Source organism: Pseudomonas sp. 21LCFQ010, from assembly GCF_024129905.1.
Classification (GTDB): Bacteria; Pseudomonadota; Gammaproteobacteria; order Pseudomonadales; family Pseudomonadaceae; genus Aquipseudomonas.
The window spans coordinates 57,672-113,053 of the sequence record NZ_JAMYDZ010000022.1; the positions used below are offsets into that span (position 1 = coordinate 57,672).

Consider the following 55,382-nt stretch of genomic DNA (forward strand, 5'->3'; position numbering starts at 1 on the left):
ACAAAGCACGGTGCTCTTGCCGGATCAACGATGACGCCAGTGGCGGTCGTGTTTGCGATGACCGTAGTGCTTGCGCGGACCATGGCCATGGCGATACTCACGGCGATCATTGCCGCCACGGTAGCGACGATCGTCATCGCGGCTTTCATTGCCCATGTAGTTGCCCAGCGCACCACCAGCGCCGCCGCCGGCGGCGGCACCGATCAGGCTGCCGGTGTTGCCGCCAACGCTGCGGCCGATCACGTTGCCGCCTGCAGCGCCCAGGCCACCGCCGATGGCGGCTTCAGTCCGGTTGCGGCGGTCTGCGCCGACCGCGCCGCCTGCGGCACCACCCAGGCCTGCGCCAATTGCCGCACCGGTGCTACCGCCAATCTGCTGGCCGACCACTGAGCCAAGAACCCCGCCCAATGCACCGCCAACGCCCGCTTCCAGGTTGCCACCGGCAAGGGCGGAACCGGTCACGAGAGAAAGTGACAACAACAGAACCGAGGAGAATTTCATGTGGGCTATCTCATAGGGATGACGGCGCGATCGTGCAATTAACAATTACTTCAGGCAACGCAAATCCGACGAATAGCACGACCTGCGCACAAATAACTAAGCTGTTGTTTTGTATAGGGAACTTAGTTGTTTTTTAACGGTCATAGACCGCTTGTAGCCACTCTTTTTACCCGCTAACACAGGCGTTGCGCGCTGTTGGGTCAGATAATTGCAAACGATGTGGCAGGCAGTAAAATCACTTGGGAAATAATTTTTAACATATATTTTCCAACTAGTGAATGAACTTGTTTAAAGACGTTTATACGTCTTCAAAAAAGGGCCGCTGATGACAGCGGCCCTGATCACCTCAGATAATCCGCGCCGTTTCTCTGGCCCGTTCGATCCGGATTGCAATGAACTTCGAGGTCGGCGTGTGGCTGCCGGCGCCGACGCTTTCCAGGGGTACCAGCGGGTTGACCTCTGGATAGTAAGCCGCAGCCTGACCGGCTGGAATGTCGAATGCCAGCAGGGTAAAGCCCTGCACGCGACGTTCGTGGTCGTCACCCCAGATCGAGATCAGGTCCACTTTCTGGCCGGGCTGGAAGCCCAGCCGAATGATGTCTGCCTCATTGGCAAACACCACGTCACGCTGGCCCTTCACGCCCCGGTAACGGTCATCCAGGCCGTAGATGGTGGTGTTGTACTGGTCATGGGAGCGCATCGATTGCAGGATCAGGTCCGGCTGCTGGCCGGTGCTGCTCACGCGCTCGTCGATCAGGCTGCCCGGCAAGGCGTTGGACTTGAAGTTGGCGCGGCCCGAGGCGGTGTTCCAGCGGCGTGAGCCGGCCGAGTTGCCCAGGTAGAAACCGCCCGGATTATCGACCCGGGTATTGAAGTCCTTGAAGCCTGGAATGGTATCGGCGATCAGCTCGCGGATGCGGCTGTAGTCTTCGATCAGCCACAGCCAGTCGACCGGCTTTTTGCCCAGGGTAGCGTTGGCGATCCCGGCAATGATGGCGGGTTCCGAGCGCATGTGTCTGGACAGCGGCTGCAACTGGCCGAACGAGGCGTGGACCATGCTGAACGAGTCTTCCACGGTGACCGCTTGCGCGCCGTTGGCCTGCTGGTCGATATCGGTGCGGCCGTAGCACGGCAGAATCAGCGCCTCCTTGCCGTGGAACAAATGGCTGCGGTTGAGCTTGGTACTGATCTGTACGGTCAGGTCGCAGTTCTGCAGGGCCGCCGCGGTACGCGGGGTGTCCGGGGTGGCCTGGGCGAAGTTGCCGCCCAGGGCAATGAACACCTTGGCGCGACCTTCGGCCATGGCGTGGATGGCCTCGACCACGTTATGGCCGTTGTCACGCGGCACCTTGAACTGGAAGCGCTGCTCCAGCGCGTCGAGCAGGAACTTCGGCGGACGCTCGTTGATGCCCATGGTGCGGTCGCCCTGCACGTTACTGTGCCCGCGTACCGGGCACAGGCCGGCGCCTGGCTTGCCGATGTTGCCGCGCAGCAGCATCAGGTTGGAAATTTCCTGAATGGTCGCCACCGAGTGGCGATGCTGGGTGATGCCCATCGCCCAGCACATGATCACGTTCTTGCCTTTGACGTACATGCGCGCGGCGCGCTCGATGTCGTCCAGCGCCAGGCCCGATTGCTCCAGGATCGACTCCCACGACGTGGCATCGATGGCCGCCAGGTAGTCGAGCACGCCGTCGGTGTGCTCATTGAGGAAGGTGTGGTCGAAAACCGGCTCAGCGTTGTTGTCCTGAGCCTCGCGCTCCCACTGGCGCAGGAACTTGGCCATGCCGCGCAGCACGGCCATGTCGCCGCCCAGTGCCGGGCGGAAGAACGCGGTGTTGGTCGGCTTGTCGCTGTTGGTCAGCATCTCCACCGGGTGCTGCGGGTGCTGGAAACGCTCCAGGCCACGCTCCTTGAGCGGGTTGACCACCACCACCTGGGCACCGCGTTTTACTGCATCACGCAGCGGGTCAAGCATCCGTGGGTGGTTGGTGCCGGGGTTCTGGCCCCAGACGAAAATTGCGTCGGCGTGTTCGAAGTCGTCGAACGTCACCGTGCCTTTGCCCACGCCGACGGCCTGCGACAAGGCTACGCCACTGGCCTCGTGGCACATGTTCGAGCAATCGGGGAAGTTGTTGGTGCCATAGGCGCGCACGAACAATTGATAGAGATAAGCCGCTTCGTTGCTGGCCCGGCCGGAGGTGTAGAACTCGGCCATGTTCTGGTCGGGCAGGTTGTTCAGGTGTTTGGCGATCAGCGCAAAGGCGTCGTCCCAGGCGATAGGCTTGTAGCGGTCGGTTTCCCGGTCGTAGACCATCGGCTCGGTCAGGCGGCCTTGATACTCCAGCCAGTAGTCGCTCTGTTCCAGCAGTTGCGTGACGCTGTGGCGGGCGAAGAACGCCGGGTCGACGCGGCGCTTGGTGGCTTCCCAGTTGACCGCCTTGGCGCCGTTTTCGCAGAACTTGACCATGCCGCTTTCCGGCGAGTCGCCCCAGGCGCAGCCCGGGCAGTCAAAGCCGCCGTTCTGGTTGGTCTTGAGCATGGCGCGCAGGTTCTTCAGCGCGTTGTCGCTGCCCAGCCAGGCCTGGGTCACGCTGATCAGTGCGCCCCAGCCACCGGCCGGACCCTTGTACGGCTTGTAGGCAGGTTTCGGTGTCTTGTCGGCTTGATGATGAGTCACGGTCGGTTCTCCATCGCAGGGCTGTAGACCCGCGGCGCACTGTGATGCGGCAGGTGAATCAGGTTGAGGTTATGGCTGCGCGCCCATTGCAGGGCAAGGCCGGTGGGCGACGACAGGCTGACCAGGGTCTGGATGCCTGCGCGCAATGCCTTCTGGATCAGTTCCAGGCTGCAGCGGCTGGTGACGACGGCCACGCCACCGGCCAGGGGAATGTCCTGGCGGATCAGTGCACCGATAAGTTTGTCCAGAGCGTTATGCCGGCCGATGTCTTCGCGGCTGAGCAGCAATTGGCCCTGGTTGTTCATGAACAGCGCGGCATGCACCGCGCCGCTGGACTTGCCCAGCGGCTGGAAGTCGCTGATGCGCTGGCGCAAGCCGTCCAGCCAGTGAATCGGTGGCAGCGGTGCCGGGGCCAAGGCATCGAGTTGCGGCAATGCCTGCTCAACCGCTTCGACACCGCACAGCCCGCAGCCAGTGGTGCCGGCCATCTGGCGGCGATTCTCTTTGAGCGCCCAGAACGCCCGGCTGGCGATTTCGACCTCGGCCTGCATGGCCGAGCCGCAGCCACTGAGGCTGAAGTCATAGATTTCGTCGCTTGACGCAATGATGCCGCTGCCCAGGCTGAAGCCGACAATGAAGTCTTCCAGGTCGGTCGGGCTGACCAGCATCACTGCCTGGCTGATGCCGTTGTAGGCAATGGCCAGCGCAACTTCTTCGGCCAGCGCGGTTTCGGCCGCCTGCAAGCCATCGAGGTGGGTGTATTGATAGGACTTACTGGCGCTGAGCGCAGGCGCATCCTGTGCCGACGCCGTGCTGACCGTGCGTTTGGCGTGCATGGGCTGGTATACCGGCAGATTGATAGCTCTAAGACTAGGCCGGTTGTCGGACTGCGTCTAATCGCTAGTTCTGATGCCGTGATAGATGACGTCGATCAATGCGCCTGCGCCGGATTTCTGCTCAGCGCCAGGCTGTGCACTGGCGCACAAGCCTGGCCAGCCGGTTATTTTTCGCTCAAGTCGAGACCGGTGCTCATCAGTTGGAAACACACCTGCGCCAAGGGCGAATGCGGTGCGGTGTTACGCATGATCAGGCCCAGCCGGGCCAGGGTGCGAGCGTCTTCGATGGGGTGCAGGCGCAAGGTGTCGCCCAGATCTTCCAGGCCCCCGGCCAGCGGCATGATTGCGCAGCACAGCCCGCCCTGGACGGCCTGCATCAACTGATGAACGGCGTCGGTTTGCAACAGCGGCTGCGGTTGCAGGCCACGGCTCTGGAAGTTGTGATCGATGGATTGACGAAAATGCATGCTGCCGGTCAGCAGGCCCAGTGGCAGATCCATCAGGTCGGTCCAGCTCAGGGGGTGTTCGCCGAACTGGAAATGGCGCTGATCATACAGCAGGCCCATATGGGTTTCGTTGAGCGGCAGGGCCTGGAAGCGGGTGGCGTCCAGCCGCTCGAAATACGACACGCCCAGGTCGATCTGGTTGCTCGACAACTGCTCAAGGATCTGTTCGGAACTGAGCGACGACAGGACGAACTGCAAGTTGGGGTGCAGTTGGTGCATGCGTTGCAGCAAGGGCAGCGGGTCGAAGCTCGACAGCGGCACTACGCCCAGGCGCAGCGTGCCGACCAGATGCCCACGGCAGGCGGCAGCTTCTGCCTGCAAGCCGTCATAGGCGGCCAGCACCGTGCGGGCCCAGGCCAGCACCCGTTCGCCCGGCGCGGTAAAACCTTCGAAACGCTGGCCGCGCTTGACCAGCTCCAGCTCCAGTTCCTGCTCAAGATTGCGCAGGCGCATCGACAGGGTGGGCTGGGTGATATTGCAGCGGGCAGCCGCCTGTCCGAAGTGCTGGGTCTCGTCGAGGGCAATCAGGAATTTCAGTTGCTTGATGTCCATCTTCACTCCGGGCGGTGGGCAGGCAGGCGACCGATTCTACGCATCCGTAACAGCTTTGAGACAGCCGGTTGCGTTGGTCGGCGCAACCGTTGCCGGCACCTGTGGCAACTATCGTTGTTGTGGCAGATGTCAATCAAGCCGTTAGGGAGGATGACCCGTGGGACTTATTGATTTCGTAAAAAGTGCAGGCGAAAAACTCGTCGACCTTATCACGCCGGGCCAGGCCGCTGCCCAGCAGCCTACTGCCGAGCAGTTGGCACACCGCCTCGATGAACTGGGTCTGGATAAGTCGAACGTTAATATCGCTGTACAAGATGGCAAGGTCGTGTTGACCGGCAATGTGGCGAATCAGGAACAGAAAGAAAAGATCGCGCTGGCGGCGGGCAATTGCGCAGGTATCGAGCAGGTTGATGACCAACTCACCGTCAGCGGCAGTCCCTCGCCAGGGGCTCAAGCGAACTTCGTGACGGTCGTATCGGGCGACACCCTGAGCAAGATTGCCAAGCGCGTCTATGGTGACCCGAACCAGTACCAGAAGATCTTCGAAGCCAACCAACCCATGCTCAGCCACCCGGATAAGATCTATCCGGGGCAGGTTCTGCGGATCCCCAACTGAGCGACATTAACCAGTAGAACTGTTTTGAATGTCCAGCCGCCTTCACGACCAGGGTCGTTCCCACTGTATTTCAAGGCAGGGTCGGGACCGACCGGGCAGCGGCTCCTACGCCGTTGTGAGCCCTTCGAGCAGTGCCAGGTAGTCACCGACGGCGGCGAACTCTTCAGTGTTTTTCGGCCCCTGCTGGCTGTCGGGTTCACTGACCGCCAGCAAGTGGGCAACACCGTAGGCCCGGGCGCTGCGCAGGATTGGCAGGGTGTCGTCGATGAACAGGCTGCGCGCCGGGTCGAAGGCTGTGTCGGCGTGCAGAGCGTCCCAGAACTGCGGGTTTTCCTTGGGAAAGCCGTAGTCGTGAGAGCTGATCAGGCGCTCGAAGTAGGGCGCCAGCTCAATGCGTTCCAGCTTCAACGACAGCGAGTCGCGGTGGGCGTTGGTGATCATGATCACCCGTTTGCCGGCGCGCTGGATAGCGGCCAGAAAGGTCTGCGCATCCGGGCGCAGCGCGATCAGGTGGGCGACCTCCAGCTTGAGTTCACGAATCGGCAGTTTCAGCTCGCGGCTCCAGAAATCCAGGCAATACCAGTTCAGGGTGCCGGCGTTATCCACAAACAGCGGCTTGATCTCAAGCCAGGCCATGGCTTCGCTGATGCCATGCAGCTCGGCGTAGCGCCGCGGCAGGTGGTGCATCCAGAAGTGCTGGTCGAAGTGCAGGTCCAGCAGCGTGCCGTCCATGTCCAGCAGGACGGTGTCGATCTCGTTCCAGGGCAAGTCAGGCATACCGGTTTCTCTGTTGGCGACTGAAGGAAGATCTGGCACAGATCATGGGCAAAGCCACGTATAGTACTGCGCTCTTGCCAAGGAGTCTGTCATGCGCCAGAAACCCGATGTGCTTGCCCGAGAAATCGTCGCCAGCAGCCGTCTGTTCCGTGTCGAAGCCGTGCAGTTGCGTTTTGCCAACGGTGCCGAGCGAACTTATGAGCGACTGGTAGGGCGCGGCACCGGCCATGGCGCGGTGATGATTGTCGCGATGTACGACGCCGATCACGCGCTGCTGATCGAGGAATACTGCGGCGGCACTGAAGAGTATGAACTGTCGCTGCCCAAAGGGCTGGTCGAACCCGGCGAAGATGTATTGGCCGCTGCCAACCGGGAGCTCAAGGAAGAAGCCGGGTTTGGTGCCCGGCAACTGGAGCATCTGACCGAGCTGTCGCTGTCGCCGGGCTACATGACCCAGAAAATCCAGGTGGTACTGGCCAGCGATCTGTATGAAGAGCGTCTGGAGGGCGATGAGCCCGAGCCGATCCGCGTCGACAAAATCAACCTGCGTGACCTGGCCAGCCTGGCGCAAAATCCCCGGTTCAGTGAAGGCCGTGCCCTGGCCGCGCTGTACCTGGCCCGTGATCTGTTGACCCAACGTGGACTCTACCTGCCATGAGCGAATTGCCTGACAACCTCCCCCATCCCCTGTTGGCCCCGGTCGTGGAACTGGCGCGGCGCGCCGGTGAGGCGATCCTGCCACACTGGCGCAGCGGCGTAGAGGTCACCGCCAAGGCTGATGATTCGCCGGTCACGGTGGCCGATCTGGCGGCGCACAAGGTGCTGGTCGAAGGTTTACAGGCTCTGGACCCGAGCATTCATGTGTTGTCCGAAGAAGATGCCGATATTCCCCAGGCTGAACGTGCCAACTGGCAGCGCTGGTGGCTGGTCGATCCGCTGGACGGCACCAAGGAGTTCATTGCCGGCAGTGAAGAGTTCACCGTCAACGTCGCCTTGATCGAACGCGGCCGGGTGGTGTTCGGGGTGGTGTCGATGCCGACCAACGGTCGTTGCTGGTTCGGCGGTGCGGGTCTTGGCGCGTGGCGCAGCGAAGTGGCCGGGCCGTGTGAGGCCATTGGGGTCCGTGACAGCGCTGGCGCCGGCCAGCCGTTCACCGTGGTCGCCAGCCGCCGCCACACCAGTGCGCAGCAGGAGCAACTGCTCAATGGCCTGGCCGAAGGGCTGGGTGAGCTGCAACTGACCAATATCGGCAGCTCGCTGAAATTCTGCCTGCTGGCCGAAGGCAGCGCTGACTGCTACCCGCGTCTGGCCCCGACCTCGCAATGGGACACCGCTGCGGCACAAGGCGTGCTGGAAGGTGCCGGCGGCGTGGTGCTGCAGCTTGATGGCGAGCCGTTCAGCTACCCGCCACGCGAGTCGCTGCTCAACCCGTTCTTCGTCGCCCTGCCAGCCAACGCCCCATGGCGCGCCCGCCTGCTGGAGCTGGCCCGCAGCTAAAGCCACGCCCGTAGGACCGGCTTCAGCCGGGAAGCGCGGCTAAAACGGATCGCCGCCCGGCTGCTCCTACAAGGCTCCGTGCTTGCTGAGCGGCCGTATCAGCGATGCACCACAAACTGCCCAATAAAACGCACCGCCTGTGCATCGCTCCCCTGTTCACTGATGAACGTATGCAGCTCCAGCCGGGCGCGGCCGCGGCGCTGGTAGGTCGTCAGAAACCGCTCCCAGGCAGCCTGTTCGGGGGCGGTGCAGCAGGCCACGGCGTCGCTGCGCACCGGTAGCGGATAACTGATCTGGCCGTCCTGAATCACGATATGCCCATCCTCGATACCGGCTTCGCGCAGGCGCAGGTGCAGCCAGCCCCAGCCGGCCAGCACCGCGCCGCAATACAGGCTGCCGCCAAACAGCGTGCTCTTGTGGTTGACGTTGGGAGCCAGCGGCAAATGCAGGCGCAAGCGATGCGCCTGCCAGTCGATGACCTTGACGCCCATCTCGCGGGTCAGCGGGATGTCGTGGTGCAGAAGCTGTTCCAGGGCCAGGGCCGCTGCCGGGTTCATTCGTGGTCATCCTGTGAGGTCTGGCTGTCGCCAAAGGTCAGGCCATGCTTGCGCAGTTTGTCATGCAGGGTCTTGCGTGGCAGGCCCAGCGCTTCGGCCAGGCTGCGCACCGAGCTGTGCGGGCGGGTCAGTTCGGCAGCGATCAGGGTGCGCTCGAAATGCTCGACCTGCTCGCTCAGGCCACCGCTGTTGACCGGCTCCTGTTGGCGGGTCATGCCTTCAAGTTCCAGCTCCAGGCCCAACGCAAAGCGCTCGGCAGCATTTTGCAGCTCGCGCACATTGCCCGGCCAGTTGTGGCGCAGCAGCAAGGCGCGTTGCCCCGGCCCCAGTTCGCGCTTGGCAATGCCATGACGCTGGCTGGCGCCGTCGGCGAAGTGTTCGAACAGCATCAGCACGTCTTCACCGCGCTCACGCAGCGGTGGAATGCGCAATGAGGCCACGTTGAGCCGGTAATACAGGTCAGCGCGAAACCGCCCCTGATCGGCGGACTGGCGCAGGTCCTCCTTGGTCGCAGCGATGACCCGGATATCCAGCGGGATCAACTGGTTGCTGCCCATGCGCTCGACGGCGCGTTCTTGTAGCAGGCGCAGCAGCTTGACTTGCACGTCCATGCTCATGCTTTCGATTTCATCGAGAAACACCGTGCCGCCATTGGCGAACTCGAACTTGCCGATGCGGCGCTTCTGCGCCCCGGTAAAGGCACCGGCTTCATGGCCGAACAGTTCGCTTTCGACCACCGACTCGGCCAGCGCCCCGGCGTTGATCGCCACGAAAGGCCCGCTGCGCCGGCTCGACAAGTCATGCAGGGCGCGCGCCACGACCTCCTTGCCCGCACCGGTCTCGCCAAGAATCAAGACGTCGGCACGGGTCGCGGCGAGGGCGCCGATCTGCTCGCGCAGGCGCAACATCGAGGCCGACTGGCCGACCAGACGGGTGCTCAGTTGCTGGCGGTCGCTCAAGGCCACGCGCAGGCTGCGGTTGTCCAGCACCAGTTGGCGCAGGGCCAGGGCGCGGCGCACGCTGTCGAGCATGGCATCGCTGGGGAAGGGCTTTTCGAGAAAGTCATAGGCCCCGGCGCGCATGGCCTTGACCGCCAGCGGCACGTCGCCGTGACCGGTGATCAACAGCACCGGCAATTCGGGGTCCTGTTCATGCAACTGGGCCAGCAGTTCCATGCCGTCCATGCCACTCATGCGGATATCACTGATGACTACGCCGGGCCAGTCACGGCTGATGCGGCTGGCCAGGCCGGTGGCCTCGGACAGGCTCAGCACCTTCAGGCCGGCCAGGTCCAGGGTCTGCTTCAGGGCCTGGCGCAGAAACGAGTCGTCGTCGATCAGCACCACTTGTACCTGGCTGTCGATGGCGGTGTCCGGACTCATGCAGAAAGATCCTCGGGAGGTTGAAGGTTGGCGCCGGAGACGCCGCAGCGCAGGCGCAGGGTAATCAGCGCGCCGCCAGTGGTGTGGTTGGCCATCAGCAGTTCACCGCCCAGGGCACGCATCAGGGTATCGCAGATCGCCAGGCCCAGGCCCAGCCCCTGGGTGCTGGTCTTGGTGGTGAAGAACGGCTCACGGGCACGGGCCAGTGCTTCCTGGGAAAAACCGGGGCCATTGTCGCGAATGTACAGGTTGACGCCCTCGGCGGTGGACTCGGCACTGATCCACAGCTTGCGCGGCGGGCCTTTCTCGGTCAGGGCGTCCAGCGCATTGGCCAGCAGGTTGCCGAGCACCTGGCGCAACCGGGTTTCACCGGCCTGGACCCACAGCGTGGCGGCCGGCAGGTCACGAATCAGTTCCACGTCCATGGCCCGCCTGCGCTTGGCCAGCAGGGCCAGGGCATCTTCCAGCGCCGGTTGCAGGGCAACGCTTTCCGGGGCGTGGGCATCGCGCCGGGCGAACGCGCGCAGGTGGGCGATGATCGAGGCCATGCGCCCGGTCAACTCGCCGATCAGCTTGAGGTTGCTGCGCGCGTCATCGGTGCGCTGATGGTCAAGGAGGATTTCGGCGTTGTCGGCATAGGTGCGGATTGCCGCCAGCGGCTGATTGAGCTCATGGCTGATACTCGCTGACATGGTGCCCAGCGCTGACAGTTTGCCGGCCTGGACCAGTTCGTCCTGGGCGCGAACCAGTTCCTGCTGGGCCTGTTCGCGCTCCAGCACTTCCTGACGCAAGCGGCTGTTGAGGCCTTCCAGATCACTGGTACGCTCCATTACCCTCTGTTCCAGCTCACGGCGCGCCTTGCTCTCGAAGGCCAGGCGATCCAGGTAGTGGCGGCGGCGTTGCATCATCAGGCTGAGCAGCAGCATCAGCACCAGCAGCGTCGCGCCGCCCACCGCGACAAAGGTCCGCACCGGACGGTCGATCAGTACCTTGGGGGCCAGTACATTGGCGGTCCAGCCGGTTTCTTCGATCTCTTGAGTCTGGGTCAGCCAGGCCCGTTCATCGAGCTTGAGTGGGCGTGGCTCGCGGGTCGGGTAGGGCTGGATGGCGCCGATCGCGGTTTTTTCCTGCTCGCTCAGCGGCCGGGTGGCATGGAAGCGCCACTCGGGGTTGGAGGTCAGAATCACCACGCCGTTCTGGTCAGTGAGCAGCAGTTGCACCGGGGTTTTGCCCCACAGCGACTCGGTGTAGTCGAGGTCTACCTTGATCACCAGGACGCCCACCACTTCGCTGCCTTCACGCACTGGCGCGGCAAAGAAGTAACCGCGCTTGGCCGACGTGGTGCCCAGCCCGAAAAACCGCCCCAGCTTGCCCGCCAGGGCTTCATTGAAATACGGCCGGAACGAGAAGTTGCGCCCGACGAAGCTGTCGCGCTGGTCGAAGTTCGACGAAGCGAGGGTACGGCCGTCCTTGTTCATCAGATAGATGACGTCAGCGCCGGTCTGCTGGGTGACCTCGCGCAGCGCATGGTTGGCACCGTCGATGGCGTTGAGGTCGGCCGGGGTGCTCAGGGCCGCGCGCAACGCTGGCAGATCGCCGAGGATGGGCGGCAGGGATTCGTAGCGGTGCAGGGTGGCAAGCAGGTTGGCCACATACAGGGCCAGGGTCTGACGGTTCTGGCTGGTCAGCTCATTGTGGTAATAGCGCTCGGCCAGATGCTCCAGCGGCCAGAGCAGCGGCGCCAGGCATATCGCCACAAGAGCGAGGCTGCGCCAGCGGGGGCGACGTGCGGGAGCGGGAGTGTGGGTCATCGTCTACTGGCGTCTTCAAAGGCTGGTTTTGCACCCTGCGCATGGCCGGGTGCATCAGCCCGTATTATGCCTGCCGTGGCTGACTCAGGCACTCCAGTAATGCCTGCTGCCAGTCTGGCTGGCTGACGCCCCATTCACGCTGCAGCTTGCTGCAGTCGAGCCGTGAGTTCAGTGGCCGAGTGGCGGGGGTCGGGTAAGCGCTGGTGGGGATCGGCTCCAGCCGGGCGCAGGGCTTGCCCTGAGCGGCCAGTTGCGCGCCAATCGCCTGAGCAAAGCCGAACCATGAGGTTTCGCCACTGGCGGTCAGATGGTACACACCCCATGCGCCGGGCTGACCGTCGCGCCAGCGCTCGATCAGTTGTCGGGTGCTGTGGGCGATGGTCCCGGCCCAGGTGGGCGCACCTACCTGGTCGGCCACCACCCGCAGTTCTTCACGTTCTTGCAGCAGCTTCTGCATGGTCAGCAGGAAGTTGCGACCGTACTGCGAATACACCCAACTGGTGCGCAAAATCAGATGTTGGCCACCGACCGCCTGGATCGCCTGCTCGCCAGCCAGTTTACTGGCACCGTAAACACTGAGCGGATTGGGCGCAGCCTGCTCGGTGTACGGCGCGGTGTGGCTGCCGTCGAATACATAGTCGGTGGAATAGTGGATCAGCGGCACGCCCAGCTGCGCAGCCGCTTCGGCGAGCAGGCCGGGGGCGGTGGCGTTGATGGTGTGGGCCAGATCGGTTTCGCTTTCAGCCTGATCGACAGCGGTATGCGCTGCGGCATTGATGATCAGCCCGGGCTGCCAGGCCCGCACCTGAGCCACGAGATTGCCCGGCTGGCTCAGGTCCAGCGCATCGCGGCCCAGTACCTGTAGGTCGCCGAGATCGGCCAGGCTGTGCTGCAAATGCCGGGAAACCTGGCCATGCTGGCCAGTGATGAGAATTTTCATACGAACAGTTCTGCCTCGCTCAGGCGCTTGCCCTGCTGGTCTTTGGCCGACAGCAGCGGGCTGAGCCCCTCCAGTTGCCAGTCGATGGCCAGTTCCGGATCGTCCCAACGAATGCAGCGTTCGGCCGCCGGGGTATAGAAATCGGTGGTTTTATACAAAAACTCGGCCGACTCGCTCAGCACCACGAAACCGTGGGCAAAGCCTTCGGGGATCCACAACTGGCGAAAATTGCTGGCCGACAGGCGTACCGCCACCCACTGGCCAAAGGTCGGCGAACTGCGGCGGATATCCACCGCCACATCGAGCACCTCGCCTGCCGTGACGCGCACCAGTTTGCCCTGGGCGTGCTCGATCTGATAATGCAGACCGCGCAGCACGCCTTTTTGCGAGCGTGAATGATTGTCCTGAACGAACTGCGGATTCAGGCCAGTGGCTTCGCTAAAGGCCCTGGCATTGAAACTCTCGTAGAAGAAGCCCCGATCATCGCCGAACACCTTGGGTTCGAGAATGAACACTTCGGGCAACTGGGTGGCAATCACATTCACTGGTTTTCCCCTGCAAGCTTGAACAGATATTGACCGTAACCAGTCTTGCCGAAGTACTGCGCACGCTCAAGCAACTGCGTCCGGTCGATCCAGCCGTTCTGGTAAGCGATCTCTTCAAGGCATGCGACCTTCAGGCCCTGACGGTGTTCGATGGTCTGCACGTAGGACGAGGCGTCGAGCAGGCTGTCATGGGTGCCGGTGTCGAGCCAGGCGAAACCCCGGCCGAAACGCTCGACCCGCAGATCGCCGCGTTGCAGGTAGGCATTGTTGACATCGGTGATCTCCAGCTCGCCGCGCGGTGACGGCTTGACGGCCTTGGCGATGCGGATCACGTCGTTGTCGTAGAAGTACAGGCCGGTCACCGCATAGCTGGATTTCGGTGCCTTGGGTTTTTCCTCGATGGACAAGGCCCGGCCGCTTTCGTCGAAGTCGATCACGCCGAAGCGCTCCGGGTCATTGACCCAGTAGCCAAACACCGTGGCGCCTTGTGTGTGTGCGGCGGCCTTGAGCAGTTGCTCACCGAAATGCTGGCCGTGGAAAATGTTGTCGCCCAGGATCAGGCACACCGGGTCGTTGCCGATAAATTGCTCACCAATCAGGAAGGCCTGGGCCAGCCCGTCGGGCCTGGCTTGTTCGGCGTACTGGAAATTGACCCCGAACTGGCTGCCGTCGCCCAGCAGGTTACGGTACTGCGGCAGGTCGTGAGGCGTGGAGATAATCAGGATGTCCTGGATGCCGGCCAGCATCAGCACCGACAGCGGGTAGTAGATCATCGGTTTGTCGTAGATCGGCAGCAACTGCTTGGATACGCCGAGGGTGATCGGGTGAAGACGGGTTCCGGAGCCTCCGGCAAGTACGATTCCCTTGGTCATGCAATAAGATCCTTGTGGTCAGTAAAGCCAAGTCGCTGGCCCTGATAACTGCCGTCCTGCACCCGGCGGCACCATTCCAGGTTGTCCAGGTACCAGGTGACGGTCTTGCGCAGGCCGGACTCGAACGTTTCTTCCGGGGTCCAGCCCAGTTGTTTATCGATCTTGCTGGCGTCGATGGCGTAGCGCAGGTCATGGCCTGGGCGGTCCACCACATGGGTGATCAGGTCGCTATAGCGGGTCACGCCTGCGGGGTGCTGCGGTGCCAGCTCTTCGAGCAGTGCACAGATGCCCTGTACCACATCGATGTTCTTCTGCTCGTTGTGGCCGCCGATATTGTAGGTCTCGCCGACCACGCCCTCGGTCACCACCTTGTACAGCGCCCTGGCGTGGTCCTCGACGTACAGCCAGTCGCGCACTTGCTGGCCGTTGCCATACACCGGCAGCGGCTTGCCCGCCAGCGCGTTGAGAATCATCAGCGGGATGAGCTTTTCCGGGAAGTGGAACGGCCCGTAGTTGTTCGAACAGTTGGTGACGATCACCGGCAGGCCGTAAGTGCGCTGCCAGGCGCGGACCAGGTGGTCCGAGGCGGCCTTGCTCGCCGAATAGGGCGAGCTGGGCGCGTACGGTGTGGTTTCAGTGAACAGGTCATCGGCGCCATGCAGGTCGCCGTACACCTCGTCGGTGGAGATGTGATGAAAGCGAAACGCCTGACGCTCGGCCGCCGGCAGCTTGAGCCAGTAGTTGCGGGTCGCTTCAAGCAGGCTGTAGGTACCGACGATGTTGGTCTGGATGAACTCGGCCGGGCCATCGATGGAGCGGTCGACATGCGACTCGGCGGCCAGGTGCATGATGGCGTGGGGCGCGAAGCGTTCCAGTACGGCGCTGACGGTCGCCTGATCGCCGATATCGGCCTGGACGAACTCGTAGCGGGTGTTGTTGGCAATCGAGGTCAGGGATTCGAGGTTGCCGGCGTAGGTCAGCTTGTCGAGGTTCAGGACTTCATGTCCGGTGTTGTCGATCAGATGCCGGATCAGGGCTGACCCGATAAAACCTGCGCCGCCGGTGACGAGTATTCGCATGTGCTGGCCTTTCTTCCTTAATGAAGGGGCGATTGAACGTTTATGCAGCATAGCTTGTGGGTGTGTGCCCATGTGCGCAAGCAGGATCAGGCAAGATGGCAGCCAAGGGTGATGAAAATATTCGATGATCCGGGTCAGGCGTGCCATAAATCTGCCGTCGCCAAACCGCAGGGTGCTGGGCGGTATCCTGCGCTCACTCTATAGTGGTGCGATTGCTGCGTTGTCGTTTGTCCCGGAATCTGTCAGCCGAGGTTGTTGCATGCCGCTTGCCACCCTGATCCGCCGCTCAAGCCTGCCCTGCCCGCAAGTGGGTGTCGACCAGGCCCTGTCATTGCTGCAGACGCATTACGGCCTCAGTGGCTCGCTCAAGGTGTTGGGCAGCCAACAGGACTGCAACCTGCTGCTCGACACCGGCACCCGGCGCTATGTGCTGAAGATCTGCCACGGCGACTACAGCACCCTGGAGCTGGCTGCCCAGCACGCCGCCCTGGAGCATCTGAGCGGCCGTCCAGGCATGCGCGTGCCAGCGGTGATCAGCGCCCTCAATGGCGAGCAGCTGCTGTCGCTGGAACTGGACGGGCAGGCGGTGCATGTCCGGCTGCTGGAATTCATCGACGGCCAGTCGCTGGGCAACGCCGGTTATCTGGGGCTTGAGGTGGTCACCGCGCTGGGCGAGCTGTGCGCCAGGGTCGATCTGGCTTTGCAAGACTTCAGCCATCCGGGCCTGGAGCGCATCCTGCAGTGGGACCCGCGGCATGCCAACGCGCTGGCCCGCCACCTGCTGCCGGTGATCGAGGACGGCGACGAACGGGTCTGCCTGCGCGAGGCCGTTGAACAGGCCCGGCAGCGCCTGACGCCGCTGATCCCGGCCCTGGCGCTGCAAGCGGTGCATCTGGATATCACCGAGCACAATGTGGTCTGGGCGCGTGACGGGCAACGCCACTGGCAGATGCAGGGGTTGATCGACTTCGGCGACCTGCTCACGACCTGGCGGGTGGCCGACCTGTCAGTGACCTGTGCGGCACTGCTGCACCATGCCGAAGGCGACCCGCTGTATATCCTGCCGGCAATCCGCGCCTATCACGCGCTCAACCCGTTGCGGGTCGAGGAACTCAAAGCGCTGTGGCCACTGATCGTTGCCCGCGCAACGGTGCTGGTGCTCAGCAGCGAACAGCAGGCCAGCGTCGAGCCGGGCAACCACTACATCCAGGCCAACCTGGAAGGCGAGTGGGCGATTTTCGATGTCGCCACCTCGGTGCCCATGGCGTTGATGGAAGCGGCGATTCTCGCTGCGGTTGGCGTTGCGATCGAGCCGTTGCCGCAACCTGCCTGGCGGCCGTTGCTGCCGAGCCTGGCCGGGCAGGGCTTCTGCAGCGTGCACCTGGGCGTGCTCAGCGAGCACTTCGAGGCCGGCAACTGGGAGCAGGACGGTATCGACGAACGATTACTGGCCCTGACCGCGCGCCAGGTCGGGCTGGCCGCCAGCCGTTATGGGGAATACCGCCTGTCGCGGACCCTGCCCGACAGCGCCCGTGAACCCGATACCTTTGCTCTGCATGTTGAACTGCACATGCCCGCCGGTACGCCGCTGCACGCGCCGCTCGATGCCACCCTGCGCCAGACCGCCGATGCGGCGCTGGTGCTGGTCGGCGAAAGCTTCAGCCTGCGGCTGTGGGGGGTGAACAGTACGCTGCCGTGCGCCACCTCATTGAGTGCCGGGCAGTTGCTGGGCACCTGTGATGGCATCCTGTTGCTGCAACTGTGTAGCGAGCCCGGCATCAATGCGCCCTTGTTTGCCACCCCCGGCTGGGCTGCGGCCTGGCGCCACCTGTGCCCGTCGCCGGCGGGGCTGCTGGGCTTTGCCTGTGATGCCGCGCCGTTGCCGGACCCGGCGGCATTGCTGGCGCGCCGCGATGCCAGCTTTGCCCGCTCACAAAAACACTACTACCAGGCCCCGCCGCAGATCGAGCGTGGCTGGCGCAACCACCTGATCGACATGCAGGGCCGCTCGTATCTGGACATGCTCAACAACGTGGCGGTGCTGGGCCATGGTCACCCGCGCATGGCCCGTGAAGCGGCGCGCCAGTGGTCACTGCTCAATACCAACTCGCGCTTTCACTATGCCGCGATTGCCGAATTCTCCGAGCGCCTGCTCAAACTGGCGCCGCCGGGCATGGACCGGGTATTTCTGGTCAATAGCGGCACTGAAGCCAACGACCTGGCGATCCGCCTGGCCTGGGCCTTCAGCGGCGGGCGCGACATGCTCAGCGTGCTGGAGGCTTACCACGGCTGGTCAGTGGCCACCGACGCGATCTCCACCTCGATTGCCGACAACCCGCAAGCGCTGACCACCCGCCCGGACTGGGTGCACCCGGTAACGGCGCCCAATACCTATCGTGGTCCGTTTCGTGGCCCTGCCAGTACCGCCGACTATGTACGCGATGTCGAACAGACCCTGGCCAGGCTGGACGAGCAGGGCCGCCAGGTGGCCGGTTTCATCTGCGAACCGGTGTATGGCAACGCCGGCGGCATCCCCCTGCCACCGGGCTACTTGCAGCAGGTTTACCAGCAAGTGCGCGAGCGTGGCGGGGTGACCATTGCCGACGAAGTCCAGGTCGGCTATGGCCGCCTGGGTGAGTACTTCTGGGGATTCGAAGAGCAGGGTGTGGTGCCGGACATCATTACCCTGGCCAAGGGCATGGGTAACGGCCATCCGCTGGGCGCCGTGATCACCCGCCGCGAGATCGCCGAGGCGCTGGAAGCCGAAGGCTATTTCTTCTCATCGGCCGGTGGCAGCCCGGTCAGTTGCCGGATCGGCATGGCTGTACTCGACGTACTGGAGCAGGAAAAACTCTGGGACAACGCCCGCACCACGGGCGCCCACTTCAAGGCCCGGCTGCAAGCGCTGACCGATAAACATCCGCTGGTCGGCGCCGTGCATGGCATGGGCTTCTACCTGGGTGTGGAACTGGTTCGCGACCCACAGACCCTGGAACCCGCCAGCGAAGAAACCGCCTACCTGTGCGACCGGCTGCGCGAGCTGGGCATCTTCATGCAGCCGACCGGCGACTACCTCAACATCCTCAAAATCAAACCCCCCATGTGCACCACCCGGCAAAGCGTCGACTTCTTCGTCGACAGCGTTTCCAGAGTCCTGCGTGAACTGGAGTGATTGTTGCTGCCGCTGCCGCTGTTTGAGCTTTTGCTCTTTGAGCCGGGTTATCACAGACACCGCCAAACGCGACGATTGGCGCAGGCCGAATGGAGGTGTTGCGTAGGGGGAGAACCGGCATGGATGCCGGTTCAGGCGCCCGCCCCATGGATGGGGCATTGGGCGCCGGCCCCCGGAGTGGCACCGGAATGAGGGAACCCCCGTAAGGGGGCCAAGACCGGAGCATGGCTTTGGTTACTTTGGCCATAACCAAAGTAACCCGCCCGTCGGGGCGGAACCGGCAGCGCAGGCAACCGCGGCAATGATCCTTACCCAGAGCGAAAGATCTTCGCGGCTAAAGCCGCTCCTACAACGTACGTCTGGTTTATCGATTTATATCGGTAAAAATTCGCAGTAGATATATAATTTGTTACTTGATTCATTTTAAATCCGATTTTTATCGGCTATAAAGACGCTCAGATTGTCATGGCGCTCTTGCTATGGTGATAAAACCCTCGAACTTCGACGGTCCCCCGGAGTCCTGATAACCATGACCACACTCAACAGCACCCCCCGCGCCGACGGCTTCCACATGCCCGCCGAATGGGCCGCGCAAACCCAGGTCTGGATGATCTGGCCCGAGCGCTCCGATAACTGGCGGCTGGGCGGCAAACCGGTGCAGGCCGCGCACGTCGAACTGGCCAAAGCCATCGCCCGCTTCGAACCGGTCACCGTCGGCGTCTCGGCTGCTCAATACGACAACGCCGTGGCCTCTCTGGATGTACCCAACATCCGGGTTGTAGAGATCAGTAACGACGACGCCTGGGTACGTGACACCGGCCCGACCTTCGTCATCAACCAGCACGGCGAAGTCCGTGGCGTCGACTGGGACTTCAACGCCTGGGGCGGCTTCGACGGTGGCCTTTACTGGCCATGGAACCGCGACTCGCAAGTGGCCGGCAAGATCCTCGGTATCGAGCGCAGTGCACGCTACGTCACGCCGGGCTTCGTGCTCGAAGGCGGCTCGATTCATGTCGACGGTGAAGGCACGCTACTGACCACCGAAGAATGCCTGCTCAACCGCAACCGTAACCCGCACCTGAACCGCGAGCAGATCGAGGCGGTACTGAGCGACAACCTCGGGGTCGACAAAGTCATCTGGCTGCCCGACGGGTTGTTCAACGATGAAACCGACGGCCATGTGGATAACTTTTGCTGCTACGTCCGTCCGGGCGAAGTGCTGCTGGCCTGGACCGACGATCCGCAAGACCCCAACTACCCCCGTTGCCAGGCGGCCTTGCAGGTCCTGAAGAACAGCCGTGATGCTCGTGGCAGAGCGTTCGTCGTGCACAAGATGCCGATTCCTGGGCCGCTTTTTGCCACCGCCGAAGAGTGCGCGGGTGTCGATAAGGTGCACGGTAGCCAGGAGCGCGATCCTTCGGTGCGGCTGGCCGGCTCTTACGTGAACTTCCTGATCGTCAATGGCGGCATCATTGCCCCCGCGTTCGACGACCCGCTGGACGCCACCGCGCTGGAAATTCTCCAGCGTGTATTTCCGGAACACGAAGTGGTCATGGTGCCGGGCCGTGAACTGCTGCTTGGCGGGGGCAATATTCACTGCCTGACCCAGCAGCAGCCGGCTCCACGCTACCAGGACGCCTGAGTCGCACGCGAGTTGGTCCTGTTTTTGCTGTGCTTTTGGTGAGAGAAGCCCATCCTCGGATGGGCTTTTTTGTGAGTAATACGCGGTCACATTTGGCTCTAAACCAAGTGGCCATTATTCGGATGGGCGGCTGGGCGATTCGCTTGGCTGTAACAAAGCCCCCGTAAATTTGCCCGCTCATGAACCAAGAGGTTGTCCCACTATGAACGCAGGTATCAACCCGTACTCGACGCGGGGTCTTTCTGCCAGTAGCGAGGCTCGACAGATCATGGCTGACTGGTTGCGCCTGACCCGGGTTGCCAAACCCGAGCCCGATGCCCGGATGACAATGCTGTTACAGCGTTATCCACATGGCTTGTTCAGCGAAGCAGAGCTGCAAGAGTTGCTCGTCATTCTTAAAGACTGATTCTCATTTACGCTTTAATGGCTCTGGAATAAGCCTTTGCGCGTTTGACACCCCGGCGGCGCAGGACTAGCATCCTGCCCCCAGCGGCTGTGGTCAGTCGTCATGTAAATGCATCAGTAGTCCACTGCGATGATTTCGTGCGGTTTTCAGCGGATCGATTCGATATCGACCCCTGCAAAGCCCAGAGCAACCCGAGGGGGGGTTGCGGCCACAGCGCGTTATTCAATCGCACATAGGGGAAAACAAGATGCTTAACAAACGTATTGGCGTACTCGCACTGGGCGTTCTCAGCGCCACTCAGGTCATGGCGCAAAGCCAGGCCGATTCCAAGGGGTTCGTCGAAGACAGCCATCTGACCCTGAACCTGCGTAACGCTTATATCAATCGCGATTACAAAGACACGCCGAGCAGCGCTCAGGACCCGGCCGAGTGGGGCCAGGCATTCATGGGTACCTTCAGCTCCGGCTTCACCCAGGGCACCGTGGGCGTCGGTGTCGATGCATTCGGCTACTACGCTGTGCGTCTGGACGGCGGCAAAGGCCGTAGCGGCGCGGGTGGTATCGACTTCTTCAAGCAAGGCGACAGCGGTCAGGCCGCTGATGACCTGGCCCGCTTTGGTGCCGCAGTCAAGGCACGGATCTCCAACACCGTGATCAAGTACGGCGACCAACAGCCAGCGCTGCCGGTCCTGAGCTACGACAACGGTCGTCTGCTGCCAGAGAGCTTCACCGGTACCTACATCACTTCCCAGGAAATCGAAAACCTGGAAGTGGTTGCCGGTCGCTTCACCAGCGAAGTGCGCAAGAGCGCCACTGGCCATGACAGCGGCGGCCTGAAAAGCATCAATGTCTGGGGTGCCAAGTACAAGTTCAACGACGCCTTCAGCGCGGCTTACTACGCTGCCGACAACGAAGACTCGGGCAAGAAGCAATACGTGAACCTGAACTACGTGTTCGCGCTGCCGCAAGACCAGTCGCTGACGCTGGACTTCAACGGCTACAAGACCAAACTGGATCGTGACTACGCGGCGGCCGATGACGCGCGTGACAACAAGATCTGGAGCCTGGCGGCTACCTGGGCTGTCGGTATCCACAGCTTCACCCTGGCGCACCAGCGCAGCAGCGGTGAAACCGGCTACGACTACGGCTTCTACAAGAGCGCGGGCAGCTACGGTGATGGCGGTAACTCCATCTACCTGGCCAACTCCTACTGGTCGGACTTCAACGGCAAGGACGAGCGCTCCTGGCAAGTGGCCTACGGCGTCGACCTGTCCGGTCTGGTGCTGCCTGGCCTGAGCTACAAGACTGCCTACGTGCGTGGCACCAACATCGACGACGGCGTGCACGATGGTCGTGGCGAAGAGCGTGAAATCTTCAGCCAGCTGACCTACGTGGTGCAGAGCGGTCCAGCCAAGGACCTGTCGCTGCGTCTGCGTAACTCGTTCCTGCGCGTGTCCGAAGATGCCAAAGGCTACAACCGCGAAGGTAACGAAACGCGGATCTTCGTTGATTACCCGATCAACGTCTTCTAAGAAGAGCGTTTAGTCGCGTAACTACATCGCGTAACAATAAGGCCCGCTTTTTGCGGGCCTTGTTGTTGGTGCCCTGAATATGAAAACGACCTTATCGGCGAAAAACGACAGCTGATGGCGCGCTGACATATCCAAGGGTCCGGCCTGCGCTATTCTCACAGGCTGGCATGCCGATGGAGTGGTCAGGCATTTGCGGCCGTTTGTGGTCAAGCATCTGATCTTTGGTGATGAAGTCGGGAGAGTAGGCATGACGGGTGCTCCACGTTTTCACGATTACTACTGCAAGGCTGACCGCATCATGCTCAGCCTGGTCTGGCTGTTGTTTGCCACCTCCCTGGGCCTGGCGTTCTGGTATGACACCTTTGGCCAGGCGATTGTCGTGGGGGGCGGGGTCGCGCTGCTGCTGAGCGCCATGCACAGAAGCCTGAGCGGCACCCGCTTGCTCCGCTGCTGTTTTGCGGTGGGCTTCATGGTCCTGGCGGCCCTGCATATCAACCAGGCCCGCGGCATGATCGAAGTCCATTTCGGCATCTTCGTGCTGTTGGCGGTGTTGACGGTTTACCGCGACTGGCTGCCGATTCTGGCAGCGGCACTGATTATTGCGGTGCACCATGTGCTGTTTCATGCCCTGCATCACGCCGGTTTCCCGGTGTACGTCATGCACCATAATGGTGGCTGGGGCACGGTTATGGTGCACGCCCTGTATGTGGTGGTCGAAACCGTGATCCTGATGTACCTGGCCCGTCACATCCATGCCGAAGCCACAGAAAGCCAGGACATGCTCGACAAGATGCTGGTTACCGCATCAAGACTGACCTCCGGCGACGCCGGTGTGTCGCGCAACCGTCTGCATGTACCGCTGGTTCAGCGTTTCGAGAGCTTCCTGCAACAACTGAGCGGGATGGTCGAGGGTGTGGTGCGTGACACCCAAGGGCTGGGCAAGCTGGGTAATGATTTGGCCCAGGCCAGCACCTCGCTGGAGAGCGGCGCCAAACAACAGCTGACCGAGATTGCCCGGATGACCGACGCCATGCAGCGCATGGGCGAGGGCATCAGTGATATCTCCGTGCATGTGGGGCAAGCTGTCCAGCAAGCCGGTGATGCCCGCGAGCAGGTCGCCGAATGTCGCGCCAGCGTAGACCGGGCGCAGCGCGAGATACTCGAACTGGCCAGCTCGATCAACCAGACCGACAAGACCGTTCAGGCCCTGGCCAGCCAGTCTCAACAGATCGGCACGGTGCTGGATGTGATCAGCAGCATTGCCGAGCAGACCAACCTGCTGGCGCTTAATGCGGCCATCGAGGCGGCGCGGGCCGGCGAGCAGGGCCGGGGCTTTGCCGTGGTGGCCGATGAGGTGCGCAGCCTGGCCCAGCGCACGGCGGTTTCGACCCAGGAAATTCAGGGCATCATCAGCGGCCTGCAGCAGGACAGCCGTCAAGCGGCCACGGCCATGCAGGGCAGCCGCCAGGGTGTGGACCGCTGTGTGCAGGACAGCCAGCGTGCGGCTGAATCACTCAAGGCCGTGGGCGTCGGCATTGGCTCGATCAGCGAACTCAACGGTCTGATCGCCGCCACCACCGACGAGCACTCTTGCCTGGGCCAGACCATTGCTAAACAGCTGATCGCCGTGCAGGACATTGCCGAACACACCGCCGACAATATCAGCGTCCTGGCCCAGAGCAGCCAGCGCCTGCCGCCGCTGGCGATGCGCCTGGAAAGTCTGGGGCAGACCTTTCAGCGCTGACCCGGCAGCCTGATCACCAGCGCACCCGGCCCGGTCAGTGCCAGCCCGGCAAACAGAGTCACGAACAGCCAGCCGAACTGGCCTTGTTCCAGGCTCCAGTCCGGGTGCACCACCAGCAAGGCCACCAGCAGCAGGAACAGGATCGGCAGGCAGGCCAGACGGGTGGCGATGCCCAGAGCGATCAACAGCGGGCACAGCAGCTGGGCGAACAGCGCTGCCAGCAGGGTTATGTGCGGGCCAAGGCCCAGCGGGTCGTCGATGTGTTGCAGCTCGCTACTCCAGTTGAGCAGCTTGGGCAGGCCATGGAGCTTGAGCATCAACAATGCGGCGCACACCCGCATCAACAGCAAACCAAGGTCCAGCAACCGGGCCGCAGCCTGGCTGGAGAGTCGGGGCAGGGGCATGGCAGGCACTCGTTGGGAAACCGGGCCTGACTATGGCGATATTGGCCGGCGAATGATTGCGTGGATGTGCGCTCTTGCGTTGCCGTTGCCGTTGCCGTTGATTTTGATCTTCGAGCCGAGATGGCACAAACGACGCGAATCGCGACTTGGGTGCAGGCCGAGGGCAGGCGTCGATTTGGGGGAGAAACCGACATGGATGTCGGTTTCAGGTGCGCTGGGCAGGACGCCCATCGCGCCGGCCCCCGAATCGGCGCCGGACGGAGGGAAGTCCGCCCGCAGGGCGGACCCAAACCAGGAGCAAGCGGTTTTCCCCTATTTTGCCAAGCACAAAATAGGGTCGCCCAGCAGGGCGAAACCTGCGGTTCAGGCACCTCGCTCAGGGATTTTCCATTGCTCGGGAGAACATCGCAGCCAGCTAGCTTTAGTGGCGATGCTTTTCGCGGCTAAAGCGGCTTGTACGACAAGATCTGGGGCAATTAAGCACAAGCGTGCAAGCTGAGGGGCCTGCTTGCGGCGATAGTGGAGGCTTTTCTGGCTGGCCTGCCAGCCGGTCTCATTGACGTCGAGTAAACCATGACCTCCACCAGCCCCCCGACCGCCTCGCCCTGGAAGCCTTTGCAGGTAAAAGTCTTTCTCTGGCTGTGGCTGGCCAGCATTGCCTCCAATATCGGCACCTGGATGCACGAGGTCGGTTCCGGCTGGTTGATGACCAGTCTGTCGGCCAGCCCCCAGGCCGTGGCGTTGGTGCAGGTTGCCGGGGCCTTGCCGGTATTTTTGCTGGCGCTGCCGGCCGGGGCGCTGGCCGATATCGTCAACAAGCGGCGTTATCTGTTGATCGTGCAGTTGTGGATGGCCGCTGTGGCGTTGGTGCTGACCTTGCTGACCCTGAGCGGGCAGATGACGGTGACGCTATTGCTGCTGCTGACCTTTGCCATGGGCATTGGCAGTGCGCTGATGATGCCGGCCTGGTCGGCGCTGGCGCCGGAAATCGTTGATCGGCAAGACGTCCCGGCGGCGGTGGCGCTGTCGAGCCTGGCGATGAACGTCGCCCGCGCCATCGGCCCGGCCATCGCCGGGGTGCTGGTCAGCCTCAGTGGTCCGTGGCTGACCTTTGCGCTGAACAGCGTCTCGTTTCTGGCGGTGATCATTGCCCTGTTGGCCTGGCGCCATCGGCCGGAGCCTTCCGTTCTGCCTGCCGAGCGCTGGCTGGGCGCGATGCGTGCCGGGGTGCGTTATACGCGTGGCTCACAGCCGTTGCGTGCGGTGCTGGTGCGCACCGCGGCGTTCTTCAGTGGTGCGGTGGTGGGCATGGCCTTGCTGCCTTTGCTGGTCCGTCGCGAGATCGGCGGCAGTGCGCTGGATTACGGGATCCTGCTGGGCTGCGTAGGTGCGGGGGCGATCTTTGGCGCCATGCAGTTGCCGCGTCTGCGGGCCCGGTTCAGCCCCGACACCATCGTGCTCGGTGCCAGTCTGGTGTATGCCGCTGTGCTGTTGGGGCTGGCCTGGATTCGTTCGATTATCGGCCTGGCACCGGTCATGCTGATCAGCGGCATGGCCTGGATCGCGGTGCTCAGCAACCTGCAGGTGGCGGTGCAGACCAGCGTCGCGCCCTGGGTGCGGGCGCGTGCGGTGTCGTTGTACATTCTGGTGTTCTTCGGCTGTTCTGCCGCTGGCGCGGCGGCCTGGGGAGCGCTGGCCAGTCATGTATCAATGAGCGCGGCGTTTATCGGCGGTGCTGCGGTGCTGACCCTCGGGCTGGCGCTGCGCGGGCGCTTCCCGTTGCCGACCAGCCAGATTGAAGACCAGCAGCCTTCGCAGCACTGGCCGGCACCGATTCTGGATGAACAGATGAGCGCTGAACGCGGGCCGGTGATGATCACTGTGGAATATTGCATCGCGGCTGAACATGCCGCGCAATTCCACCAGGCCATGCAGGCGGTCAGCCGCATGCGCAAGCGCAACGGGGCATTTTCCTGGGGGCTGATGCAGGACAGTGAGAATCCGCGTCGCTGGAAAGAGTACTTCTTTGAAGAGTCGTGGCTGGAGCACCTGCGCCACCATAACCGGGTGACCCGTGCCGACCAGAAGCTGGAGGCGGCTGCCCGGCGCTTTCAGGACAAGGCTGTAGAGGTGAAGATCAGCCACCTGTTGGCGGCCAGAGGGTAAGCCTCCGGCCACCAGATAGCAGGCGTAATCAGGCGACCTTGAAGCGGTTCACCAGGTGCTGCTGATGCTCGGCCAGGCGTGCCAGTTCCTGACTGGTCACCGCGGTCTGCTGGGCACCGGCGCTGACCTGGATGACCAGGTCGTTGATCTCGTTGACGTTGCGGCTGATGTCATCGGCCACCGCGCTCTGCTCTTCGGCCGCCGAAGCGATCTGGATCGTACGGTCGCTGATGCGGCCCACGCCTTCGGCGATTTCGTCGAGCAGGTCACCGGCACGTACGATGTTGCTGGCGCCGGCCTGGGCTTTGCCGAGGGTCTGCTGCATGGACTGGGTGGCACGGTCCGAGCCGTTCTGCAGGTTGGCGATCATCTGCTGGATACTGCCGGTCGACTGCTGGGTCTTCTGCGCCAGGCTGCGCACCTCGTCAGCGACCACGGCAAAGCCGCGACCGGCTTCACCGGCGCGTGCTGCTTCAATGGCGGCGTTAAGGGCCAGCAGGTTGGTCTGCTCGGCGATGCCACGAATGACATCAAGCACCGAAGAAATCGAATCGCTTTCCTGTTTCAGCTCGCCAATGATTTTCGCGGTTTCCTCGGCCTGGCTGGACAACTGGTGAATCAGCTCGATGGTGTTCGCGACTTCGCTGCGACCATCGATGGTGCTCTGGTTGATCTGCTGCGACATCTGCGCGGCATCGCTGGTGCTTTGTGCCACATCGCGCACCGTGGTGCTCATCTCGGTAATGGCTGCGGCTACCAGTTCAGTGCTCTGGCGTTGCTGCTCGACACTGCGGCTGGTCTGCACGGTGACCGCCGACGACTCTTCGGCCGCGGTGGCGACCTGCGCCGTGGCGTTGCTGATTTCCTGGATGATGTTGGTGATTTCCACCGCCATGCTGTTGAGGTTGGCCGAAATCTGGCCGAATTCATCACGGCTCTGGTAGCCGGAGCGGGCGGTGAGATCACGCTGCGATAGCTTGAGCAGTACGCCATTCACATCACGCACTGCCAGGTCGATGTTATGGATGATCAGGTAGGCCAGGGCCGACACTGCGAGCAGCGAGATCAGCACGGCAGTGATGGTCAGCCACAGGACCTGGCTGGCACTGTCACGTGCCTCTTGGGCGAGTATGGCGACCTTCTGACTGAGGTTGTTCTCCACCTCACCCATCAGGTCGATGCGGCGGGTGGAGGTTTCAAACCAGGATTCGGGTTTTACCCCCAGCGCGGTGCCCAGGGGCAATTCGAATGCCTGGCGTTGCAGGCGGCCGACTTCCACGGCGCTGGCATCTTTCATCCGCTCGTCGAGTTGCTGCAGTAGTTCACCTGGCGCCTTGCGGCGGAAGTTTTCCGAATAGGCGGTAAATTCGCCCAGGTTGCGGCTGAAACGCGACAACAGGTTGGCATCGAAGCTGTTCTGGCTGAACACCAGGCCCAGCACGACCCGCTCGCGCCCGGCGCGCTCTTTCATTTCGATGAACTGATTCAGGGCACTGAGGGCGTGAATGATCTCTGGGTCGTTGATCCGCGCTTCAAGAGAATGGGTGAAGCCGATCAGCTTCTGGATGGCCTCGGTATAACGGGCGCCGGACTCGGTGCTGGTGATGCCCAGCGCGTCGACCTGGCTGCGCAAGGCCTGCAGGCCATCGAGCGCACCCAGTGCATTGTTCAATTCGCCGGCGCCTTCGGTCGACATTGCCCTGACGGCCGCCAGTGACTGGTTGACGCTCTGGCGCATGGTTGCCAGCTCGTTACGCATCGAATTGCCCTTGCTGCCCAGATAGACGCCGCTGGCGCCCCGCTCGCGCTGCAGGGTGGTAATCAGTTGGCTGATTTTCTGCGCGATGGCCGTGGCTCGTACGGTGTTGTCCATGCTTTGCAGGATTCGGGTGTTCTCCACGACGCTGCTGGTGGCGAACCACAAAAAACCGAGTGAGGGGAGTAACAGTATCAGCAGCAGCTTTAAGCGCAGGGGGGCATTCTTGAGCATAGTCCTTCGAGCCTCAAATTATTTGATCCACTGATTCATGTAGTGGTTGCCAAGCGGTTGATAGACCTTATCGTCGCGACCGACGAAAAGTTGATGGCGCAAACAGCGTTAGTTGAACGAATGGTCAATACTGATCCGTCGATAATCGCCTTCCGTTGGCTTGAAGCTCTCTATGACGCGGGTTGTGGCCTGTGGAACAGTTTTCGGCCAGTTGGAGTTTTTTCCTGCTCATTTTTTGAAGCAAAAGACGTACCCGGCTACTGACACGCAGGACTCTATCGACAGGTGGCAGGGCGTTATTGATCTGCATCAGTAAGGCGTTGCGTCGGCTGGTTTAGCCTGCCTTGAGGGCCATTCAGCGCTGAGCTGCGTGGCCTACAGAAGGAACTGCCCATGAAACTCGCTCTATTGAGTGCTCAACCCTACGATCAACGGTTTTTTGATGAGGCCCTGCAACGCGATTGCCTGGCCGGTGAGGTCGCCCTGAGCTACCTGACACCGACCTTGAACCGCGACACGGTCAGGCTCGCGCAGGGGTACGATGCCATTTGCGTATTCGTCAACGACCAACTGGATGCCGCCGTGCTGGAGGCGCTGGCAGGCTTCGGTGTCAAAGCGATCCTGTTGCGGTGCGCAGGCTTCAACAACATCGATCTGGAAAGCGCGGGGCGCCTCGGGCTGTTCGTGGCGAGGGTGCCCGGTTATTCGCCCGAAGCGGTCGCCGAGCACACCCTGGCACTGGTCATGACCCTCAACCGGCATACCCATCGCGCCTACAATCGGGTGCGTGAAGGCAATTTCATGCTCGAAGGCCTGCTGGGCTTCAACCTGCACGGCAAGACCGTGGGCATTATCGGCACCGGGCAGATCGGCCTGGCCACGGCGCGGATCTTCAAGGGCTTTGGCTGCCGTATGCTGGGTTATGACCCGTTTGAAACCGCCGTCTTCAGCGGCGTGGGTGAGTACGTGACGCTTGGCCAATTGCTGGCCGAAGCGGACATCGTCAGCCTGCATTGTCCGCTCAGCGACACCACCCGCCATCTGATCCGCGCCGAAACCCTGGCGCAAATGAAGCCCGGCGCCATGCTGGTCAACACCTCGCGCGGCGCACTGGTCGACACCCTGGCGGTGATCGAAGCCCTCAAATCGCGGCAGCTCGGGTCATTGGCCATCGACGTCTATGAACAAGAGAGCCAGCTGTTTTTCCATGATCGCTCCAGCGATCGTATCGACGACGAAGTGTTCCTGCGCCTGACCACGTTCCCCAATGTGCTAATCACCGGCCATCAAGGCTTTTTCACCCGTGAGGCACTGGATCAGATTGCCGAAGTGACGCTGGATAACCTGAGGTGTTTTGTGCAGGGCGAGCGTTGCGCCAACAGCCTGGTTTGAGTCCTGTACGCTGCGGCCCGGTGGGCGCTCGCAGCAACATCTGATCCCGTAGGAGCAGCTTCAGCTGCGAAGAAGGGGTTCCAAAGCTATCCCTTAGGCCAACCCCCGTAACCACTCCAGCAAATCAGCCTGCAAACTGCCGGCTTGCAGTGGCTGCGGCGACAGCAGGCAATAGCGCGAGCCGTCTTCGACAAAGCCCAGAGGCGCGATGAGTACGCCGCTGGCCAGGTCGTCGCGCACTAGATGCCAAGGACCGATCGCCACGCCAAGGCCGGCTACCGCAGCTTGCAGGCTGAAATAGAAATGCTCGAACACTTGCCCCGGCGGCTCGGGGTACGTTTGGTCGGCAGCCGTGGCCCATTCGGCCCAGGCTTGCGGCCGGGTGCGAGTGTGCAGGCAGGTCGCATCGCTGCGCAGTGCAGCAGCGGGTTTGTCCGTGTTGAACCAGGCCGCCAGTTTGTCCGGGCGGCAGACCGGTCCGACTTTTTCCACAAACAACGGCTCGGCACAATAATTGTCTGGCCAGCAGAAGTCATCGCGGCGGATTGCCAGATCAATACCGCTACTGAACGAAAACGGCCCGCCGCCGGCAACCAGGTGCATATCGATGCCCGGATGCCTTGCTTGAAAGGCCGGCCAGCGCGGAATCAGCCAGCGCATCAGCAAGGTTGGCTCGCACGACAAGACCCAGCGCCGCTGCTGGCGGGCACTGGCCTGTAACTCGGCCACTGACTGGCGGATCACGCCCAGACCATCGCCCACCGCCCGCGCCAGCTTGCGCCCGGCTTGGGTCAGAAATACCCGGCGGCTACGGCGCTCGAACAGCGCCAGGCCCAACTCGTCTTCGAGCAAGCGCACGGCGCGGCTGACCGCGCCGTGGGTCAGGTGCAACTCGGTGGCCGCCTTGGTGAAGTTTTCATGCCGGGCAGCGGCCTCGAAACAACGCAGAGCCAACAGCGAGGGCAGGCGAGCTTCGAAAAATGGTGAGTCTGACTCACCATTACGGTCAGAAAACATCGTTAATCATCCGCCAGAACCCCGGTTAGCATCGTGCTTTTATGGATGACGACAGGATAAGCCATGACCGAATGGATAGCTGTAATCACGATTACCTTGCTGGCGGTGATCAGCCCCGGCCCGGACTTTGCGATGGTGACCCGCAACAGCCTGATGCTGTCGCGCCGCGCCGGGGTATTTACCGCGTTGGGTATTGGCCTGGGCGTATTGGTGCATGTCAGCTACACCTTGGTCGGCGTGGGGCTGCTGATTCAGCAGTCACTCTGGCTGTTCAATGCCATCAAACTGGCTGGCGCCGCTTACCTGATCTACCTCGGTGTGAAGATGTTACTCGCCAAGCCCGGCGCAGTGGCGACCGCAGCAGCCGCCTCGATGTCCGACGCAATGGCATTGCGAACCGGTTTGCTGACCAATGCCCTGAACCCGAAAACCACGATCTTCATCGTCAGCCTGTTCATGCAGGTGGTGCGGCCTGATACGTCACTGGCGACGCAGATCGGCTATGGCGCGTTCATCTCGCTGGCGCATATGGCCTGGTTTGCACTGGTTGCGATGTGCTTTTCGGCCGGCGCCTTGCGTGAGTGGCTGCTGGGGGTAAGGCACTGGGTCGACCGGGCATTTGGCGGGTTGCTGGTGGGGTTTGGGGTGTTGCTGGTGGGGCAGAACGGCGAGCATTGAGGGGTTGGGAGGAAATGCGCCCTCGCTGGCGTGAGCTGCATGGACTTGCGGAGTCGGTAGCCTGAGCGGGAGCGAGTAGGGGAGCAACCGAAGCACAAGCCTGTAGAATCAGCGTTACACGACCGGATTCGATCACCCCGAACAGGAAGCCTGCATGAGTCAGACCGTCCCTCCAATCAGCCTCGAGACACTACTTGGCCTCCTCCAGATCGGTGAAGATCAGGAGGTCGAGTTCAAGTCGGCTGCCGGAGGGCTACCCAAGACCTTGTGGGAAAGTCTGTCGGCGATGGCCAATAGCGAAGGCGGTATTGTCGTGCTGGGCGTGGTCGAGCGCCGTGGTACATTTGATATCGAGCCTCTCGGCAATCCCCAAGGGTTGCAGAAAGTGTTTTGGGATACTCACAACAACCCTCAAAAGCTCAGCGCTCCGCTCTGTCGTGATGATGACGTGACTCTGATTCCTGTTGCCGGCGGTACGGTCATGGCCATTCAGGTCCCTCGTGCACGCCGTCAGCAACGTCCGGTGTTCATCAATGGCAATCCGTTGATTGGCAGTTACAAGCGTAACCATGAGGGTGATTACCGCTGCACGGAACACGAAGTGCGGCAAATGCTGCGCGATGCCTCTGACGAGGCTCAGGATAATCAAGTGTTTCCTGATTTTGATCGCAGCGACTTCGATCCGGAAACCTTGGCGGCCTTACGCAATCGGTTTTCCGCACGTGACCCTGACCACCCTTTTCTGGCACTGGATGAGCAGGGCTTTCTTGAAAGTCTTGGGGCGTGGCGACGTGATCGTTCAACCGGCCGACAAGGGCCGACACTGGCCGGTCTGCTTATGTTTGGCAAGGAACGTAGCCTGCTGGATGCTCTGCCCTACTATCAGTTGGACTATCAGGAGCAGCTCAGTGACGACGCTGATGTTCGTTGGACTCATAGACTGACGCTGGACGGCAAGTGGGCGCCCAATCTGTTCAACTTCTATTACCGGGTATTCCCGCGTCTGAGTCGCGAACTCGATGTGCCATTCAAGATTGACCATCATGGCACCCGGCAGGGGGAGACACATGTTCACGAAGCGCTGCGCGAGGCCCTGATTAATGCAATGGTGCATGCCGATCATCTGTCCAGCCGGCCAATCACCATCATCAAGCGTCGCGATGCCTTTGTATTTACTAATCCCGGTTTGCTACGGGTGCCACGTGACCAACTGTATCAGGGCGGTGTCAGTGATCCGCGTAATCCCAACCTGCTCAAAATGTTCCAGTTACTCGGGCTTGGAGAGCGTGCGGGCTCTGGATTTCAGAGAATCGTGCGTGCCTGGCGCGAGCAGAACTGGCTGGAGCCGCTGGTCTCGGAAGATGTGACATTGGAGCTTACCCAAGTGAATCTGCCTCTGGCCAGCATGATTCCCGAAGCTGTCGAGCGTGAGTTGCGGGCACTGGTGGGGGAGGCCTATCCGACTCTGGATGATCTGAGCCGGATCATTCTGATAATGGCTCATCGTTTCGGAGAGGTTCGCAATCTCGATTTGCAGGCGTTACGTCGTGAGCATCCCCGAATCATCGGCGAGCGTCTCGGACAATTGGCCAAGTCTGGCTGGTTGAGCAAGAAAGGGCACGGCAAAGGCACTCGCTACCATTGGCCAACCGGTCCGACACAGGATTTGTTGACGCCTGCGAATGATCCGGAGCATGCCATCGGACCCGCTACCCCCGAAGTCACCCCCGAAGTCACCCCCGAAGTCACCCCCGAAGTCGTGAGTGATGATTTGCTGCGTCTTGTCGGGGTCATGCAAGGCGAAATGAGCCGGACTGAGATTCAGGGCAGGCTGGGACTCAAGGATGAAAAACACTTCCGCGAGGGTTACCTGGGGCCGGTCTTGCAAGCAGGAATTCTGGAAATGACCATCCCTGACAAACCCCGCAGCCGCCTGCAGAAATACCGCCTGACCGCTAAAGGGCGCACCATGCAGGTCACGTTGCAGTCAAAGCCTGGATGAGCCATAACGAAAAAAGGCCCAGGTTTTCACCTGAGCCTTTTCATATATGGCGCACCTGGCGGGATTCGAACCCACGACCCCTGCCTTCGGAGGGCAGTACTCTATCCAGCTGAGCTACAGGTGCAACGCGGGCGCCATAATACTCATCTGAACGCCGTGCGTCCATGCTGGCGAGCATGTGTTGTTGATTTCGCACGATTTATTGCCTGAAAGTGACATTTCGGCCAACGAGACTTGCACCGGCTGGACGTGGCGTTCTTTTTTTCGAACGGGCTCTTGTCCTTTTTTCTGCCTATGCCTACGATGCGTTTGAGATTTCAAACGCTCCTGTTCGGCCTTTCGGCCTGCTAAGCTTTGCGCGCCGCAGGAAAAGGCGAATTCATTTGTTAATGGTGCCCTGTGGCGGCGCCGTTTCTTTCTATCAGCTTCGCTGCGCCCGCGCGCGGTGTTTATCGGAGGCCGACATGCAGCTCAAGGATTCCAAACTGTTCCGCCAGCAAGCCTATATCAATGGTCAGTGGCTGGATGCAGACAGCGGTCAGACCATCAAGGTCAACAACCCGGCTACCAACGAGATTCTGGGCTCTGTGCCGAAAATGGGCGCTGCCGAGACCCGTCGTGCCATTGAAGCCGCCGACAAGGCGCTGCCGGCCTGGCGTGCACTGACCGCCAAAGAGCGTGGCGCCAAGCTGCGTCGCTGGTTCGAGCTGATGATCGAGAACCAGGACGACCTGGCTCGCCTGATGACCCTGGAGCAGGGCAAGCCGCTGGCCGAGGCCAAGGGCGAGATCGGTTACGCCGCATCGTTCATCGAGTGGTTCGCTGAAGAAGCCAAGCGCGTCTACGGTGACGTGATTCCTGGCCACCAGCCAGACAAACGCCTGATCGTGCTCAAGCAGCCCATCGGTGTGACTGCGGCCATTACCCCGTGGAACTTCCCGGCGGCGATGATCACCCGTAAGGCCGGTCCTGCTCTGGCGGCCGGTTGCACCATGGTGCTCAAGCCTGCTTCGCAGACGCCTTACTCCGCTCTGGCTCTGGCCGAGCTGGCTGAACGTGCCGGCATTCCGGCTGGCGTGTTCAGTGTGATCACCGGCAGCGCCGGCGAAGTCGGCAGCGAACTGACCGGCAACCCGATCGTGCGCAAGCTGTCGTTCACCGGCTCGACCGAAATCGGTCGTCAGTTGATGGCCGAATGCGCCAACGACATCAAGAAAGTCTCCCTGGAGCTGGGCGGTAACGCGCCGTTCATCGTGTTCGACGACGCTGACCTGGATAAGGCCGTTGAAGGCGCGATCATCTCCAAGTACCGCAACAATGGTCAGACCTGCGTGTGCGCCAACCGTATCTACGTGCAGGAAGGCGTCTATGACGCGTTCGCCGAGAAGCTCAAAGTGGCTGTCGCCAAGCTCAAGATCGGCAACGGTCTGGAAGAAGGCACCACCACCGGCCCGCTGATCGACAGCAAAGCCGTGGCCAAGGTTAAAGAGCACATCGACGACGCCGTGAGCAAAGGCGCCAAGGTGCTGTTCGGTGGCAACAGCCTGGAAGGTACGTTCTTCGAGCCGACCATTCTGGTCGACGTGCCGAAGACTGCCGCCGTGGCCAAGGAAGAGACCTTCGGTCCTCTGGCGCCGCTGTTCCGTTTCAAGGACGAAGACGATGTCATCGCCATGGCCAACGACACCGAGTTCGGTCTGGCCTCTTACTTCTATGCTCAGAACATGAGCCGCGTGTTCCGCGTTGCTGAAGCGCTGGAGTACGGCATGGTGGGTATCAACACCGGCCTGATCTCCAACGAAGTGGCACCGTTCGGCGGTATCAAGTCCTCGGGCCTGGGCCGTGAAGGCTCCAAGTACGGCATCGAAGACTACCTGGAAGTCAAATACCTGTGCCTGTCGATCTGATTCGATAGCGGGTTTTGCAGCCGGTGGGGCGCGAGAGCGACGCTTCACCGGTTTTGTTGTACCGCAACCTGTAATGGTGGCCGAGAGGCCGCGCCAGTCGATCATCGTATGCTGGCCCGGTTCTTCCTGCTGCTGAATCCTTGCAACACGCCGACGATGAGCGGCGAATGAGGACCCCATGAGCAAGACCAACGAATCCCTGCTGCAACGCCGTGCCGCCGCTGTTCCACGTGGTGTCGGCCAGATCCACCCGATTGTCGCCGAGCGCGCCGAGAACGCCACTGTGTGGGACGTCGAAGGCCGTGAGTACATCGACTTTGCGGGCGGCATTGCAGTACTGAACACCGGCCACCTGCACCCCAAGGTCGTGGCTGCCGTTCAGGAACAGCTGACCAAACTGTCGCACACCTGCTTCCAGGTACTGGCCTATGAGCCGTACATCGAACTGTGTGAAGAAATCGCCAAGCGCGTGCCGGGTGATTTCGCCAAGAAAACCCTGCTGGTCACCTCCGGCTCTGAAGCCGTCGAGAACGCCGTGAAGATCGCCCGTGCCGCCACTGGCCGTGCCGGCGTGATCGCCTTCACCGGCGCTTACCACGGCCGCACCATGATGACCCTGTCGCTGACCGGCAAGGTCGCGCCGTACTCCGCTGGTATGGGCCTGATGCCTGCCGGTGTGTACCGCGCTCTGGCGCCGTGCGAGCTGCACGGTGTGAGCGAAGACGAGTCCATCGCCAGCATCGAGCGGATCTTCAAGAACGATGCCCAGCCACAGGACATCGCCGCGATCATCATCGAGCCGGTGCAGGGCGAGGGCGGTTTCTACATCAACTCGCCAGCCTTCATGAAGCGCCTGCGCGCGCTGTGCGATCAGCACGGCATCCTGCTGGTGGCTGACGAAGTGCAGACCGGTGCGGGCCGCACCGGCACCTTCTTCGCCACCGAGCAACTGGGCGTGGTACCGGACCTGACCACCTTCGCCAAATCGGTCGGCGGCGGCTTCCCGATCTCCGGCGTCAGCGGCAAGGCCGAGATCATGGACAAGATCGCGCCGGGCGGTCTGGGCGGCACTTATGCCGGCAGCCCGATCGCCTGTGCGGCGGCTCTGGCCGTGCTCAAGGTGTTCGACGAAGAGAACCTGCTGGAGCGCTCCAAGGCTGTCGGCGAGACGCTCAAGGCCGGTCTGAACAAGATTGCCGAGAAACACAAGGTGATCGGTGACGTGCGCGGTCTGGGTTCGATGATCGCCATTGAGCTGTTCGAAGGCGGTGACCACAGCAAGCCAGCCGCCGAGCTGGTCGGCAAGATCGTCGCTCGCGCTCGCGAGAAAGGCGTGATCCTGCTGTCGTGCGGCACTTACTACAACGTGATCCGCTTCCTGATGCCTGTCACCATCCCTGACGCGCAACTGGAAAAAGGTATTGCCTTGGTCGCCGAGTGCTTCGACGAACTGGCGTAAGCCTGAGTTGATGAAAAAACCCGCTTCGGCGGGTTTTTTCATTTGGTGGGGGGGATTTTTTCTGCATATGGCTATATCCGGACGACAGCTTTGGCTAAGGTGAACGCATCGATGTCGGAGAGTCATGATGACGGCTGTGGATTTACTTGGGGTGCCAAGGGTGTTGATCGCTGAGTCCGATCCCTGGATTCGCGAAACACTCAGCGATCTGGTCCTGAGCGTACGTGACGATGTCGAACTGGAAGTCTGTAGCGATGGCAGACAAGCCGTTGAATGGATGAAAAAACAGGTACCTGACCTGATCATTGCTGCCCGTGAATTACCTGCTATCGACGGCCTGAGCCTGTTGCGTGGCGTACGCAAGACGGGTCGGCAACCTCCGGTTCCGTTCATTCTGCTCAGTAGTCGCAGTGACAGCGCGAGCGTGCGCGAAGTACTGCCGCTGGCGCCTACGGCTTACCTGACCAAACCGCTGAACAATGAGCTGTTGCTCCAGCGCCTGCGCGGCTTGCTGGTGGAGTGCTCGACGGCTGGGCCGAGCATGCAGCCGGGCATGACCCTGGCCCTGTTTCTCGACAAGCGCCGTGAAACGGCTGACAGCGCGCCGTTATGTGTAAACGTCGAGGCTGCCCTGCAGCTGTGCCGCACCAGCAAGGGGCTGGACATCCATCTGCTTGAGCAGGAGTTGCGCAACGATCCGCACATCACTGCGGTGCTGATTGCCGCTGCCAACACCGCCGCCCAGCATCTGGGCAAGCCGGTGCAGACGCTCGGTGGTTCGCTGGCGGTGCTCGGGGCGACGCAGAGTGCGCAGATTGTCGCCGGGCTGGGCAAGAAACGGGTCGCGACCCTGAGTCATGACGGGCTGTTGGCGCGAGCCAACGACCTGTGGCTGATGTCCCAGCGTACTGCCGACTACGCACGGATTCTGGGGCGTATGCTGGAGCTCAACACCGAGCGCTGCTTCAGCGCCGGATTGTTGCAGTCGCTCGGTGAGCTGGCGGTGATTGGTTGTTTGCAGGAGTGGCTGCTGCATGGCGGCAAGCTCGATGACGACACCATCAACCAGATGCTGGAGCAGTATTCGGCAGCCTTTGGTTCTGCGCTGCGCCGACGCTGGCGTCTGCCGCTTGAACTGCGTGAGCTGATTGCAGCGGTGTATCAGTACAACACCGGGATCTTCACCCGTGAAGTGCTGGCCATGAACCTGGCCGGTGAAATGGCCCGGCTGACCGATCAGCAAAGCGTCAACCCGCTGGTCAAGTCCAAGTCGGCGCGGCTGCTCAAACTCAGCGTCGCTGACCTGCAGCGCTTGCGTAAAAAGCTCACTGGCGTAGTCGACCCGAGCCTGCTGGCGATTGTTCAGGCGGCGCAAAGCCAGGCAGAACAGCCTCCTGTGGAAGACGATCTGCCGGACCTGCTGGATCTGACCCCGGAGCCGGAACCGCCGGCCGAAGAGGATCCACCAGCGGTAGAGTCGAGCGACGTCCCGGAAAAACCGTAGCTGGGAATTGCTGGCTAGATGTTTCGCTGCTAAAGCAGCTCCTACTTAGGCAATATATACCCCGGTGGGAGCTAGCTTGCTAGCGAAGACGGCGGCACATTCGCAGCAGATGCTGTGGCTTTAATGGCCTCTTCACGAGCAAGCCCGTTTCCACAGAGATTTCTAGTATTGGGCCTCAGCCCAGCACGATCTGGTTCTTGCCCTGCCGTTTGGCCTGATACATCGCTTCATCGGCGCGTCCGTACAGCGCTTCCAGGCTTTGGTCGCTGTCGGTGAGGCTGGTCAGGCCCTGGCTGGCGGTGATGCCAAAGCTCTGGGCGTCATGCTGGAAGCTCAGGCGCTGGATCTCCCGTTGCAGGCGCTCGGCAATCTGCAAGGCCGTGTCTGCCGCGCAGCCGGGGAATATCGCCGCGAACTCCTCGCCACCGATTCGGCCGAACAGGTCGCCACGGCGCAGCGTGGTGCGGCCGCTTTCGGCGATACGCTGCAACACCAGGTCGCCGGTCTGATGACCGTAGGTGTCGTTGATTTTCTTGAAGTCATCGATATCCAGCAGCAGGAACGACAACGGTGTGCCTTGCAGGCGGGCCAGTTCGAACTCGCGCTGGGCGCACTCGAAAAAATGCCGGCGATTGCTGCTTTGGGTCAGTACGTCAGTGGTAGCCAGGCGTTGCAGTTCATCTTCCAGGCGTTTTTTTTCGGTGATGTCTTCGGCAATGCCCACCACGATCAGGCGTTGGCTGGCGTCGGCCTGCTGGCTGACAAAACATTTATCGCTGAGCCAGCGCACTTCGCCATCGGCGCGAATGATGCGGTATTCACGATCTTCGATGGCGCCCTTGTCGATCACTTCGCTGAGGCTGCGCTCTGCGTAATTGAGGTCGTCCGGGTAGATGCTGTCGCGCCACTGCGCATAGTCGACCAGCAGCAGGCCGGCTGAGCGGCCAAAGATCCGCTCGTAGGCAGGGCTGACATAGATCATCCGCTGGGTTTCCCAGTCGAAGGCCCAGAGCACGGCGTTGACGCTGACCAGCAGGGAACTGAACAACTGCTCGCGTTCACTCAACCGGGCGACCTCGGCCTGGGCATGCATCAGCGCCAGCAGGGTTTCGGCAGCAACCGGCATGTGGGCTGACTGCATGGGTGCAGTAAGGGGCGATTTTTCCATGGGCACGTCGTCGCGAACCACGCAAAACAGTTCGCGTCGTTGGGTCTCTTGTAAGGCAATGGATAGTCGATTTGAGCGATTTTTCGCCAGAAAGTTCCATCAAGGGTGCGCCCTTTCGGGCGCACCGATCAACGGCTCACTGGGTGGCGGGACGCAGCGAATAGGTTTTGAGCTGGTTGGCGAACTCGCGCAGCGACTGGATACCGCTGGTTTCGGCCTCGTGAATCCAGACCTTCATGGCCGCCAGCATGTCCTGGCTGTTGCTGCTGGTCTTGAGCCAGATCTGTTGCAGGGCCAGGCGTTTTTCATAGATCACCTTGAGTGCCTGACTGTGCTCAAGCATGGCCTGGATACGCTGGCGGTGGTGCTCGTCGAGCAGGCTGGTTTCGCGCGACAGCAGGCGTCTGGCGCGATGGAACTGGTGGCGTACCGAGGCGTCGACATTGGCCAGTTCCTGGGTGACCAGCGGACCAATGACCTGCTTGCGGTACAGTGCCATGACCTGAAAGCGGTTGTTGAGAATCGCCGTGGCGGTGTCGCGGTCCAGCAGTTGTTTGCCGGGCACCCGGTGGGCAACCGGTGCGACGCGCTGCACCTTGGCCAGGCGCAAGGCGCTGAACACCTTGATCCATGCCCAGCCCATGTCGAACTCCCAGGGTTTGACCGACAACTTCGCCGAATTGGGGTAAGTGTGGTGGTTGTTGTGCAGTTCTTCACCACCGATGACGATGCCCCACGGGACCAGGTTGGTCGCCGCATCACGGCATTCGAAGTTGCGGTAGCCCAGTGCATGGCCCAGGCCGTTGACCACTCCGGCCGCCCAGAAGGGAATCCACATCATCTGCACTGCCCAGACGGTGATGCCCAGGACGCCGAACAGCGCCAGATCGATCACCGCCATCAGCGCGATACCCAGCAGTTTGTAACGCGAGTAGAGGTTACGCTCGATCCAGTCGTCGGGGCAGTTTTTGCCATACAGGCGCAGGGTGTCCTGGTTGCTGGCCTCGGCCCGGTACAGCTCGGCGCCCTTGAGCAGCACGGTAGACAGCCCTTTGATCACCGGGCTGTGCGGGTCGTCGACGGTTTCGCATTTGGCGTGGTGCTTGCGATGGACGGCGGTCCACTCGCGAGTGTTCTGGCCAGTGGTGAGCCACAGCCAGAAACGGAAGAAGTGTTTGAGACCTGCGTTCAGCTCCAGCGAGCGGTGCGCTGAATAGCGATGCAGATAGACGGTCACACTGATGATAGTCACGTGGGTCATGACCAGCGTGACGGCAATCAACTGCCAGACGGACAGGTCGAGTAAACCGTTGTACCCCATAGGCTGTAGTGCCCTCGCGAGTGGTGGGTGAGTAAAAAATGAACAGTGCCCATTATCTCTGAGCGGCAGCGGAAAACCAGATGTCGCAGCATGGAAGCGTCGCAGGATGTTTCTTGTTTTATAATCCTGGCGCCTGTAAGGATATGTGTTTTTTTATGACGGATTTAACGCGAAAAGCGCTGGGAGCCTCCATTTTCTATGGCTGGCTGACCTTTTTGTGGTGGCTGATTTTCGGTTATGCGGTGCCTGTATGGCTCACTGACCCGGTGTTGCTCCACCAATGGCAGCAGACGAGCGGTTACCTGTGGGTGGCGCTGACCGTCCTGGTGTTGTTCAGCTACCGTGGCTGCCTGCTCCGATGGCTGGGCGCCGACGAACTGCTGCGCCGCCAGCATGAAGACTACGATCGGCTGCGCATTGCTGCGGCGGTCTTCGACAGCACCCGTGAAGGTGTTCTGGTCACTAATGAAAAGGGCCAGATCATTCACGTCAACCGGGCGTTTGTCGACATTACCGGGTATCAGCCGGAGGAGGTGTTGGGCTTTAATCCCAGCAAGTTCAAATCCGGTCGCCACGACACAGCGTTCTACACCCGGATGTACCAGGCCATCTCCCAGGACGGGCACTGGGCTGGCGAGATCTGGAACCGGCGCAAGAGCGGCGAGGTGTACCCGCAATGGCAGAGCATCCGCGGCCTTACTGGGCGTAGCGGGCAGGTGAAGCATTTTGTCGCGGTGTTCTCCGACCTTTCAGCCATCAAGCGCTCTGAGCAGGAGCGCCTGCAACTGGCGCACTTTGATGCGCTGACCGGTTTGCCGAACCGTCTGTTGTTCACTGAGCGCACCACCGAAGCGGTTGCCGCGGCGCAGGCGGTCAAGCGTGGCTGCGCAGTGCTGCTGATCGACCTGGACCATTTCAAGAATATCAATGACAGCCTCGGACACAGTCTCGGTGATCTGGTCTTGAGGTCGGTGGCTGAGCGGTTGTCCGGGCTGTTCGCCAGCAAGCTGACCCTGGCGCGCATGGGCGGCGACGAGTTTGCCCTGTTGCTCAAGGATTGCCCGCAGATGATCCAGGCGGCCGGCCTTGCCCAACAGGTGCTTGATGCCTTCAATGCGCCGTTCCTGATTGAGGGCCAGCAATTGTTCCTGACCACCAGTATCGGGATCAGCCTGTTTCCTAATGATGCGCTATCGGCCGAACAACTGCTGCGCAATGCCGATGCCGCGTTGTTCAAGGCCAAGCGCCGCGGCCGCGAATGTTATGCGCTGTACACCGAAGAACTGACGCTGCATGCCCAGCAACGGGTCGAACTGGCCAGTGAGTTGCGCCGCGCCATCGAGCAGCAGGAACTGCGGGTTTATTACCAGCCCGTGCATGACCTGACGACGCGGCGGATCAGCGGCGTTGAGGCACTGGTGCGCTGGGAGCACCCTGAACGCGGCATGGTCTCGCCGGGTGAGTTCATTCCGGTGGCCGAGCAGAGCGGGCTGATTGCCGATATCGATGACTGGGTGTTGCGCGCGGCCTGTACCCAGATGCGTCAGTGGCAGGCTGACGGAGTGCCGGTGTCGTTCGTGGCCGTGAACATCTCCAGTCGGCAGTTCAGCAGCGGCGATCTGGACCTGCAGGTGGCCAGGGTGCTGCAACAGACCGGGCTGGCCCCGGCGTATCTGGAGCTGGAAGTCACCGAAAGCGCGGTGATGAGCGACCCGGAACAAGCCATCGAGCAGTTGCATCGTTTGCGTGAACTGGGCCTGAGCCTGGCCATTGATGATTTTGGCACCGGCTACTCTTCGCTGTTGCGCCTCAAACGCATGCCGGTGAAAAAGCTCAAGATCGACCAGGGTTTCGTGGCCGGGCTGCCGGCTGATGACGACGATATCGCTATCGTGCAGGCAATCATTGCGCTGGCCAGGAGCATGAGCATGCAGGTGCTGGCCGAGGGCATCGAGAGCGCCGAGCAAGCGGCATTTCTATACGACAGTGGCTGTCAGCTGGGCCAGGGCTACTGGTTTGCCAAGCCGATGCCGGCGGCACAGATCGACTGGTACAAGGCGCCAGACTTCGGCCTCACACCGGTCTGAGGCAGTGACATCGGGGTGTGCAATGCACCCCATGATGCAGGCCGATTGGTAAATTCATTTTGGTTATATCTGCATTCTTAAATAGTCTTTTTAAGAATAACTCTGCCTATCTAATATAGCCTCAACGCCACAAGCCGTTGCTCCCCAGTCGCAACGGCGGACCCGCCACTTTTCCAAGGAGTTATGAATATGAGCGCCACTCTGCGTAGCGTTGACGGTCAGGACGAGGCAGCCATTCTGCGTGAAATCCAGAGTGCCCTGCGTGATCTGCGTTTTGGTGCCGTCGAAATCACCGTGCACAACGCTCAGGTTGTGCAGATCGAGCGCAAAGAGAAATTCCGCCTGCAGAACTCCGGTAACAAACCCAGCTGATTTTCCCCGCTTTTGCTAATCCGACTGGTCAACCGGAGGGTGTCATGTTGACTCCTGTTCACCTTCCCCAAGCAACGTGCGGTATCGCTCGCGGTGTCGACGCGCCAAGTACAAACCAAGAACGCCAATACTCAGTTTTTCCAGGAGCTTGATCTTATGTCCATTCGTCGTTTTGCCCTGGCCGCTCTCGCGAGCGCCGTATTCGCAGGTTCCGCCGTTGCCAAGGATTATGAGCTGCTCAACGTGTCCTATGACCCGACCCGTGAGCTGTATCAGGAATACAACGCTGAATTCATCGAGCACTGGACCTCGACCCACGCCGGTGACAAAGTCGAGATCAAGCAGTCCCACGGTGGCTCCGGCAAACAGGGCCGTGCGGTGATCGACGGTCTGCGTGCTGACGTGGTGACTCTGGCACTGGCCGGTGACATCGACGAAATCGCCAAACTGGGCAAGACCCTGCCAGAGAACTGGCAGACCAAGCTGCCTGATGCCAGCACGCCATACACCTCGACCATCGTGTTCCTGGTGCGCAAGGGCAACCCCAAGGGCATCAAGGACTGGGGGGACCTGGTCAAGGGTGATGTTTCGGTGATTACCCCGAACCCGAAAACCAGCGGCGGCGCACGCTGGAACTTCCTCGCGGCGTGGGCCTACGGCCTGAAGCAGGGCGGCGAAGAGAAGGCCAAGCAATACGTCACTGAGCTGTTCAAGCGCGTGCCAGTACTGGACACCGGTGCCCGTGGCTCGACCATCACCTTCGTCAACAACGGTCAGGGTGACGTGCTGCTGGCCTGGGAAAACGAAGCCTTCCTGGCCCTGAAAGAAGACGGCGGTGCCGACAAGTTCGAAATCGTCGTGCCTTCGCTGTCGATCCTTGCTGAGCCACCGGTGGCTGTGGTCGACAAAAACGCCGAAAGAAAGGGCAACACCGAGATTGCCACTGAATATCTCAAACACTTGTACAGCCCGGCAGGTCAGGAAATTGCGGCAAAGAATTTCTACCGCCCGCGTAATGCCGAAGTCGCTGCGAAATTCGAGAAGCAATTCCCTAAACTTGAACTGGTAACCATCGACAAAGACTTTGGCGGCTGGAAAACTGCGCAGCCGAAATTCTTCAACGATGGCGGTGTGTTCGACCAGATCTATCAGGCGCATTGAGTCGCCACAAGGACACCGCCTCAGGGCGGTGTTCATGGTTTGGTCAAGGGGCCCGGGCTAATGCCCGGGTTTGCTGTCAGTAAAACCAGGGATTCTTATGTCGCGTCGTATATCTCCCGTCATACCCGGCTTCGGGCTGACGCTGGGCTACACCTTGGTGTACCTCAGTCTGATTGTTCTAATACCGCTGGCGGCGATGTTCATTCATGCTGCGCAGCTGACCTGGGATCAGTTCTGGACCATCATCACCGCACCACGGGTGATCGCGGCCCTGAAACTGAGTTTCGGTACGGCGTTCTACGCCGCCGTCATCAATGGTGTGATCGGCACCCTATTGGCCTGGGTGCTGGTGCGTTACACCTTCCCGGGGCGCAAGATCATCGATGCGATGATCGACTTGCCGTTCGCCCTGCCCACGGCTGTCGCCGGTATCGCGCTGACCGCACTTTATGCACCCAATGGCTGGGTCGGGCAGTTCGCCACTGACCTGGGATTCAAGATCGCCTATACGCCGCTGGGTATTACCCTGGCGTTGACCTTCGTGACCCTGCCGTTCGTGGTGCGTACCGTACAGCCGGTGCTGGCCGACATCCCGCGTGAAGTCGAAGAAGCCGCCGCCTGTCTGGGTGCCCGCCCTTGGCAAGTGGCACGCCATGTACTGCTGCCGGCGTTACTGCCGGCCTGGCTGACCGGTTTCGCCCTGGCGTTTGCCCGTGGTGTGGGCGAGTACGGTTCGGTGATCTTCATCGCTGGCAACATGCCGATGAAGACCGAGATCCTGCCCTTGCTGATCATGGTCAAGCTCGACCAGTACGACTACACCGGCGCCACCGCCATCGGCGTGATGATGCTGGTGGTTTCCTTCATCCTGCTGCTGCTGATCAACCTGCTGCAGCGGCGTATCGAAACCCCGAACTGAGGAGCGAACCATCATGTCTCATTCGTCGGTTTCCGCCGCCAGTGCCGCCAACGACGCCCGTCGTGGCAGCCCGGTGGCCCGCCGCATCCTGATCGGCCTCGGCTGGCTGGTCTTTCTGTTGTTTCTGGCTCTGCCGCTGGTCATCGTGGTATCCCAGGGCCTCAAGCATGGCCTGGGGACGTTCTTTGCGGCGATCTTCGAGCCTGATGCCCTATCGGCGCTCAAGCTTACGCTGATCGCGGTACTGATCTCGGTGCCACTGAACCTGGTGTTCGGGGTGGCGGCGGCCTGGTGCGTCAGCAAGTACTCGTTCCGGGGCAAAAGTATCCTGGTCACCCTGATCGACCTGCCGTTCTCGGTGTCGCCGGTCATCGCCGGTCTGGTCTATGTGCTGATGTTCGGCGCCCAGGGCTTTTTCGGCCCCTGGCTGCAGGATCACGATATCCAGATCGTGTTTGCCCTGCCGGGTATCGTGCTGGCGACCATCTTCGTCACCGTGCCTTTCGTCGCCCGTGAACTGATCCCGCTGATGCAGGAGCAGGGCACTCAAGAGGAGGAGGCTGCGCGCCTGCTGGGTGCCAACGGCTGGCAGATGTTCTGGCATGTGACCCTGCCGAACATCAAGTGGGGGCTGATCTATGGCGTGGTGCTGTGTAGCGCGCGGGCCATGGGCGAGTTCGGTGCGGTGTCGGTGGTGTCCGGACACATCCGTGGCGTGACCAACACCTTGCCGCTGCACGTCGAGATCCTCTACAACGAATACAACCACGTCGCGGCCTTCGCGGTTGCGAGTCTGTTGCTGGTCCTGGCGCTGTTCATCCTGCTGCTCAAGCAGTGGAGCGAATCACGCATTAACCGTCTGCGCCAAAGCGCGGCGGAGGAATAAGTCATGTCGATCGAAGTCCGTAACGTCAGCAAGAACTTCAATGCCTTCAAGGCGCTGGATAGCATCAATCTGGACATCAACAGCGGCGAACTGGTGGCCTTGCTCGGCCCTTCCGGCTGCGGCAAGACCACTTTGCTGCGGATCATCGCCGGTCTGGAAACCCCGGATCAGGGCAGTATCGTGTTCCATGGCGAGGACGTGTCCAGCCATGATGTTCGTGATCGCAACGTCGGTTTTGTTTTTCAGCACTATGCGCTGTTTCGCCATATGACAGTGTTCGATAACGTCGCTTTCGGCTTGCGCATGAAGCCGCGTAACGAACGGCCCAACGAAACCCAGATCAAGGCCAAGGTTCACGAACTGCTGAACATGGTGCAACTGGACTGGCTGGCCGACCGCTACCCGGAGCAACTCTCCGGTGGTCAGCGTCAGCGAATCGCCCTGGCCCGCGCTCTGGCAGTGGAGCCCAAGGTACTGCTGCTCGACGAACCGTTCGGTGCCCTGGATGCCAAGGTGCGCAAGGAACTGCGTCGCTGGCTGGCCCGCCTGCACGAAGACATCAACCTGACTTCGGTATTCGTGACCCACGACCAGGAAGAAGCCATGGAAGTGGCTGACCGGATCGTGGTGATGAACAAGGGCGTGATCGAACAGATCGGCTCGCCCGGTGAAGTCTACGAGTTCCCGGCCAACGACTTCGTCTATCACTTCCTCGGCGATTCAAACCGCATGAGCGTGGGTGACAGCGAACACCTGCTGTTCCGTCCCCATGAAGTGTCGTTGTCGCGCCAGGAGCTGGAAGACCACCATGCGGCCGAAGTCCGGGATATCCGCCCATTGGGCGCCACGACCCGGGTAACCCTGAAGGTGGAAGGGCAGAGCGACCTGATCGAAGCCGAAGTGGTCAAGGACCACGACAGCCTGGTGGGCCTGGCGCGTGGCGAAGTGCTGTTCTTCAAGCCCAAGGTCTGGCAGAAAGTGCCTTCGATCTGACGGCCCTGCCGAGGCTGTTCGTGAGCGAGCAGAGCGGGGGAGTACAAGGGCATATCTACTACAGATGGCTTGGCTTCACTGGTTGTTTCGCCAGCTCTGCCCGTTCACGTTAGGCGGCTCGGTAGGCAAATACGTGGAACAGTCCGCCCTTGAAGTGGAACTGTGCCACGCTTGCCATGCCCATCTTGCGATGGGCGCTCAGGGAGGCCGGGTTGTCATCGCGGATGAACAACACGCCCTGCCGACCTGGCTCCAGTTCTAGCAATCGTTGGAACAGGCGTTGTGCCAACCCTTGGCCGCGCTCGCTTGCGCTGACGCAGACCGGGCCGTAGATATAGGTGTCCGGTTCGATGGCTCCAAAGGCTTCAATGGTCTTTTCCAGCACTGGAGCCGGGTATCGGCGATTGATGGCCTGCGAAGTGGTCAGCAGGAAACCGACCACCTGCTCACCACGGCAGGCCACGATCTGCGTTGTGTCGCTCAGCATTTCTGCAAGGCGCTCAGCCGGCAACTCGGCCGACAACTTACCGCCTTGGGACTGCTGATTGGCTTTTTGCAGGCTGAGGATTCCAGGGATGTCGGCCGGCAGGGCTTTGCGGATGATCGGTGGCAGGTGCATGCAAGTACCTCTTCACTGAGCTGGCAGACAGCCCATGCTGCTGCGCCAAGGCACCATTGTACGTCGGGTCAAGCACGTCCCACCGAAAACGAAAAAGGAGACCCGAGGGTCTCCTTTTTTATTGCGCCAGGCGGCTTAGAACAGGACGCGGCAACGAATGGTGCCTTTGACCTGTTGCAGTTTTTCCTGGGCAAGGTCCGAATATTCGGCGTCGACGTCGATCACCACGTAGCCGACCTTTTCGTTGGTCTGCAGGAACTGGCCGGAGATGTTGATGCCGTTTTCGGCGAAGACCTTGTTGATCTCGCTCAGCACGCCAGGCACGTTTTCGTGGATGTGCAGCAGGCGGTGCTTGCCAGGGTGGGCCGGCAGGGCGACTTCAGGGAAGTTGACCGACGATACCGACGTACCGTTATCGCTGTACTTGACCAGCTTCTCGGCGACTTCCAGACCGATGTTGGCCTGGGCTTCGGCAGTCGAGCCACCGATGTGCGGGGTCAGGATGACGTTGTCCAGGCCGCGCAGCGGGCTTTCGAAGATGTCGTCGTTCGAGCGTGGCTCGACCGGGAACACGTCGATGGCCGCGCCGATCAGGTGCTGGTCTTTGATCGCAGCAGCCAGGGCTTCCAGCTCAACCACAGTACCGCGCGCGGCGTTGATCAGGATCGCGCCTTTTTTCATGGCGCGAATTTCTTTCTCGCCGATCATCCACTGGGTGGACGGCAGCTCGGGAACGTGCAGGGAAACGATGTCTGCCAGGCCCAGCAATTCGTTCAGGCTGGCGACCTGGGTGGCGTTGCCCAGTGGCAGCTTGGTCAGCGGGTCGAAGAAAAACACCTGCATGCCCAGGCTTTCTGCCAGAACCGACAACTGGGTGCCGATCGAGCCGTAGCCGATGATGCCCAGTTTCTTGCCACGGATTTCGAACGAGTTCGCCGCGCTCTTGATCCAGCCGCCACGGTGGCAGGAGGCGTTCTTTTCCGGGATGCCGCGCAGCAGCAGAATGGCCTCGGCCAGCACCAGCTCGGCCACCGAACGGGTGTTGGAGTACGGAGCGTTGAACACGGCGATACCGCGCTCGCGGGCCGCGTCCAGGTCAACCTGGTTGGTACCGATGCAGAAGCAGCCGACAGCGACCAGTTTCTTCGCGTGATCGAAGATTTCTTCGGTCAGTTGGGTGCGCGAGCGAATACCGATGAAGTGGGCATCGGCGATCTTTTCCTTGAGCTCGGCATCGGGCAGTGACTTGGTGTGATACTCGATACTGGTATAACCAGCGGCCTTGAGCACATCGACAGCCGATTGATGGACACCTTCGAGAAGAAGGAACTTGATCTTGCTCTTGTCGAGGGAAACCTTGCTCATCTGCGTTAACCTGTATCCCGAAAAATAAATGGCACTTGAAAAAGCTTCAGCCATGCATGCGAACCGCTGTCAGAGCCTTGGCAGGCGCGTCGCATACTGGCAAGTTGGCGTCGTATGCTAGCATAACCAGCCCCTGAAACCTCATGCTTGCGCATGAATGGTTCTCAGGTTGCCCATGAATTCACCAAGAGTTGAGTCATGACCCAGACGGCCCTGATCCATGAACTCGCGGCCCTGGTCGCGCCTGCCAAAGTCCTCACCGATACCGCCTCCCTGAACACCTACGGCAAGGACTGGACCAAGCAGTTCGTGCCGGCACCGTTGGCCATTGTCCTGCCCAAGAGCATCGAGCAGGTCCAGGCCATCGTGGGCTGGGCCAACCGGCATCGTATCGGCCTGGTGCCGTCGGGCGGGCGCACCGGGCTTTCAGCGGCGGCGGTGGCGGCCAATGGCGAGGTGGTGGTGTCCTTCGATGCCATGAATCAGGTGCTGGAGGTCAACAGCACGGATCGCACCGTGGTTTGCCAGCCGGGGGTGATCACCCGGCAGTTGCAGGATCTGGCCACCGAGCACGGCCTGTATTACCCAGTGGACTTCGCTTCGTCAGGCTCCAGCCAGATCGGCGGCAACATCGGCACCAATGCCGGTGGCATCAAAGTCATTCGCTACGGCATGACCCGCAACTGGGTGGCGGGCCTGAAGGTCGTTACCGGCAAGGGCGAACTGCTGGAACTGAACAAGGACCTGCTCAAGAACGCCACCGGCTACGACCTGCGTCATCTGTTCATCGGCGCCGAAGGTACGCTGGGCTTTGTGGTCGAAGCCACCATGCGTCTGGAGCGTGCGCCGAAGAACCTCACCGCCATGGTGCTTGGCGCAGCGGATTTCGACTCGATCATGCCGGTGCTGCATGCCTTTCACGGCAAGCTGGACCTCACCGCGTTCGAGTTCTTTTCCCACGCCTCGATGAGCAAAGTGTTGGCCCGTGGCGATGTGCCGGCACCGTTTGCCACTCAGTGCCCGTTCTACGCCCTGCTGGAGTTCGAAGCCACCACCGAAGACCTGGCCAATGAGGCCCTGGCAACCTTCGAGCATTGTGTCGAGCAAGGCTGGGTACTGGACGGGGTCATGAGCCAGAGCGAACAGCAACTGCGTAATCTGTGGAAGCTACGCGAGTACATCTCCGAAACCATCTCGCATTTCACTCCATACAAGAACGACATCTCGGTCACGGTCTCGAAAGTCCCGGCTTTCCTGGCCGAGATCGATGCCATCGTCGCCGAACACTACCCCGACTTTGAAGTGCTGTGGTACGGCCACATTGGCGACGGCAATCTGCACCTGAATATCCTCAAGCCCGAGCAGATGGACAATCAGCTGTTTTTCGACACCTGCGCCAAGGTCAATACCTGGGTGTTCGAAACCGTGCAGAAGTACAACGGCTCGATTTCTGCCGAGCACGGCGTGGGGATGACCAAACGCGACTATCTGGCGTACAGTCGTTCGCCTGCCGAAATCGAATACATGAAAGCTGTAAAGGCGGTGTTTGACCCCAACGGCATCATGAACCCCGGAAAAATTTTCGCCCTGTAACCGCGTCCCCAGGAGACCCCATGAGCTACCAGCACAAATACGTCGATGGAACGAATATCCACTTTCCGTTGGGCAAAGTGGTCTGCATCGGCCGCAACTACGCCGAGCACGCCAAGGAGCTGGGCAACCCGGTCCCCACCGAGCCCCTGATTTTCATGAAGCCTGGCAGCAGTGTGGTGCCGCTGGAAGACAGTTTCAGCATCCCGGCTGACCGTGGCAGCGTCCATTACGAGGCTGAGATCGTCGTGCTGCTGGGCAAGCCGCTGAGCAAGAACCCATCGACCGAAGAAGTGCTCGACGCCATCAGCGGCTTCGCCCCCGGCCTGGACCTGACCCTGCGCGACGTGCAGTCGCGGCTGCGCGAGAAAGGCCTGCCGTGGGAGCTGGCCAAATGCTTCGACGGCGCAGCAGTGATCGCACCGTTCGTGCCTGCCGAGACCTTCCCGGACCTCACGGACATCGGCATTCGCCTGACCCTCAACGGCAAGGTCGTACAGGACGGCAACAGCAGCCTGATGCTCAACCCGATCGTGCCGATGATCCAGCACATGGCGGCCAACTTCTCGCTGCAGGCCGGTGACATCATCATGACCGGCACCCCGGCGGGTGTGGGTCCATTCCAGGCCGGCGACCAGATCGTACTGGAACTGGACGGCCAGGCTCGTTACGAAAGCACCGTGCGCTAAATCGGCTGCGACATAAAATGAAACCGCCTTTGGGCGGTTTTTTTGTGTCATGACAACGCTGTGCGGTTATTGTTCGCGTTTTTTTCACAACTGATCTGGATAATTCTTCCGACCCCATGGGGCACCTCTAAAAACGTAGGCGAGGCAGTCAGCGCAAGGCAGAAACAGGCGGGGCGGCGGCGTTTACGAGTTGTAAATGAGCATGCCGAGCCTGTTTTAACGCAGCGATGGCGCGCGTAGCGCCGCAGGCGTCCAGCCAGCAGGCAGTTTTTAGAGGTGCCCAAGGATCGGGGTGCCGAGTCACGCGCTGCCCGTCCCGATCAGGAGCCCTCAATGGCCATTCCGTCGTCTTCGTTGTCTAGAGTACCTGCCGCCTCGCCGCGTCGTTTCTGGTCGCGGTGGTATAGCGGCGTGCTGCTGGCATTGGCCATTGCTTACGGTGTTGCCTACGCCATGCATTGGGATGACCGCGCCGTGCTGCTGGTGCAGGAAGCGCTGCAGAGCAAGGACGAGCGCAATGCCAGCGTCTGGTTGCCGGACTACAAGGTCACCATCGATGCCAAGGTGCTGCCAGGCATGGCTGATGATGAGGCCAGCGACCTGGCCTATAACCCGGTCACGCGAACGTTGTTCGCGGTGATGGGCAAGAATCCGTTTCTGGTCGAACTGAGCCTCAAGGGCGACGTGCTGCGCAAAATCCCCATGGAAGGCTGGAGCAACCCGGAAGGGCTGACAGTCCTGAGCAATGGTCTGGTGGCGATTACCGACGAGCGCCAACAGTTGCTGAGCATCATCAAGGTCGATGCGGATACCACGCGCCTGCGTCTGGTCGATGCGGTCAAATATGACCTTGGCCATACCGAGAAGAAGAACAAGGGCTTCGAGGGCGTGATCTGGGACGCGAAGCGTCAGCAATTGCTGCTCGGCCAGGAGCGCCCGGCGGCGATGTTCAGCTGGAAAAGCGATGGCAGTACGCTGCTGGCCGGTGAAAAACAGCGTCTTGAGCCGTACGACCTCGACGTGCGCAACCTCTCGGCACTGAGCGTCGACCCACGCACCGGTCACGTTCTGGTGCTGTCTGCCGACTCGCACCTGCTGCTGGAGCTGGACGAGCAGGGTCGGCAGGTCAGCTTCATGAGCCTGCTGGGTGGCGTGAACGGTCTGAAAGACACCATTCCTCGTGCCGAAGGCGTCGCGATCGACGAACAGGGCACGGTGTATATGGTCAGTGAGCCGAACCTGTTTTATTCCTTCAGCAACAAGTAACTTTCCTCTCGATGCCTGTATGGCAATCTGCTGTCATTAAGGATGGCTTCAGATTGCCGTGTTCTAATGCCCTCCCTCCCGTCCATGAGTCATCGCAATGCGTCGTTTCATCCGTCTGCAACTGTTGATTGTCGTTGTATTGCTGTTGGCTGCCCTGGCATTTCTGGCCAATCGTGAGTTTCGTCTGGTCGAGCGTGCGACCTTCAACTGGAATCTGTTCTGGCAATCGGAATCGACCGCTGCCATTGGCCTGAGCGAGTATCGGGTGGTGATTGAAGGCAAGGTCATCGAGGGCCTGGAAGATGATGTCTCGGCGCTGAGCTACGATCCTGACCGCAAGACCCTGTTCACCGTGACCAACCAGAACAGCGAGCTGGTCGAGTTGAGCCTCGATGGCCGGATTGTTCGGCGCATTCATCTGGATGGGTTCGGCGATGCCGAAGCGGTCGAATATATCCGTCCGGGGGTCTATGTCATCAGCGACGAGCGCCGCCAGCGGCTGATCCAGGTGCAGGTCAATGACGACACCCGCAGCCTGGACGCGGCCCAGGCCGAAACCCTGACCCTGGACTTCAATGCCGGTAATAACAAAGGCTTCGAGGGGCTGGCTTACGACACCAAGGGCCAGCGGCTGTTTGTCGCCAAAGAGCGCGACCCGGTGCAGATCATCGAAGTACGCGGTTTCCCCAAGCTTGATCCGGCTACTCCGACATCTCTGGAAGTGATCTCCAATCGCCAGCGCGATGCCGGAATCTTCGTCCGTGATTTGTCCAGCCTGCAGTTCGATGAGCGCAGCGGCCACCTGCTGGCGCTGTCAGATGAGTCGCGACAGATCCTGGAACTGGACATCGAAGGCCGCCCGGTGGGCAGCAGCTCGCTGAAAAAAGGCCAGATGGGCCTGAGCAAGACCGTGCCACAGGCTGAAGGCATCGCCATGGATGACGCGGGCACGCTGTACCTGGTCAGTGAGCCGAATCTGTTTTATGTGTTTCGTAAACCTTAAACGAGCGCGCGGTGCGGCCTATGAGACTGCCAAAACGCGTTGAGGCTCGCAGGCGCTTTAACCCCTGCGAGCGTCCTGTCAGCGGCTCAGGCGCTTCACACCTTCGGCAGTGCCCAGCAGCAGCAGGTCGGCCGGGCGGGCAGCGAACAGGCCGTTGGTGACCACTCCGACAATGGCGTTGATCTGGCTTTCGAGTTCTACCGGGTTGGTGATGCTCAGGTTATGCACGTCGAGGATGATGTTGCCGTTGTCGGTCAGCACGCCTTCACGGTACACCGGGTCGCCGCCCAGCTTGACCAGTTCACGGGCCACGTGGCTGCGGGCCATGGGGATGACTTCGACCGGCAGCGGGAACGCGCCCAGCACAGGGACCAGCTTGCTGCCGTCGGCAATGCAGATGAAGGTCTTGGCCACGGCGGCAACGATCTTCTCGCGGGTCAGGGCGGCGCCGCCACCCTTGATCAGGTTCAGGTGCTCGTCGCTTTCATCGGCGCCGTCGATGTAAAACTCAAGGTCGCTGACGGTATTGAGTTCATAGACCGGAATGCCGTGGCCTTTCAAGCGTGCGGCGGTGGCCTCGGAGCTGGCGACAGCGCCGTCGAAGGCGACTTTGTGTTTGGCCAGGGCATCGATAAAGCAGTTGGCGGTGGAGCCGGTGCCGACACCGATGATGCTCTTCTTGTCGATTTTGGGAAGGATGAAATCGACGGCGGCCTGGGCGACGGCCTGTTTGAGTTGATCCTGGGTCATGCGGGCTCCACGGTGCCGAATTTGGAAAAAGTGTCAAAAGGGCTGCCATTATAACGATGGCCGCATGGTAAAGCCCTGTCATTCGTATGGTCGTGCGTCGGGAGCAGGGGTTAAACTCCACGACCTTGCCACTTTGGTCTGTGATGTCGCCGCGATGCTTGAACACTACGTCAAGAAAATCCTCACCTCCCGCGTCTACGACGTGGCCATCGAGACCCCGTTGCAGGGGGCTCGCCAGCTGTCTGAGCGGCTCGGCAACCAGATCCTGCTCAAGCGCGAAGACCTGCAGCCGGTTTTCTCCTTCAAGATCCGCGGCGCCTACAACAAGCTGGCGCAACTGAGCGCGGCAGAGACCGCCCGTGGCGTGGTCACTGCCTCAGCCGGCAACCATGCCCAGGGCCTGGCCCTGGCGGCGCGGGAGCTGGGCATCAAGGCGGTGATCGTGATGCCCAAGACCACTCCGGAAATCAAGGTCGAGGGCGTGCGCTCGCGCGGTGGCCAGGTGGTGCTGCATGGCGACTCGTTCCCGGAGGCGCTGGCCCATTCACTGCGGCTGGTCGAGGAACAGGGGCTGGTCTATGTGCACCCCTATGACGACCCCGACACCATCGCCGGGCAAGGCACCGTGGCCATGGAAATCCTGCGCCAGCACCCCGGCCAACTGGACGCGATCTTTGTCCCGGTCGGTGGTGGCGGACTGATCGCCGGCATTGCCGCCTACGTGAAATACCTGCGCCCGGAAATCAAAATCATCGGCGTCGAACCGGACGATTCCAACTGCCTGCAGGCCGCCCTGGCTGCTGGCGAGCGGGTGGTGCTCAACCAGGTCGGGCTGTTTGCCGATGGCGTGGCGGTGGCGCAGATCGGTCAGCATACCTTTGAGGTCTGCCGGCACTACGTGGACGAGGTGATCACCGTCAGCAGCGACGAAATCTGCGCGGCGATCAAGGACATTTACGACGACACCCGCTCGATCACCGAGCCTGCCGGTGCGCTGGGCGTGGCGGGCATCAAGAAGTACGTCGAGC

General features: G+C 61.2%; 46 protein-coding genes and 1 tRNA gene. 26 read left to right on the plus strand and 21 right to left on the minus strand.

Annotated features, from left to right (window positions below; all coding sequences use genetic code 11):
- Window positions 1-24: 24 nt before the first annotated feature.
- From NJC38_RS21655 to NJC38_RS21670, 4 genes are all read right to left on the minus strand, one after another.
- The gene (locus NJC38_RS21655; RefSeq protein WP_045485724.1) at window positions 25-501 is read right to left on the minus strand and encodes a YMGG-like glycine zipper-containing protein; all 477 of its coding nucleotides are present in this window, start codon (window positions 499-501) and stop codon (window positions 25-27) included.
- A gap of 346 nt (window positions 502-847) precedes the next feature.
- On the minus strand, window positions 848-3,181 hold the full coding sequence (locus NJC38_RS21660) for an FdhF/YdeP family oxidoreductase (protein WP_045485726.1): 2,334 nt from the start codon (window positions 3,179-3,181) through the stop codon (window positions 848-850).
- Window positions 3,178-4,017, minus strand: coding sequence for a formate dehydrogenase accessory sulfurtransferase FdhD (fdhD, locus tag NJC38_RS21665; protein ID WP_045485728.1), 840 nt, complete (start codon window positions 4,015-4,017; stop codon window positions 3,178-3,180). The genes NJC38_RS21660 and fdhD overlap by 4 nt, the downstream gene beginning before the upstream one ends.
- 164 nt (window positions 4,018-4,181) lie before the next feature.
- The gene (locus NJC38_RS21670; RefSeq protein WP_253117033.1) at window positions 4,182-5,075 is read right to left on the minus strand and encodes a LysR family transcriptional regulator; all 894 of its coding nucleotides are present in this window, start codon (window positions 5,073-5,075) and stop codon (window positions 4,182-4,184) included.
- Window positions 5,076-5,232: 157 nt separating this feature from the next.
- On the opposite strand from NJC38_RS21670, the gene lysM reads away from it, so the two are divergent.
- Entirely contained in the window at window positions 5,233-5,691 is a 459-nt protein-coding gene (lysM, locus tag NJC38_RS21675; RefSeq protein ID WP_253117034.1) for a peptidoglycan-binding protein LysM, read from the plus strand.
- A 105-nt stretch (window positions 5,692-5,796) separates the two neighbouring features.
- On the opposite strand, the gene yrfG is transcribed toward lysM, so the two are convergent.
- On the minus strand, window positions 5,797-6,468 hold the full coding sequence (yrfG, locus tag NJC38_RS21680; protein WP_045485738.1) for a GMP/IMP nucleotidase: 672 nt from the start codon (window positions 6,466-6,468) through the stop codon (window positions 5,797-5,799).
- A gap of 91 nt (window positions 6,469-6,559) precedes the next feature.
- Between yrfG and nudE the strand changes: the two genes are divergently transcribed.
- Together nudE and cysQ are read left to right on the plus strand one after the other, a co-directional pair.
- Complete coding sequence (gene nudE / locus NJC38_RS21685) at window positions 6,560-7,126, plus strand: ADP compounds hydrolase NudE (protein ID WP_045485741.1); 567 nt, start codon at window positions 6,560-6,562, stop codon at window positions 7,124-7,126.
- Window positions 7,123-7,965: a 3'(2'),5'-bisphosphate nucleotidase CysQ gene (cysQ, locus tag NJC38_RS21690; RefSeq protein WP_045485744.1), complete on the plus strand. Its 843-nt coding sequence runs from the start codon at window positions 7,123-7,125 to the stop codon at window positions 7,963-7,965. The genes nudE and cysQ overlap by 4 nt, the downstream gene beginning before the upstream one ends.
- A gap of 98 nt (window positions 7,966-8,063) precedes the next feature.
- Here the strand turns inward: cysQ and NJC38_RS21695 are convergent, their stop codons facing one another.
- The 7 genes from NJC38_RS21695 to rfbB form a co-directional block, all read right to left on the minus strand.
- The gene (locus NJC38_RS21695) at window positions 8,064-8,522 is read right to left on the minus strand and encodes a YiiD C-terminal domain-containing protein (protein ID WP_253117035.1); all 459 of its coding nucleotides are present in this window, start codon (window positions 8,520-8,522) and stop codon (window positions 8,064-8,066) included.
- Entirely contained in the window at window positions 8,519-9,904 is a 1,386-nt protein-coding gene (locus NJC38_RS21700) for a sigma-54 dependent transcriptional regulator (protein ID WP_045485750.1), read from the minus strand. Before NJC38_RS21700 ends, NJC38_RS21695 begins: the two co-directional genes overlap by 4 nt.
- Window positions 9,901-11,715, minus strand: coding sequence for an ATP-binding protein (locus NJC38_RS21705; protein WP_045485753.1), 1,815 nt, complete (start codon window positions 11,713-11,715; stop codon window positions 9,901-9,903). Before NJC38_RS21705 ends, NJC38_RS21700 begins: the two co-directional genes overlap by 4 nt.
- 64 nt (window positions 11,716-11,779) lie before the next feature.
- A complete protein-coding gene (gene rfbD, locus NJC38_RS21710; protein WP_253117036.1) occupies window positions 11,780-12,655 on the minus strand; it encodes a dTDP-4-dehydrorhamnose reductase in 876 nt (291 codons plus the stop codon).
- Window positions 12,652-13,200 (minus strand): dTDP-4-dehydrorhamnose 3,5-epimerase, encoded by a 549-nt coding sequence (gene rfbC, locus NJC38_RS21715; RefSeq protein WP_045485760.1) that lies wholly within the window; start codon window positions 13,198-13,200, stop codon window positions 12,652-12,654. The genes rfbD and rfbC overlap by 4 nt, the downstream gene beginning before the upstream one ends.
- Window positions 13,197-14,072 carry a glucose-1-phosphate thymidylyltransferase RfbA gene (rfbA, locus tag NJC38_RS21720; protein ID WP_253117037.1) on the minus strand — a complete coding sequence of 292 codons (876 nt, stop codon included), beginning with the start codon at window positions 14,070-14,072 and terminating at the stop codon, window positions 13,197-13,199. The genes rfbC and rfbA overlap by 4 nt, the downstream gene beginning before the upstream one ends.
- A complete protein-coding gene (gene rfbB / locus NJC38_RS21725; protein WP_253117038.1) occupies window positions 14,069-15,151 on the minus strand; it encodes a dTDP-glucose 4,6-dehydratase in 1,083 nt (360 codons plus the stop codon). Before rfbB ends, rfbA begins: the two co-directional genes overlap by 4 nt.
- A gap of 259 nt (window positions 15,152-15,410) precedes the next feature.
- On the opposite strand from rfbB, the gene NJC38_RS21730 reads away from it, so the two are divergent.
- The 5 genes from NJC38_RS21730 to NJC38_RS21750 all read left to right on the plus strand — a co-directional run bounded on the left by NJC38_RS21730 (window position 15,411) and on the right by NJC38_RS21750 (window position 23,646).
- Window positions 15,411-18,323, plus strand: coding sequence for an aminotransferase (locus NJC38_RS21730; RefSeq protein WP_253117039.1), 2,913 nt, complete (start codon window positions 15,411-15,413; stop codon window positions 18,321-18,323).
- A gap of 529 nt (window positions 18,324-18,852) precedes the next feature.
- On the plus strand, window positions 18,853-19,965 hold the full coding sequence (gene aguA / locus NJC38_RS21735) for an agmatine deiminase (RefSeq protein ID WP_253117040.1): 1,113 nt from the start codon (window positions 18,853-18,855) through the stop codon (window positions 19,963-19,965).
- Between the two features lie 202 nt (window positions 19,966-20,167).
- The gene (locus tag NJC38_RS21740; protein WP_253117041.1) at window positions 20,168-20,371 is read left to right on the plus strand and encodes a hypothetical protein; all 204 of its coding nucleotides are present in this window, start codon (window positions 20,168-20,170) and stop codon (window positions 20,369-20,371) included.
- A gap of 247 nt (window positions 20,372-20,618) precedes the next feature.
- Window positions 20,619-21,902 (plus strand): OprD family porin, encoded by a 1,284-nt coding sequence (locus tag NJC38_RS21745; RefSeq protein ID WP_253117042.1) that lies wholly within the window; start codon window positions 20,619-20,621, stop codon window positions 21,900-21,902.
- A 247-nt stretch (window positions 21,903-22,149) separates the two neighbouring features.
- A complete protein-coding gene (locus NJC38_RS21750; RefSeq protein ID WP_253117043.1) occupies window positions 22,150-23,646 on the plus strand; it encodes a methyl-accepting chemotaxis protein in 1,497 nt (498 codons plus the stop codon).
- Here the strand turns inward: NJC38_RS21750 and NJC38_RS21755 are convergent.
- Window positions 23,637-24,050 (minus strand): DoxX family membrane protein, encoded by a 414-nt coding sequence (locus NJC38_RS21755; RefSeq protein WP_253117044.1) that lies wholly within the window; start codon window positions 24,048-24,050, stop codon window positions 23,637-23,639. The two genes, NJC38_RS21750 and NJC38_RS21755, sit on opposite strands and share 10 nt — an antisense overlap.
- Before the next feature lie 573 nt (window positions 24,051-24,623).
- On the opposite strand from NJC38_RS21755, the gene NJC38_RS21760 reads away from it, so the two are divergent.
- The gene (locus tag NJC38_RS21760; RefSeq protein WP_253117045.1) at window positions 24,624-26,216 is read left to right on the plus strand and encodes an MFS transporter; all 1,593 of its coding nucleotides are present in this window, start codon (window positions 24,624-24,626) and stop codon (window positions 26,214-26,216) included.
- Window positions 26,217-26,244: 28 nt separating this feature from the next.
- Here NJC38_RS21760 and NJC38_RS21765 read toward each other — a convergent pair whose 3' ends face one another.
- The gene (locus NJC38_RS21765; RefSeq protein ID WP_253117046.1) at window positions 26,245-28,206 is read right to left on the minus strand and encodes a methyl-accepting chemotaxis protein; all 1,962 of its coding nucleotides are present in this window, start codon (window positions 28,204-28,206) and stop codon (window positions 26,245-26,247) included.
- A 393-nt stretch (window positions 28,207-28,599) separates the two neighbouring features.
- Here NJC38_RS21765 and NJC38_RS21770 point away from each other — a divergent pair, with 393 nt between their 5' ends.
- Entirely contained in the window at window positions 28,600-29,598 is a 999-nt protein-coding gene (locus tag NJC38_RS21770; protein WP_253117047.1) for a 2-hydroxyacid dehydrogenase, read from the plus strand.
- A 93-nt stretch (window positions 29,599-29,691) separates the two neighbouring features.
- On the opposite strand, the gene NJC38_RS21775 is transcribed toward NJC38_RS21770, so the two are convergent.
- Window positions 29,692-30,615: a LysR family transcriptional regulator gene (locus NJC38_RS21775; RefSeq protein ID WP_253117048.1), complete on the minus strand. Its 924-nt coding sequence runs from the start codon at window positions 30,613-30,615 to the stop codon at window positions 29,692-29,694.
- 63 nt (window positions 30,616-30,678) lie between these two features.
- Here NJC38_RS21775 and NJC38_RS21780 point away from each other — a divergent pair, with 63 nt between their 5' ends.
- Both NJC38_RS21780 and NJC38_RS21785 read left to right on the plus strand, forming a co-directional pair.
- Complete coding sequence (locus NJC38_RS21780) at window positions 30,679-31,293, plus strand: LysE family transporter (protein WP_253117049.1); 615 nt, start codon at window positions 30,679-30,681, stop codon at window positions 31,291-31,293.
- 154 nt (window positions 31,294-31,447) lie between these two features.
- Window positions 31,448-33,295 (plus strand): Fic family protein, encoded by a 1,848-nt coding sequence (locus NJC38_RS21785; RefSeq protein ID WP_253117050.1) that lies wholly within the window; start codon window positions 31,448-31,450, stop codon window positions 33,293-33,295.
- A gap of 47 nt (window positions 33,296-33,342) precedes the next feature.
- Here the strand turns inward: NJC38_RS21785 and NJC38_RS21790 are convergent.
- A tRNA-Arg gene (locus NJC38_RS21790) sits at window positions 33,343-33,419 on the minus strand.
- Between the two features lie 340 nt (window positions 33,420-33,759).
- Between NJC38_RS21790 and gabD the strand changes: the two genes are divergently transcribed.
- The 3 genes from gabD (at window position 33,760) to NJC38_RS21805 (ending at window position 38,165) form a co-directional block, all read left to right on the plus strand.
- On the plus strand, window positions 33,760-35,202 hold the full coding sequence (gabD, locus tag NJC38_RS21795; RefSeq protein WP_045485798.1) for an NADP-dependent succinate-semialdehyde dehydrogenase: 1,443 nt from the start codon (window positions 33,760-33,762) through the stop codon (window positions 35,200-35,202).
- 178 nt (window positions 35,203-35,380) lie between these two features.
- Complete coding sequence (gene gabT / locus NJC38_RS21800; protein ID WP_045485800.1) at window positions 35,381-36,661, plus strand: 4-aminobutyrate--2-oxoglutarate transaminase; 1,281 nt, start codon at window positions 35,381-35,383, stop codon at window positions 36,659-36,661.
- Between the two features lie 124 nt (window positions 36,662-36,785).
- On the plus strand, window positions 36,786-38,165 hold the full coding sequence (locus tag NJC38_RS21805; RefSeq protein WP_253117051.1) for an HDOD domain-containing protein: 1,380 nt from the start codon (window positions 36,786-36,788) through the stop codon (window positions 38,163-38,165).
- A gap of 175 nt (window positions 38,166-38,340) precedes the next feature.
- On the opposite strand, the gene NJC38_RS21810 is transcribed toward NJC38_RS21805, so the two are convergent.
- Window positions 38,341-39,333 carry a sensor domain-containing diguanylate cyclase gene (locus tag NJC38_RS21810; RefSeq protein WP_253117052.1) on the minus strand — a complete coding sequence of 331 codons (993 nt, stop codon included), beginning with the start codon at window positions 39,331-39,333 and terminating at the stop codon, window positions 38,341-38,343.
- 136 nt (window positions 39,334-39,469) lie between these two features.
- On the minus strand, window positions 39,470-40,654 hold the full coding sequence (gene desA / locus NJC38_RS21815) for a delta-9 fatty acid desaturase DesA (protein ID WP_253117053.1): 1,185 nt from the start codon (window positions 40,652-40,654) through the stop codon (window positions 39,470-39,472).
- A 155-nt stretch (window positions 40,655-40,809) separates the two neighbouring features.
- Between desA and dibA the strand changes: the two genes are divergently transcribed.
- From dibA to NJC38_RS21845, 6 genes are all read left to right on the plus strand, one after another.
- On the plus strand, window positions 40,810-42,741 hold the full coding sequence (dibA, locus tag NJC38_RS21820; protein ID WP_253117054.1) for a phosphodiesterase DibA: 1,932 nt from the start codon (window positions 40,810-40,812) through the stop codon (window positions 42,739-42,741).
- Between the two features lie 189 nt (window positions 42,742-42,930).
- Window positions 42,931-43,113, plus strand: coding sequence for a sulfur starvation response protein OscA (oscA, locus tag NJC38_RS21825; RefSeq protein WP_045485807.1), 183 nt, complete (start codon window positions 42,931-42,933; stop codon window positions 43,111-43,113).
- A 156-nt stretch (window positions 43,114-43,269) separates the two neighbouring features.
- Window positions 43,270-44,274: a sulfate ABC transporter substrate-binding protein gene (locus tag NJC38_RS21830; protein WP_253117055.1), complete on the plus strand. Its 1,005-nt coding sequence runs from the start codon at window positions 43,270-43,272 to the stop codon at window positions 44,272-44,274.
- Between the two features lie 97 nt (window positions 44,275-44,371).
- A complete protein-coding gene (gene cysT, locus NJC38_RS21835) occupies window positions 44,372-45,193 on the plus strand; it encodes a sulfate ABC transporter permease subunit CysT (RefSeq protein ID WP_045485814.1) in 822 nt (273 codons plus the stop codon).
- A 13-nt stretch (window positions 45,194-45,206) separates the two neighbouring features.
- Window positions 45,207-46,079 (plus strand): sulfate ABC transporter permease subunit CysW, encoded by an 873-nt coding sequence (cysW, locus tag NJC38_RS21840; protein ID WP_045485817.1) that lies wholly within the window; start codon window positions 45,207-45,209, stop codon window positions 46,077-46,079.
- A 3-nt stretch (window positions 46,080-46,082) separates the two neighbouring features.
- Window positions 46,083-47,072, plus strand: a complete 990-nt coding sequence (locus NJC38_RS21845; protein WP_045485820.1) for a sulfate/molybdate ABC transporter ATP-binding protein — start codon at window positions 46,083-46,085, stop codon at window positions 47,070-47,072.
- A gap of 109 nt (window positions 47,073-47,181) precedes the next feature.
- Here the strand turns inward: NJC38_RS21845 and NJC38_RS21850 are convergent, their stop codons facing one another.
- Both NJC38_RS21850 and serA read right to left on the minus strand, forming a co-directional pair.
- A complete protein-coding gene (locus NJC38_RS21850) occupies window positions 47,182-47,691 on the minus strand; it encodes a GNAT family N-acetyltransferase (protein WP_253117056.1) in 510 nt (169 codons plus the stop codon).
- A 135-nt stretch (window positions 47,692-47,826) separates the two neighbouring features.
- A complete protein-coding gene (gene serA, locus NJC38_RS21855; RefSeq protein WP_253117057.1) occupies window positions 47,827-49,056 on the minus strand; it encodes a phosphoglycerate dehydrogenase in 1,230 nt (409 codons plus the stop codon).
- A gap of 198 nt (window positions 49,057-49,254) precedes the next feature.
- Here serA and NJC38_RS21860 point away from each other — a divergent pair, with 198 nt between their 5' ends.
- The 4 genes from NJC38_RS21860 (at window position 49,255) to NJC38_RS21875 (ending at window position 53,604) form a co-directional block, all read left to right on the plus strand.
- Complete coding sequence (locus NJC38_RS21860; RefSeq protein WP_253117058.1) at window positions 49,255-50,649, plus strand: FAD-binding oxidoreductase; 1,395 nt, start codon at window positions 49,255-49,257, stop codon at window positions 50,647-50,649.
- Window positions 50,650-50,669: 20 nt separating this feature from the next.
- Window positions 50,670-51,335: a fumarylacetoacetate hydrolase family protein gene (locus NJC38_RS21865; protein ID WP_045485830.1), complete on the plus strand. Its 666-nt coding sequence runs from the start codon at window positions 50,670-50,672 to the stop codon at window positions 51,333-51,335.
- A 333-nt stretch (window positions 51,336-51,668) separates the two neighbouring features.
- The gene (locus NJC38_RS21870) at window positions 51,669-52,601 is read left to right on the plus strand and encodes an SdiA-regulated domain-containing protein (protein WP_253117059.1); all 933 of its coding nucleotides are present in this window, start codon (window positions 51,669-51,671) and stop codon (window positions 52,599-52,601) included.
- Window positions 52,602-52,698: 97 nt separating this feature from the next.
- Window positions 52,699-53,604: an SdiA-regulated domain-containing protein gene (locus NJC38_RS21875; protein ID WP_253117060.1), complete on the plus strand. Its 906-nt coding sequence runs from the start codon at window positions 52,699-52,701 to the stop codon at window positions 53,602-53,604.
- Window positions 53,605-53,682: 78 nt separating this feature from the next.
- Here the strand turns inward: NJC38_RS21875 and rpiA are convergent, their stop codons facing one another.
- A complete protein-coding gene (gene rpiA / locus NJC38_RS21880) occupies window positions 53,683-54,354 on the minus strand; it encodes a ribose-5-phosphate isomerase RpiA (protein WP_253117061.1) in 672 nt (223 codons plus the stop codon).
- 154 nt (window positions 54,355-54,508) lie between these two features.
- Between rpiA and ilvA the strand changes: the two genes are divergently transcribed.
- A partial coding sequence (ilvA, locus tag NJC38_RS21885) for a threonine ammonia-lyase, biosynthetic (protein WP_253117065.1) occupies window positions 54,509-55,382 on the plus strand: 874 nt, incomplete at its 3' end.

Bases quoted from the DNA above. Each gene is read 5' to 3' on its own strand.
- gabD (WP_045485798.1), top strand. From the start codon at position 33,760: ATGCAGCTCAAGGATTCCAAACTGTTCCGCCAGCAAGCCTATATCAAT.
- nudE (WP_045485741.1), top strand. From the start codon at position 6,560: ATGCGCCAGAAACCCGATGTGCTTGCCCGAGAAATCGTCGCCAGCAGC.
- gabT (WP_045485800.1), top strand. From the start codon at position 35,381: ATGAGCAAGACCAACGAATCCCTGCTGCAACGCCGTGCCGCCGCTGTT.
- NJC38_RS21850 (WP_253117056.1), bottom strand. From the start codon at position 47,691: ATGCACCTGCCACCGATCATCCGCAAAGCCCTGCCGGCCGACATCCCT.
- NJC38_RS21780 (WP_253117049.1), top strand. From the start codon at position 30,679: ATGACCGAATGGATAGCTGTAATCACGATTACCTTGCTGGCGGTGATC.
- aguA (WP_253117040.1), top strand. From the start codon at position 18,853: ATGACCACACTCAACAGCACCCCCCGCGCCGACGGCTTCCACATGCCC.
- yrfG (WP_045485738.1), bottom strand. From the start codon at position 6,468: ATGCCTGACTTGCCCTGGAACGAGATCGACACCGTCCTGCTGGACATG.
- cysT (WP_045485814.1), top strand. From the start codon at position 44,372: ATGTCGCGTCGTATATCTCCCGTCATACCCGGCTTCGGGCTGACGCTG.
- NJC38_RS21870 (WP_253117059.1), top strand. From the start codon at position 51,669: ATGGCCATTCCGTCGTCTTCGTTGTCTAGAGTACCTGCCGCCTCGCCG.
- NJC38_RS21845 (WP_045485820.1), top strand. From the start codon at position 46,083: ATGTCGATCGAAGTCCGTAACGTCAGCAAGAACTTCAATGCCTTCAAG.
- NJC38_RS21830 (WP_253117055.1), top strand. From the start codon at position 43,270: ATGTCCATTCGTCGTTTTGCCCTGGCCGCTCTCGCGAGCGCCGTATTC.
- oscA (WP_045485807.1), top strand. From the start codon at position 42,931: ATGAGCGCCACTCTGCGTAGCGTTGACGGTCAGGACGAGGCAGCCATT.
- NJC38_RS21670 (WP_253117033.1), bottom strand. From the start codon at position 5,075: ATGGACATCAAGCAACTGAAATTCCTGATTGCCCTCGACGAGACCCAG.
- NJC38_RS21865 (WP_045485830.1), top strand. From the start codon at position 50,670: ATGAGCTACCAGCACAAATACGTCGATGGAACGAATATCCACTTTCCG.
- rpiA (WP_253117061.1), bottom strand. From the start codon at position 54,354: ATGACCCAGGATCAACTCAAACAGGCCGTCGCCCAGGCCGCCGTCGAT.
- NJC38_RS21770 (WP_253117047.1), top strand. From the start codon at position 28,600: ATGAAACTCGCTCTATTGAGTGCTCAACCCTACGATCAACGGTTTTTT.
- NJC38_RS21755 (WP_253117044.1), bottom strand. From the start codon at position 24,050: ATGCCCCTGCCCCGACTCTCCAGCCAGGCTGCGGCCCGGTTGCTGGAC.
- NJC38_RS21745 (WP_253117042.1), top strand. From the start codon at position 20,619: ATGCTTAACAAACGTATTGGCGTACTCGCACTGGGCGTTCTCAGCGCC.
- NJC38_RS21655 (WP_045485724.1), bottom strand. From the start codon at position 501: ATGAAATTCTCCTCGGTTCTGTTGTTGTCACTTTCTCTCGTGACCGGT.
- rfbB (WP_253117038.1), bottom strand. From the start codon at position 15,151: ATGCGAATACTCGTCACCGGCGGCGCAGGTTTTATCGGGTCAGCCCTG.
- NJC38_RS21760 (WP_253117045.1), top strand. From the start codon at position 24,624: ATGACCTCCACCAGCCCCCCGACCGCCTCGCCCTGGAAGCCTTTGCAG.
- NJC38_RS21705 (WP_045485753.1), bottom strand. From the start codon at position 11,715: ATGACCCACACTCCCGCTCCCGCACGTCGCCCCCGCTGGCGCAGCCTC.
- NJC38_RS21750 (WP_253117043.1), top strand. From the start codon at position 22,150: ATGACGGGTGCTCCACGTTTTCACGATTACTACTGCAAGGCTGACCGC.
- rfbD (WP_253117036.1), bottom strand. From the start codon at position 12,655: ATGAAAATTCTCATCACTGGCCAGCATGGCCAGGTTTCCCGGCATTTG.
- desA (WP_253117053.1), bottom strand. From the start codon at position 40,654: ATGGGGTACAACGGTTTACTCGACCTGTCCGTCTGGCAGTTGATTGCC.
- NJC38_RS21765 (WP_253117046.1), bottom strand. From the start codon at position 28,206: ATGCTCAAGAATGCCCCCCTGCGCTTAAAGCTGCTGCTGATACTGTTA.
- NJC38_RS21805 (WP_253117051.1), top strand. From the start codon at position 36,786: ATGATGACGGCTGTGGATTTACTTGGGGTGCCAAGGGTGTTGATCGCT.
- NJC38_RS21700 (WP_045485750.1), bottom strand. From the start codon at position 9,904: ATGAGTCCGGACACCGCCATCGACAGCCAGGTACAAGTGGTGCTGATC.
- NJC38_RS21860 (WP_253117058.1), top strand. From the start codon at position 49,255: ATGACCCAGACGGCCCTGATCCATGAACTCGCGGCCCTGGTCGCGCCT.
- cysQ (WP_045485744.1), top strand. From the start codon at position 7,123: ATGAGCGAATTGCCTGACAACCTCCCCCATCCCCTGTTGGCCCCGGTC.
- NJC38_RS21695 (WP_253117035.1), bottom strand. From the start codon at position 8,522: ATGAACCCGGCAGCGGCCCTGGCCCTGGAACAGCTTCTGCACCACGAC.
- NJC38_RS21810 (WP_253117052.1), bottom strand. From the start codon at position 39,333: ATGGAAAAATCGCCCCTTACTGCACCCATGCAGTCAGCCCACATGCCG.
- NJC38_RS21730 (WP_253117039.1), top strand. From the start codon at position 15,411: ATGCCGCTTGCCACCCTGATCCGCCGCTCAAGCCTGCCCTGCCCGCAA.
- rfbA (WP_253117037.1), bottom strand. From the start codon at position 14,072: ATGACCAAGGGAATCGTACTTGCCGGAGGCTCCGGAACCCGTCTTCAC.
- serA (WP_253117057.1), bottom strand. From the start codon at position 49,056: ATGAGCAAGGTTTCCCTCGACAAGAGCAAGATCAAGTTCCTTCTTCTC.
- NJC38_RS21875 (WP_253117060.1), top strand. From the start codon at position 52,699: ATGCGTCGTTTCATCCGTCTGCAACTGTTGATTGTCGTTGTATTGCTG.
- NJC38_RS21740 (WP_253117041.1), top strand. From the start codon at position 20,168: ATGAACGCAGGTATCAACCCGTACTCGACGCGGGGTCTTTCTGCCAGT.
- dibA (WP_253117054.1), top strand. From the start codon at position 40,810: ATGACGGATTTAACGCGAAAAGCGCTGGGAGCCTCCATTTTCTATGGC.
- NJC38_RS21775 (WP_253117048.1), bottom strand. From the start codon at position 30,615: ATGTTTTCTGACCGTAATGGTGAGTCAGACTCACCATTTTTCGAAGCT.
- NJC38_RS21785 (WP_253117050.1), top strand. From the start codon at position 31,448: ATGAGTCAGACCGTCCCTCCAATCAGCCTCGAGACACTACTTGGCCTC.
- cysW (WP_045485817.1), top strand. From the start codon at position 45,207: ATGTCTCATTCGTCGGTTTCCGCCGCCAGTGCCGCCAACGACGCCCGT.
- fdhD (WP_045485728.1), bottom strand. From the start codon at position 4,017: ATGCACGCCAAACGCACGGTCAGCACGGCGTCGGCACAGGATGCGCCT.